The organism is Variovorax defluvii (genome assembly GCF_039541515.1).
GTDB classification, from domain to species: domain Bacteria; phylum Pseudomonadota; class Gammaproteobacteria; order Burkholderiales; family Burkholderiaceae_C; genus Variovorax; species Variovorax defluvii.
Genome location: NZ_BAABGJ010000017.1, coordinates 1 through 57671, shown reverse-complemented (window position 1 = coordinate 57671; position 57671 = coordinate 1). Strand labels below are relative to the sequence as shown.

The following is a 57671-nucleotide window of genomic DNA, read 5'->3' as shown; positions in this document are numbered from 1 at the left end:
GACGATGCTTCACCTGTTTGAGGATTGGAAGTTGAAGCAGACGCGCGAACGCAGCATCGCGGCCGTCGAGTCGGTGGTCATGGATTTCCGAAAACTCCATGGACCGCTCGCGGTGGAGGCCATTACGCGTCAGCATGCGCGGGCGTTCCGTGACCAACTCATCGAGCGTCAGCTGGGCGTCCGAACCATCGAGAATCGCATCGGGTATCTGTCCACGTTGTTTCGGCATGGTCAGCGCGAAATCGTCGAGCACCTGGCGCTCAATCCGTTCGAGAACATGGCGATTCAGTCCGTGACGGTGGCCAGACCACCCAAGGAGCGGCGGGCGTACGAACTGGCCGAGCTCAATCAGCTGTATGGCAGCCGGCTGTACACCGAAGGTCATCGGCCCAAGGGGCAGGCGAGGGACGCCGCTTATTGGGCGCCGTTGCTTGGGCCGTTCCTGGGCTCTCGCATCGAGGAGGTCGCGCAGTTGCGCACCGCTGACATCCAGCGCGTCAATGGCGTGTGGTGTGTCCGAATCTGCAATTTGGCCGAAGACCAGAACGTGAAGAACATTGGAAGCTTTCGGCGCGTTCCGCTGCACGAAGAGATGATTCGGTGTGGCTTCCTGGCGCATGTGGCTGCCCAGGTCAGCGCTGGCCATGACCGCGTGTTTCCGTCGCTGAGCAATGACAACATTCATGGCACCTGGTCAAACGCGCTTGGGAAGTGGTTCGGACGGTATCTCGACACGATTGGCCTCGACGACCCTCGGGTGGATTACCACTCGTTCCGCTACACGTTTCGCCAGCAGTGCTCGCTGTGCGGCATTGATAACGAGGTCCGCGACGCGCTGACCGGCCATTGGGTCAGCAACTCAGACGCTGGCCGGACTTACATGAAGGCTGAGAACCGCCAGTACCCATTTCCCAAGCTGGTTGAAGCGATGAAGCTGCTGCGGTACGACGAGCTTCGCATCTCGCATCTGCATGTGGAGGAACCCCTGCGGGGAGTCGAAGTCCTGCTGGGCTAAGACGCACATCGCCCGCGTGCCACAGGCTGCGGCGCCGACTATTTGAACGGGTTTGTGAGTGCGCTCACAAACCCGCTCGTGTTTTGCTTGGCGCCCCCCCGGACGTTCTGGAGAATTCCCGGCATCTGAACGCACCGCGAACGACGCAATGACCATCGTTTGAGCCGGCGGCGGCAACTTCACATGTTCGACAACACCACCGAATCCGAACTCCATGAGCAAACTTTCACGGACGCTGTTCCCACAAGCCAGCGTTACCTTCATCGGCGCGGCGAAACGTACTACTTCAAGCGAAAGATTCCGACCGACGTCCCCCATGCGTTCGGCAGCAAGGGGGAAACCCACTGGCAGTCACTGAAGACCAATTCGCTCCAGGAGGCCCTTCGGAGGCTCCCTGCGGAAATTGAGGCGTTCGACTCCAAGGTGAGAAAGGCGCGGGAGAGTAGGCGACAGGGGAAGGTTCCAGTTGCGAGCCGGCCTAGGACAGAGGGGACGACCAAGTACCTCCAGGAGGCGCACATCCCGTCCATCATCGAGCGCTTCGAGTACTCGCTTCTGCAGACCGACATGGAGGAGCGTCGAGTCATGGAAGACGACGCCGAGCTCGATATCCGCTTGGCTGACTTTGAGCAGGGCCTGAAGCTGAAGAAGAGGGCTGCAGCGCGTGAAGAGTTCTCGCACGTGGAAGATGTGGCCCAAGTTCTTCTGGAGGATGAGCGACTCATCGCTCCCCCCGGTTCAGCGGCCCGCACGCTGCTTCTGCGTGAGCTGATGCGCGCCGATATCCAGACGCTTCAAAAGCAATGTGATGCCCTACGAGGGAATCTGTTCGCGTTGCCGCCGACTGTCCCGGTCGCGCCGCGTGACCTCCCGACGATGCAAACTGCGTTTGAAGCGTGGAGACAGTCGCAGGACAAAGACCGAACTATTGACGCCTATGGCCGCTACGTTCGCCAGTTCGAGTCAGAGAATCGCGAGCTTCCGATGGCCAGCATCAGCCTCGAAACCGCGAACAAGTTCCGAGACTACTTGCATGGTTGCGACCTCGACCGCGAAAGCATCATCAATTGTGTGGGCGGGCTGGCAACACTCTGGGACTTCTACGAAAGGAAGTCAAACCGAATCACCAGCAATCCGTTCAGGGAAGTCCAATACGATGGCCTTCCTCGCCGCGAATCGTCGGTGGACCGGCGACGATTCGAAGTATCGGAACTGGCAATATTGTTCAACTCCCCGGTCTACCTCGGTCAGCACAAGCTCAAAGGCCAGGTGAAGGAGTCTGCGTACTGGGCGCCTCTGCTCGGCCCCTTCGTTGGGGCGCGCATCGAGGAAATTGCGCAGCTTCGCATTGCAGACATCCTGCGAATCAATGGAGTCTGGTGCATCCGAATTGAAAACCTGGAGCATGACCAGCGTACGAAGAACATGGGCAGTCACCGACTTGTGCCAATGCACAAGGAGGTTATCCAATGCGGGTTCTTGAGTTACGTGGCCAAGCAAAAGCTCGCTGGCCAGACTCACGTCTTTCCCTCCCAGAGGAACACGAACAAGTACCGCCTATGGTCGAACGCTCTCACCAAGTGGTTTGGTTCCTACATGAACAGGATTGGATTGGAAGACCCGCGCCTCGTCTACCATAGCTTTCGATTCACCTTCAAACGGCAATGCACCGTGTGCGGCATTTCGGACGAGGTGCGGGACGCCCTGACGGGGCATTGGCTTTCACGGAACTCTTCAAACGTGTACACCTCGGACGCCGACAGGCAGTACCCATTCCCTGCAGTGGCACGGGGAATCAAAAAGCTTCGCTATGACGAACTCGACCTTCGTCACCTGCACGTCGCCGACCCGTTTGACCAAGTGGACCGTGCCTGGAAGTACTGAAGCGGCCGTGCAGTCGGAAGTTGCTCGAGGAGCAGCGCCGACGAACGCTACGTGCGCAGGCGAAACCAGGCGGCCTTGCGGCCGCCCTCGTCGCGCCGGTACTCAAGGTCGAACAGGCGAGACTCGCTCAGGACCTGGGGCCACGTCCGGCATCCATACTTTTCCGGCGTTTGCTCAGGAGAGGTTGCGGCAATCAGTGCCTGGGCCTCGGCTAGAGAGGCCCATCCGCCCACAGCCAACGCTTTGACGGAGTGGCGCAGCGCTCTGACGATGCCGCTGTCCTGCCACTCAAAGCTGCCATCCGGCGCAATGCCATTGACAAGCATGTTTCGAAACTCCGGCGTCTGCGCGAACGACGCCGCCAGCGAGCGCGCCTCGTCCATACCTTTGGCCCAACTGGCCAGTTCCTCGTAGTGGCGGTCAATTTCCCCGTAGCAGTCTTGCAGGTGGCGGGCCGCGCTGATGCAACCTTCCTCGGTCCACAGGTCGAACCGTTCAATGAGGTGGTGCACAAGGTCGTTCCGCATGTTGACCAAGTCCTCAATCGCTGCTTTGGTTCTGCTCCAATATTCTTCGGGCATCGGCATCCGGAAGCTGAAGCCGAACGAAATACGGTCGGTCGCTATCTTGTCGTCCGATAGAACCTCCCGTTCATAACCTTCAGGCACCACGTAGCTTTCGAACAGCGTTTTGACCAGGGTCCCAAGGCTCTTGTCCGACCACTTTTCAATGCGTGCGCTGCGCTGGGCTTCGAGCGTGTCGACCGGCCCAGCCAGCTCGTGATGCGCAACAATGGCCTTCATCACGCGCTCGTACTGCTGGATGCGGAGCATGCAGCGACCGAGTAGTCGCTGGACATCACGCTGAAGTTCCGGCATAGCGTCGTTGCTCATCGTCACCTTTCAATTCCGTGGGTTGAACGCCGCTGAAGATTGTCAGGCAGGAATCAGCCACGCGGTCTGACTGCGCATGGGATGCAACGTCCAGGGCGCGCCGCCGGCCAAGCTCATCCTTGGCAAATCGCGCCGTAGGCGCTCATCGCTTGTGCAAGGGTGGACGAAGACGTCAACTTGGATTGACGCCCACGAGGTCGATGAACAGCGCCTGTGGCTTGCCGCGGTAACGCTGACCTGGTTCTTGTCGACCAGTAACCGAGCCGTCCGCGACCGCGCCACCAAGGCACTCGTGAACCTGCTCTCTTTCAAGCTTGGTCACGCTGCCGCGCTCGTCGACAAGTTCGCCGACGTCGACGACATGTACGTCACCGAGCGCCTGCTTGCAGCCTGCTACGGCGCAGCCACGCAGGGCATCGACCGAGCTCGTTGCCGCATGCTCGCAGCCTCTGTCTGGAAAAACTACTTTGCCGAAGGCAAGCAGCCGCCGCTGAACGTGCTGGCCCGGGACTATGCGTTCGGTGTCCTGCTCTACGCCCAGGCCGTTGGCCAGTTGCCCGCCGAGGTCGACCTCGACGCATGCAGGGCCATGTTCAAATCAGCTTGGCCGCTGGAACCTGTGACGGAAGAGGACCTCAAGAAGTTCTGCGGCCGCGGTTACGGTGATGCGATTTGCTCCTCTACGAACGAGCACGGGGACTTCGGCAACTACACGTTGCGCCATTGGCTGCACGACATCGTGGATGCGCCGCGCGGCCTCGCCGGCAACACCACCCAGGAGCTCTTCGAACGTTGGGAAAGCGCGTTGATAGACAGGGGTACCTCCGAGCAGCGAGCGGCCTACCTTGCGCTACGCAAGCTGACGGTGGACTACCGGCTGCGGCCTCTGAGCTTCTCCCTCAAGACGAAGAGCACGGGAGCGTCCGAGCGGCTCTGGGCCGAGGTCGGACAAGCCAACAAGACGTTCAAGGACACGCTCTCAAAGGAGCTGCGCGTCGAGTACGCCGAGTTCGCGGAGCATCATCTTCTCGAGTCAACGCGCATGCGGGACGACAACCGGCGCCCATCGGAGTTCGACCGTGGCCCCGTCCGGCGGTGGATTTGCGAGCGCGCGCACCAGCTCGGGTGGACCGAGGAACTCTTCGAGGACTTCGAAAGGGGTGGGAATGTGAGCCACGACCGCATGGGCAAGCATCGCGTGGAGCGCGTCGGTAAGAAGTACCAGTACATCGCGCTCGCTGAGGCGGCGGCCCGGATGACTGACAACTTGGCGATGTGCTCGTGGGAAGACGAAGGCAAGCTCAGGGCGTTCGAGCCGGGCCCTCGGGGCCGCGACATGAAGAGGGACTTAGACCCGTCACTGCTCGTTCGAAGCACCCTCGAAACCGGTTGGGCGTCGACGCCGGTCACATGGTGGACTCCGTCCGCACCCCGACTGCCGTCTGGTGACATCGACCTGCTCCTGGCCTGGGTGCAGGTCGAGAGCGACCTGTGCAACGACGTCGGTCAAATCGAGGTGACTAGCTCCGATGGCGGGAAGTGGCTGACGGTCTACGGCTTTCGTCGCTGGACGGTGCCTGGCCAGGGCCGGCGCCCGCACGCTGACGCTTGGTCGCGCGTCAGCTGCCTGGTCACCGCTTTTGGCAACGGTCCCCAACTGGCTAAAGAACTGCTCGGCAGGCAGCGCGGCGACGCATCTCGCCTTTGGGAAAGCGGCACCCTGCTCCCATTCCTGGGCGAGCATGGTTGGCGTGACCCCCAGGCAATCGAACTGAAAGCAAATGTCAGTGCTGGCATCAAGACGCCGTATGCCGGTATCGTGGAATCACTGAACGCTGAAGGCGGTGGCAACGACAACTCGGTCGACGAGGGGTTCTCGCTCTGCCTGCCTTCGTCAGGCGTCATCAAGGTGCTGGACCTACACCTGCGCAGTGGCAAGTTTCCGGAATACGTCGATACAGGCGGCACCATTCGTTGGCAGGACCCCTCACTGCGTTCGCGCGGTTCAGGAGCCGGGGTTGTGTCTCACGACTACTTCCTGGGCAAGCTTGCGAGCGCTGGTCTTGAGCCCGTATGGGTATTAGCCGGCGAGAAGAACGTCTATGCAGGCCAAGACGTCGGGGTGTCCATGGGAGGGTTCGGCGGCGGCCTGTACCACACCACCGCCTTCGCAATGGCGGCCGGAGGCCTGAAGTCATTCGGCACAAGGACTGAGTTCCATGCGCCGAGTGCAGAACAGCTAGATAAACTGAAGGCACGGTGACGCGCATGCAGGGGTAGCTTGCTCTACCTACGGGCTCAAACCGGTACGTTCTGGCCAAACTTGCACGTCATCGGCTATTGGACCCTGACGTGCCGGGCAAACTTGCATCGTCGCCAATTCGCTCTAAGAGCTTCATCAATCGCGCCACAAGCTCAGCACGCTCAATCGAGCCGGGCGGCGTGCATGTAGCGAGCCGCTGTAAGACTTCTGGCAGCAGTTCGGCCTGTTCAAGGATTGATGCGTTGAGCGATTGCTGTGACATGTGTCTGGCGAGTCGAGGATTGTGCGTTGCTCGCCGCCCCAAGGTGCTCTCGTCGGCGAGGATGGAGAAAGTAGCTTATCGCTAGCTTTCGCGTGCGAAGTCATTGGCGCTCGGCCTTCCGACCGCTGGCGAAGTTTGCTGTGCTACCCGAGTTACGCTATGCTCAGGCAGCACCAGCGTTTACCGTTTACGCTGCGGAATCAACGGCTTAGGAAGGGCTGGGCTATGTCCCGTCCACTCCGCCAAGATTGATGAGGGTTAGCAGATAAGTATCTGCTAACCCTTTTCTCTTTTTCAGCCTCCGTGTCCTAACCGTGTCCTAGATTTCGACGTTCCCGGACCGTTGTAGAAATGCGGCATTCGCGCGCGTCGGCCCGTCGGTATCAAGTCGTGCGTCCATCAAAGCGATCCACGATTGAACCGCACTCTCTGACCACGTGGCAGCGCGATGTCCGGCTGTCAATCGCTCCTTGAATCTTCGTCCAGCAGGTCGGCGCTGCCGCACGCGTCCTACGTCGCTTCCATCCCGTAATTGGTATGCGTCCTGCCAAGTCACCTTGACGCGCACCGACCCCGTGGACTTGGTTCTCAGCCGCTGGCGTCCAGCAATGCGGGAGCAACTCGTCGATGCGGCTGGCCGAATGCGTGGGCAGCCTCTCCAGCACGTCTTTGAGGTATGCGGGGGACTCGTGCCCGTTGATGCGTGCCGAGTGCAGGAGGCTCATGATCGCGGCCGCTCTACTGCCCGCTTGCAGACTGCCGGCGATCAGCCAGTTCGATCGTAAGCGGTCAGTAAACCACGCTCTCCTCACCGCGGCGGTGGCTGGATAGGAACCGCTCAGGCGGCGGGGAGATTGATCCGCCAAGCTCAACAGCCTTGACCCGTACGTCTACATCCGTGACGTCCTGACGCGGCTGCCGACGCATCCTGCCAGCGGTATCGAAGAGCTACTGCCCCATCGCTGGCAGCTCAGCTGAAGCCGAGCTTGCCGTCACGTGAACACTATCGAGGCTGCTGCGGTGAAGGGGGATCGGCGCCACCGGCGCCGCCACAGCGACGAGTTCAAGGCGAACCTGATTGCCGCCTGCTCTCGACCTGGTGTATCGATCGCCTCGGTGGCCCTGGACACCAAGAAGCTCATGCACATCGACGGCGTCGGTCATCGCATCACCGCATCACCGGCGATCGCCGCACCACCAAGCGCGGCATCGGCTGGCAGATGGTTCACCTGGCCATCGACGACCACTCGCGCGTATCGCTCGCCCAGGTGCTGCCCGACGAGAAGGCTCTGAGCTGCGTGCAGTTCCTGCGCCAGGCGGTGGCCTACTACGCCGCCTTGGGCGTGCGTATCCAGCGCGTGATGGCGGACAACGGCGCGGGCTACAAGAACACCTTCACGGCAGCCTGCAACGAACTCGGCATACGTCACATCAAGACCAGGCCCTATACGCCCAAGACCAATGGCAAGGCCGAGCGCTTCGTGCAGACCAGCCTGCGCGAGTGGGCCTACGCGCAGCCCTACATCAGCTCAGCGCAGCGCGAGGCCGCATTGCAGCCCTTCTTGCATCGCTACAACTGGCATCGGCCACACTCGGCCCTCAACGACCAGCCGCCCATGAGCCGCATCCCGGCTGTGAGCAACCTCTTGGAACTCGACACCTTGCCCTTCGAAGCCGCGGTGGCCTTGGCGGCTGCGAGTGAGATCGCCAGGATTGCGTTGGCACCGAGCCGCGACTTGTTCGCGGTGCCGTCAAGCTCGATCATCAGCCGATCGAGTGCGCCCTGGTCGTCCGCATCCCGTCCGACAAGGGTCTTGCTCAACTCTCCGTTGACATGCCCGACCGCGCGGAGAACACCCTTTCCGAGATACCGCTTCGGGTCACCGTCACGCAACTCGATGGCTCCTCGCGCCCCGGTCGACGCGCCGGAGGGCGACGCTGCGAAGCCTTTCGCGCCGTCGGCCAGGACGACCTCGGCTGCAACGGTAGGATTGCCACGCGAATCGAGGATCTCGAAGCCGCGGACTTGCCGGATCTCTGTCATGTTCTTTCCTGATCAGATCTGCGCGATGCGCAGGAGGTTGGTGGTGCCGGAGGTGCCGAAGGGCATCCCGGCCGAGATGACGACGGTTTGGCCCGAGGCGCCGAAGCCTTCCCTGAGTGCCGTGCGGCACGCGAGCTCGCTCATTTCCGGTACGTCCACGACTTCGTGGCAGAGCACGGCATGCACGCCCCAGGCGAGCGCCAGGCGGCGCGCCGTGGCAAGCCGCGGTGTCATGCCGATGATGGGCGCGCGCGGACGCTCGCGCGCCATGCGAAGGGCGGAGTAGCCCGAGCTCGTGTAGGCGACGGTGGCCGCCGCGCCGAGCAGGCCGGTGATGTCGCGCATCGCCAACCCAATGGCGTCGGCGGTGCGTGCGACGGGTTCCGCGCGCGAGGCGTCGATCGCGGCGCGGTAATTCGGATCGCCCTCGGTGTGCGTGATGATGCTGCTCATCATCTTCACCGCCTCCACCGGATAGCGGCCGCTGGCCGACTCCGCGGAGAGCATGACCGCGTCTGCACCCTCGTAGATCGCGGTGGCGACGTCCGATGCTTCGGCCCGGGTAGGCACCGGCGCCGTGACCATCGATTCGAGCATCTGGGTGGCGACGATGACCGGTTTGCCTGTGCGCCGACACGCGCGCACGATGCGCTTCTGGATGGACGGCACCTGCTCCGCAGGCATTTCCACGCCGAGGTCCCCGCGCGCGACCATCACGGCGTCCGTCTCCGCGAGGATGGCGTCGAGCGACGCGATGGCGGCTGGCTTCTCCAACTTGGCGACGATGCCCGCGCGGCCATCGACGATGCTGCGGACCTCGATGATGTCCTCCGGGCGCTGCACGAACGAGAGCGCGACCCAGTCGACGCCCAGCTGGAGTCCATAGGCCAGGTCGGCACGGTCCTTCTCGGTCAGGGCCGAGAGCGGCAGCACGACCCCGGGGACGTTCACGCCCTTGCGGTCCGAGAGCCTGCCGCCGATCACCACGCGGGTGTCGGCGAAGTCCTTGCCGAAGGTCTCCACTCTCATGCGCAGACGGCCGTCGTCGAGCAGCAATTCGGTACCCGCCTCCAGTGCCGCGAAGATTTCGGGATGCGGCAGCGCCACGCGAGCAGCGCTGCCCGGTGTCCTCGTGTCGAGGTCGAGCCGGAACGCCTTGCCTTCGACGAGCTGGATCGGGCCCTCCGGAAAGGTGCCGATGCGCAGCTTGGGGCCTTGCAGGTCCAGCAGCACGCCGATGGGCCGACCGCTGTCGCGTTCGACTTCGCGGATGAGGTCGAGGCGACGCTTGTGGTCCTCGTGGGTTCCGTGACTGAAGTTCAGCCGGAACACATCGGCGCCGGCATTGAACAGCGCCTGAATGGTCTGTCGTTCACCGCTCGCCGGGCCGAGGGTGGCGACGATCTTGGCGTGGCGCGGGCGGCGCATGGGCTTTGTCGGAGAGGTGGTCACAGGATCGAGCTGGTTTGGATTTCGGCGTGTCACCGGAAGTGGTGATGTTGGGTGGCTGCGTGCTTGCGTCACGCGTTTTCGCGGCGGCGATTAAGTCGACGGAGAGCGGATGCAGAATCGGTCACCGCCAGCGTGCCCTCGCAAGCACGGTGGCAAGAATCACAGCCCGCGTGCACCCGAGGCAAGGAAGCCGCCGTCGACCGGCATGGAAATGCCCGTCACGTAGCGCGCCTCCTCCGACACGAGGTAGATCACGGCCGAGGCGATTTCGCTGCACGTGCCGTAGCGGTTCATCGGGATCGCTTTCGAATACTCGGCGCGGAACTGCGCGGTGTGCAGCGTCTGGGTCATCGGCGTGTCGACCGGGCCAGGCGCCACGGCATTGGCCGTGATGCCATGCTCGGCCAACTCCACCGCCATCTGCCGGGTCAAAGCGATCACCGCACCTTTGGACGTGCCGTAGGCCGTGCGCCCACTGCCCACCGCCCGCATGCCGGCGACAGAGGCGATGTTGACGATGCGGCCCCAGCCGTGCTTCACCATCAGCCGCGCCGCCGCCTGTGCGCACAACAGCGTGCCGGTGACGTTGACGTTCATCGTCGCGACGAAGTTGTCCAGCGGGAAGTCGAGGAACGGGAAGACCTTCGCGATGCCGGCGGAGTTGACGAGGATGTCGCAGCGCCCGTGCTCGCGCTCGACCTGCTCGAATGCGGCGGCGATGGCCTCGGGCTTGCCGACGTCCAGGCGCAGTGCGCTGGCCCGGCCGCCGGCCGCGCTCAGTTCGCGCGCTGTCTGCGTCGCTGCATCGACGTCCAGGTCGGCCACGAGGACCTCGTGGCCGAGGGCCGCCAGGCGGGCGCAGACCTCGGCGCCGATTCCCTTGGCGCCGCCGGTGACGAGCGCGACGCGTGATGTGGAAGTGGTGGTCATGTCGAGTTTTGAGGGAAAGGGTTTAGAGAAAGCCGATCGAGATCCACGGCACCGCCGCGACGATCACGAGGCCGACGAACAACGCGAGCATGTAGGCCCCGATGGGCCGGATACCCGCGTCCGGGTTGACCCGGCCGATCGCGCAGGCGGCGTAGTAGCCCACGCCGAAGGGCGGCGCGAACAGGCCCAGGCCCATCGCGAGGATGACCACCATCGAGTAGTGCACCTCGTGGATGCCCACGGCGCGGGCGATCGGGAACAGCAGCGGGCCGAACAGCACGATCGCCGGAATGCCTTCGAGTACGCTGCCCAGCACGATGAAGGCCACTATCGACACCGCCATGAAGCCCGCGGCTCCGCCGGGCAGCGCGCGCATGGCTTGACTGAGCGTGTTCGAAAACCCCGATTGCGTCAGCCCCCAGGCCATGGCGGTGGCCGCGCCGATGATCAGCAGGATCGAACCCGACAGGCTGGCAGTGTCGACGAGCATCGGATAGATCCGCTTCCAGTCGAACTGCCGATAGATCAGCAGGCCGGCGAGCACGCCGTAGGCGATGCCGATGGTCGAGACCTCGGTGGCTGTCGCGACGCCTTCGACCACTGCGGCGCGGATGATGAACGGTAGCGCGATGGCCGGGAGCGCAATCAGAAACGCCCGGCCGATCTCACGCCGGTTGGCGCGCTGCACGCCGCTCAGGTCTTCACGCCGATACCGCGCCCACACCACCGCCATCAGCGTCACGGCCAGCACGAGACCTGGCAGCAGGCCGCCGGTGAACAGCGCGGCAATGGAGACGCCGGTCACCGAGCCGATCGTGATCAGCACGATGGATGGCGGAATGGTCTCGGTTTGCGCCCCGGTGGCCGACAGCAGCGCGACCAGGTCGCCTTCCTTGGCGCCGCGCTTCTTCATCTCTGGGAACAGCACCGGCGCCACGGCCGCCATGTCGGCTGCCTTGGAGCCAGAGATGCCGGAGACGAGGTACATCGCGCCGAGCAGCACGTAGTGCAGGCCCCCGCGTACGTGCCCCAGCAGGCTGGCGAGGAACGCCACCATCGCACGCGCCATCCCCGTCATCTCGATCAGCTGGCCGAGAAAGACGAACAGCGGCACGGACAGCAGGATCAGGTGGCTGACGCCCTCGTCCATGCGACCGACGACGATCAGAACGGGCGTGTTCGTCGTCAGCATCACATAGCCCAGCGTTGCAAGGCCGAAGGCGAAGGCAATCGGCACCCCGGCGAACACCGCCCCAGCGACCACGACTACGAAGAAGACAACCAGGTTGGCGTTGCCGAGCTGCCGCCACACCGGCTGCAGCAGCGTCATCGCGACCATGATGACGATGACCAGCCCGACGGCTACCGCCACTTGGGGCGGCCGGCCCACCGCGGCGAGCCGCAGTACGGCCAGCAATGCCATCGCGCCGAAGCCGGCGGCCATCGCGGCCACGCGCCAGGAGTTCGGGATGTCCAGGGCCGGCGTGAGAATCATCGCCTCCTCCACCGCGTATTCATACGCATGCGGCAGCACGAGGAGCAGGAACGCCAGCGCCGCGGCGGTGGCGAGCACGTCGAGGAAGGCGCGCGTTTCGGGCGCGAGCTTGCCCACCACGGCCGTCATGCGCATGTGCTCGCCGCGCTGGAAGGCGACCGCCGAGCCCAGCATCGCCAGCCACAGGAACAGGATCGAGGCGACCTCATCGGACCAGATCAGCGGGTGATGGAACACGTAGCGCCCGACCACGCCGGCCAGCAACACGGCGATTTCGGCGGCCACCAGCAGCGCGACGGGCACGCCGAGCAGGCGGCCCAGCCCTTGATGGGCGCGTTGCGCCCAGGCTGCGACGACGCCGCGCTGCGGGTCGTCTTCGGAAATTTGGGCGGCGTGCATGTCGGTCAGCCCAGCTTGCCGGTATGCTTCTCGAGCAAGGCCCAGGCCTCGTCGCCATACTTCTTCTTCCACTCCGCGTAGAAGCCCGACTCAACAAGCCGCTCCCGGAAGGGCCCGATCTTCGGGTCGTTGAAGGTCAACCCCTTGGCAGTCAGTTCGGGCCGCAGCGAGGCGTCGAGCTTCGCGCCATCGGCGCGCATGTCGAGCGCGGCCTGGTTCAGGTGCTTGGCAATGATGGGCCTCGCCTTCTCGGGCATGCGGTCCCAGGCCTTCTGGTTCGTCATGCACCAATAGCCGTCCCACATGTGGTTGGTCATGGAGCAGTACTTCTGCACCTCGTAGAGCTTCGCGATCGAGATGATCGCCAAAGGGTTCTCCTGACCATCGACCACCTTCGTCTGCAGCGACGAATAGGTCTCCGCGAAGTTGATGGAAGCCGGTGCGGCGCCAAGGTGCTTGAACAGCGAGGTCCATAGAGGGCTCACCGGCACGCGAATCTTCATGCCCTTGAGGTCGTCGGGCGTGTTGATCGGCCGCACACTGTTGGTGATCTGCCGGAAGCCGGAGCTCCACACGGTGTCCATCGCCATCAGGCCGACCTTCGGGAACTGCGCGCGCAGGAACTTGCCGAGATCGCCGTCCAGCGCCTTGTGGACGGCCCCGTCGTTCGGCCAAGCAAATCCCAGGCCCCACATCGAGGAGACGGGCACGAGCTGCGACAGCACGTTCACGCCCGAGACGGTGAAGAACTCCAGTCCCCCAGCGCGCAGCTGCGACAACATATCGGCGTCGTTGCCGAGTTGGTTGTTCGGGAAGACGTTGATCTGGACCTGGCCGCCCGTGTCCTTCAGGATGCGCTCGGCGGCCTCCATGGCGCGCACGTTGAGCGGGTGCGTGGCCGGCAGGTTGGTGCCGAACTTGTAGGTGAATTCGGCAGCACGCGCGAAGCGTGGCAGCACCAATGCCGGTGCGCTGATCAGTGCGGCGCCGGTCATGAGGGCGCGGCGGCGGTCGATCGAAATCATGGTCGAGTCTCCTGTTGTTTATGAAAGGGATGGGCGAGCGTCGGCCGTGCCGCGCAGCGCCTTGACGAAGTAGTCGGGCTGGCCCATCTGGCCACCCTTGAGCGCAATTTCGAGCTGTGCCAGGTGCGGCTCGCGTGAGATGGCGCGGCACAGCGGGGCACCTGGTGCGAGGCGCGCCACCACGCGCAGTGCCTGCGGTGCCAGTCGCTGCGTGACATGGCTGGAGGTGTCGCCGCCCGAGAGCAGCAGGCGCTGCAATGGATGCGCGCGCAGCAGCGCGTCGACGAGGTCGCCGAAGCGGTGCCCCAACAGGCGGCTTCCTTCATGGCGGGCCTGCTCTCGGCTCATCCCTTGCCCGGCGAGCGCGGAAAGCATCGCTTCAATGCGTGTGTCATTCGGGCCGCGCGCGCTGTGCAGCATCACACTGTGGCCGGCGCGCAGCGCCCGCAAGGCTTTTTCGGCAAGGCGGACAAGTTCCGCTGCCGGCTCGCTCGCGGCGACGAGCGCCGCGGCATCCACCGGCAGTTCGACGAAGCCGGCGTCGACGGCCGCGTCGATCTGCAGCGCGCTCAAGGGCGAAGCACTGCCCGAGACGGCCAGCACCTGGGACACGCCGTCGAAGCGGTCATGCGTGGTCGAGGCGGCCGGCAGAACGCCGGTCTCGCGCCACCACCGCGTCAGCGCGTACTCCAGACCCGAACCGCCGACGCAGAACAAGGGCGTCTGGCGACCGTGCGCGAGACCATCGAGCAGCCGGCCGGTCTCGGTGAGCTGCTCGGTCGTCGTTCCGTCCAGCAGCACCGCGCCGCCCGACCCGGCGTCGACCACACGCTGAAACTCCCCCGCCATCGCAGTGCGGTCGAGTCCAAGCTGGGGCAGCGTGAAGCCGGTGACGGGCATGGCGGTTTGCGCGCCGAGGTGGCGTGCCAGGTCGGCCTCGTGCATTGGCGTCACCGGGTGCACGCTCATGATCGGATGGCGGTCGATGCGATGCACCCGGCCGTCGGTGGCGGAGCGGGCGAAAAGGTTGCCGAAGGCGCAGTAGCGGCCCAGCGCCGGGGTGGCCGCGACGATGGGGATGGCGGTGTCGCCGAAGGCCGCTCGCGAGAGGTCCATCACACGCCCGATGCTGCCGATGGCAGGCGAGCTATCGAAGGTCGAGCAGACCTTGTAGTGCACCAGCGGTACAGGCAGCCGGGACATTGCCGCGAGGACCGGCGCGAGCTGCTGGTCCATTTCGGTCGGGGACATCGCGCGGCTTGCGCCCGCCACGCCGATCGCGTCGAAAGGGCCGAACTCGCGCAGCGTCTGCTCGTCGGGCACATCGAGGAAGAGCGCACAGTCGAGGCCCGCAAAGGCAAGCACCTCGAGGGCATCGGTGGAGCCGGTGAAATCGTCACCGTAAAACGCGAGCCTCATGCCAGTCTCTACAGGTTTGCGAAATGGACCAGCGCACGTCGCAGTGCCGGGTGCGATTCGGCGTAGCTGTTCAGACTGACACCGGCCACCGCCGCCTCCCAGCCTTCGTGCATGCTGGCCGTGCCGGCCGCGGTACCGTCCGGATGGCCGATGATTCCACCGCCCGCCAGATGCATCAGGTCGACCGAGCCGAGCGCGGCGTACAGGTCGGGCGCCAGGCCGGCCCACTGGCCAGACGAGAACACCGGCATCAGCGGCTGCAGACCGGCCCACGGCGTCAGGCAGGCTCGCGCCGAGGCAATCACCGATTCGTCCGGCTCCCAGAACTTGCTGCGAATGCCATTGACGTGCAGGTGGTCGATGCCGGCGAGGCGCCATAGCTTCTGGTAGGCCTGGAACGAAAATCCGAGCCCACCATGGCGCGTCAGCGCACCCCACCCGTTGCGGTGCCCGTGGATCGGCAACCGCGCGTGGCGGCGCAGGTACTCGACGGCCGCGAAGCCGACCCAGTTGATGCTCGCCATCACGCAGGTGCCGCCCGCGGCGAGTACGGCGTCGTGGCGGCGGAGCATCTCGTCGACCGAGCCCGAGATGTTGATTGAGTACATCGGCATGCGGCCGAGGCGGTCAGCATGGCGATGCAGCACCGGCATGACGGCCCGCAGTCGCTCGTCGAACGGCGCATACGGCGGATCGGCGATCAACTCGTCGTCCTTGATGAAGTCGATGCCGGCTGCGCAGAGGCTGTCGACCAGCTCAGCGGTTTGTGCGGGCGTCAGGCCGATGCTCGGCTTGATGATGGTGCCGATGAGAGGGCGGCCTTGCACGCCGGCCAGCTGCCGCGTGCCGGGGATGCCGAATGCCGGGCCGGCGAACTGCGCCGCGTAGTCGGGGGAGAGATCGATGTCGAGCAGGCGAAGACCGGTGACTTCACCGAGCTCGTACAGGTTGCCCGCGATGGTGGCCAGCAGGCTCGACAGATTGGCGCCGACGTTGGCGACGGGGAACGCGATTTCGATCTCGGCACGATGAAATACCCCGCCGTGCGAATGACGATCGACATACGCGCTCGGAAGCGTGGGCTGCAGCGTCGGTGCGAGCGGTTCGATGCTCACGACACGAGCGCGGGAGCGCTCCTTCAGTTCATCCGTCTCGCCGGGCAACGAGAGGAATGTGCCGCTGGATTGCTCGCCGGCAATCACCTGCGCGATCTTCTCGGAGGCAACCGAGCTCTCGACAAAGTAGCGTGCGGTGAACTCGGGGCGGGGGGCTGGGTGGTTCATAGGGCTGTGAGCTTCTGTCTTGTCTGGGCTGAAGATTAAAGGCCTGTGTCCCCGATGGCAAACGATATGATCTCCCCGTGCTGTGATGAAATTTCACATGACATTCGGGTTGACCCCAGTCCGGGAGAACACACATGAATTCGCCTCTTCGTCTCTCGCTGAACGCGTTGCGCGCCTTCGAGGCGACAGCGCGCCTGCACAGCTTCAGCGCGGCGGCGGCAGAGCTGTCCGTCACGCACGGCGCCGTGAGCCGGCACATCCGCATGCTGGAGGACTCGGTGGGCCTGCCGTTGCTCAAACGCAGCGCGCAAGGCGCCTCGCCGACGGCCGAGGGTCAGCGACTGGCCGATGGGCTTTCCAGCGCCTTCAGCCTGATCCAATCGAGTATTGAACAGTTAAAGCCTGGGCCCCTGACCCTGGCCTGTTCCGAGTCGATCATGATGTACTGGCTCCTGCCTCGACTGAACCGCTTCCGGGATGCCCATCCGGAGGTCGAGCTTCGCTTCAACATGAGTCACGGCCCGGTCGATTTCGCTCGGGACAACGTCAGCGTGGCGATCCGCCTGTCAACGATCGATGCGCCCAAGGATGCGGTGCGGACCGACGTGGTGCCCGAGTGGGTCGGTCCGGTGTGCTCGCCGCAATACCTGCGGCAAAAGCGCATCAAGTCGGTGGGCGACCTCGCTCGTGCGCGGCTGATGGCTTCGCGCACTCGGCCGAGCGCCTGGGAGGATTGGGCCCGTTGCAGCGGTCAGTCGGACATGGAGCTGCGCGTCGATGAGTCGTTCGACCACTTCTACCTGCTGATTCAGGGCGCCCGATGTGGCTTGGGGCTCGCCAACGTGCCGCGCATGCTGGTACGTGACGATCTGACGAGCGGCACGCTCGTAGCTCCGCTTGGCTTTGTGCGCGGGCCCAACCGTCTGTCGATCTGGATCGCGCCCCATCTCAGCCGCCGGCCGGACGTGGTCAAGTTGGTCGACTGGTTGCACGACGAACTGCGTGCAACCGAGCCGTGATTCACCGATCTACAGTGCGCCTGCGCTCCTTGGTCAGGCACACACCGGACGCACAGCTAACGTCAAGAACGCAGCGAAAGCCGCCCTTCCGCACTACCTAGGCGATTACCCGCAGTGGGGCGCTTTCATGTCATTCCCCTCGGCCACTCGGCTGGCAAGACTTAACCTCGACGCCCGTTCGCAAGGACCGGGTGCCGATGGCACAATTTGCCCCGGCTGAGGTTGGACAGGATGCCCCGGAACAGGCAGTGCCCTAGCCCTCCATGGAAACTGACTGGACGATGCTCTGGAACTGCTCCAGGACCTCCTCGTGGTGCTTGCGCAGGTAGCGCATCACCTCAGGGTTGTCGATCAGCTTGCCGATGTAGCCCCGGGCCACCACCAGGTTGAGAATGTCCTCGCCGTAGCTCTGCTCGGCCAACTTGTACTGGTCCTGCAGGTTGGCCATCTCGTGTTCCATGCGTTTCACCTGCTCCTGGGTCACGCCCTTGTCGAGCAAACGCCGCCGTCCAACCACGAGCATCTCAGCGGGCGTGGCCATCAGGAGCGCGCGCACATAGGGCACCGTCAAAGTGTTTGCCGCAATCATCAGTTCCACGCACTCGATCTGACGCGTTGGCTTCATTTGGCGCAAGACCGTGGACACCTCGGTGGAGAACTGGCGGTCCTTCAGAGGGTCCGCCGCCCCGGCACAGATGCCATTGAGCAGGGTGGCCTTTTGCATGAGTTGCCCAGTGTCCACACACAGCGCGCTGGCGAGCCGCTCAGATAGGACACCGCGGTCCAACGCGCGGCGGATCATGTAATGCTCCTGGATCGTCGAAAGACGGGTGACACGATTTTTGTATGCGTAGCTCTCATCGTCCGAGTCGACCAGACAGGGCACATCCGTGCGCTGCAGCTTCTTAAGCACAGCAGCCTCAAGTGCCCGTCCAGAAGAAGATGTTGGCTGGTTTTCCTGTCCACAAGGCCCACTGTGAGCGGCTCGATCAAATCCATCTCTTGGATCGAGGCCAGGATCAACTTGAACTTCTTTGTCTCGGAGACGCCCGCCGGCCAGATATTCGAAGGAAGAATCCGGTCGATGGGCAGTAGCAGCGGCTTAGGGATGAATCCGAGGGAGACGGCCACGTCACTCATCCTGGGATGATGTGGTCTGAACGCCGCCCAGCGGTTCAAGCTGTAGTCGATCGCCCGAGCGGTGGCCGACCCGTCTGGCACCTTCTGCCGCTGCAGGCAAAAGCGCCACTTCGCACTTCGTGCCTTCCTCGAGCGAGCGGCATAGAACAAGCAAGGCAACAAATGAGGGAAAAGCATACTGTCATGCACAGTCGGCATCCACGATGCCGGCTTCCATCCCTGGATATCAACCGGTGCCGACAATCTCGCCATTAGCGGATGCGACGAAAGCCGCTGGTCAGCCCGTGTTGTTGGTCGCTACCCGAGATACGACGTGAACACCCAAAGTGGCCTCGCAAGAGGCGCAAACGCCCGGCGGGCGGGCCTCTTCAGCGCGAAGTAGACCGGAATCGCGACCGCATCGCTTGGTGATGACCTAAGATTCGACGGCGTCGCTCACTGCTTAACAGCTTCTTAGCTCTCGACTTTGATGCCAAGCTTCTTGATCACGGCGCCCCAGGCGCTGCGCTCTTCGGCAAGATACTTCTTTAGGTCGTCGCCAAATATGCCTTCTGGGTCGATGCCGGTTCCGCTGATGCTCGCGAGATAGGACGGGCTGGCGGCAATGTCCCGCATTGCGTCAATGAGTCGATTGGTGATCGCGGGTGGCATCTGAGGCGGGCCTACAAGAGCCGAAAAGCTGGGCGGAGCAAACACGTCGGCAACGCCCTGCTCGGCTAATGTCGGAACATTCGGAAAGTGAGTCACTCGCCGGCTTCCCGTGTACGCAAGTGCTTTCATTTTCCCCGCCTTCACGAGTTCTTGAGCACCTTGGACCGAATTGAAGATGAAAGTCAGATCTCCATTCATCAGGGCAGGGAATACGTGAGCATAGTCCTTATAGGGGACGTGGATCATCTTGATGCCCGTAGCCTGACAGAACATTTCTGCCGTCAGATGCAAAGTGGATCCTTGCCCGCTTGAGCCGAAGGCGAGCTGTCCGGGCTTCGCGCGTGCAGCGGACACAAGATCGGCGATCGAGTTGATTCCGCTGTTTGCACCGGTCAGCAGAAAGTTATTCCAAGTCTGGATGATGCCGAGAAAGGTGAAGGCGGCGGGATCGTATGGTGGTTGTCGCAAGTTGACGCCGGATGTTAGGGTTCCGGATCCCGGCACTCCAAGCGTATAGCCGTCAGGCTTGGCCTTTGCCACATGATTGATCCCGATGGTGCCGCCAGCGCCAAACTTCTGTTCGACCAGGAATGTTCCGCCGAGGCGTTTGCTGAATTCCTGCGCAAGGTATCGGGCATGTGAGTCAACGACGGCTCCGAAAGGAGTGACGATGGTCACTGGACGCGCGGGATAGGTCTCTTGTGCGGCCGCGCGGAGAGGGGCGATGCCACCGATGCCGAACGCTGAAATCGTGCACAGGACGGAACGTCTGGAGGGATGTTGGCTCATGAAAATCTCGCGAGTGAGTGACTAGAAGTGGAGACGAAGATGGCCTCTTCTGGAGGCGGGGATCGGCGACGTGGTCGCTGCGAGCGGCAATCCCACAGCGCATCACCGGCGGAAGCAGCTTCAGCTCATGGTGTGACCGCCATTGACGTCCAGGCACGCACCCGTCACGAAACTCGCATCGTCCGAAGTGAAGAACGCTACGGCGGCGCCAAGCTCGTCTGCTGAACCTGAGCGGCCCATGGGAGTCTTCGCAACGATCGAGTCAAAGACTTCGCTACTTATCTGCTGCGTAAGTAGCGATTTAAATATACCGGGTGCGATCGTGTTGCAGGTGATCCCGGAGCGAGGAAAGTCGTTCGCGATGGAGCGGGTCAGTCCCAGCATCGCAGCCTTTGAGGCTGCGTACGCCGGGCCGGCCTGATTGGGGTTGTAGCGGCCCGCTCGGGAGGAGATGTTGACGATCCGCCCCCAGCCTTGCGACACCATGTTCGGGACGAACTTTTGGGACAACAACATGGGGATCGTCACGTTGATCCAGAAAGCCAGTTCCCAATCTTCAAGGGTGACCTTTGTAACGTCGCTGGTTTGCCCATTCCGTCGGGGGGAGACGCCGGCGTTGTTAACCAAGATCGTAGGTGGTGCCCATCCGTGATCACGGACGGCACTGGCGACGAGATCCGCGCTGCTCTTTTCTCGGAGGTCCACGACCAGTGGAAGCACGTCCTCGCTATTGAGTTCGCCGGCTGCCTCATGCAGTGCCGCTTCGCGCAGATCGACAAGTACCACCCGTCTGCCTTGCCGCAAGAGTTGGCGCGCGATTCCGACGCCAAGGTATCCTGCACCTCCGGTGACAACAGCGGTCCGGCGCGTAAGTGCACTGTTCATCTGCAATTCCCTTCACTTGGCTTACATGCGTTCGTATGACGGTCGGTGGCCGCGAGCTCAGGCAAGCGGGGGCTCGTCCACCAGTCGCCCCGAGGGTGTGCCCACCATGGACGTTCGAAGGAGTTCCCGCTCAGCGTCGGTGGGGTAATCCGCAAGCGCCATGTGAACCGTACAGCGGTTGTCCCACATTAGAAGATCACCGACGCGCCACTTCTGCCGAAGGCAAAACTCTGGGCGCGTTGCGTGTTTGAACAGGTACTCGAGCAACCCCTTGCTCTCTTCACTGCTCATCCCTTCGAAACGCGGACACATCCATTCGCTCACGAACAATGCCTTGCGACCTGTTTCCGGGTGAACCCGGCAAACCGGCTGCAGCACGGGCGGATTCCGCTTCAGCGCGGCTTCTGTACGGTCCCGGGAGGCTCGGAGGTAATCCCCACCGTTGGTCAGGTCATGGACAGCCTCTAGCGGCTCTAGAATTCGCTGCAAGGTCGGCGACAGTGTTTCCCACGCGAGGTACATGTTCGCGAACAGCGTGTCGCCCCCTACCGGCGGCAGCTTCAGGCAGTAGAGGCTCGAGCCGAGCGACGGGCGGGTCGTATAAGAGAGATCGGAGTGCCACTGCTGCCCGAAGATGACACGCTCGCCGCGCACCTTGCTGGCCTTGACGACAAGGAGTTCCGAATGGTCCGGGTGCCGTAATTCCCCAGGGTAGTTGTCATGCGTTGCGAGCGGCGCGAACCGGCCGCTGAACTCGATCAGCTGCTGCGGGGTGAGTTGCTGCCCGCGGAATAGCAGGACTTGATGCCGAAGCCATGCTTCGCGAATCTCGGCAACCTGTTCGTTTTCAAGTCGCTTCGACAAGTCCAGGCCGTGCACTTCGGCGCCGAGCGCGGAAGCAAGGGGGGTGATTTTCATGCGTTACTCTCCGGTTTCGATGCAAAAGTGCTGACGGTAGCCGTCGCGATACCGCTTGCACGAGATGGTCACCGTCGAAAGCGGTGGCACGGTACGGACGACGGTTTATTGAGGCTCGATACCGAGCTTTTTGATGAGGGCTCCTTGGCGCGCCAAGTCGGAAACGGCAAATTCTTTAAAGGCATTGCCGATCAGCGAGATCGGCACATTGCCCGTACGCGTGACTCCAGCGAGAAAATCAGGCGCTTCGGCGATCGTCTGAAGGGTGCTTTCAAGCCGCGCCGTGATCTCCTTGGGGAGACCAGGCGGCCCGACGAGCCCGTAGAAGTTAGGTAGGTCCATATCGGTCAGTCCGATTTCGGCGAACGTTGGCACGCCGGGCAGGTCGGCACTTCGCGCATCGCCTGTGACGGCCAGGGCAGCCAGTCTTCCCGACTTGATCAGCGCCGCGCTGGCGGAAGTGACGCTCATGTAGTAATCGATGTCACCGGCGACGAGCGCCATGGTGAGCGCTTCAGTGCTCTTGAACGGCACGTGTATTGCGTTTGCAATTCCGGCCGACGTGGTGAACCGCTCCACCCCGAGGTGCATGCCGCTACCTACGCCGGGCGAGCCGAAGTTCAGGGAACGCCTCTTGGAAAGCTCAACCAAATCGCGCAAGGACTTCGTTCTGTCCGGTGCCACTATCAGCACGGACGGCGCAGACATCAGGGCTGCCAAGTAGGTCAGGTCCTGCGGCCGATAGCCCACATTCTTGTAGATGTGGGGGGCGATGCTGAGGGTGGAAGGCACGCCGATGCCGAGCGTATAGCCGTCGGGCTTTTGCCTATTCAGGTAGGCGGTCGCAATCGTGCCGCCTGCCCCCAGCTTCTGCTCCACGACGAATGTGGCGCCCAGTCGCTTCGAGAGCTGTTCCGCCACCAGGCGCCCAAACATGTCCACAGAAGAACCGAACGGCGATATGAGCGTCACGACCCTGCTTGCTGGATAGGCGTCCTGCGCTACCGAGTTGCTACTCAACAGAGTCGGCGCGGCGACGGAAGCCAGGCCGAAACCGATATTTTGAAGCGCCGAGCGGCGGGATATTTGACGGGACATGGCGGGCCTAGGTCGGATCGACTATTGAGGCTCAATCCCCAGCTTCTTGATCAAGGCGCCTTGGCGGGCCATGTCTGCAAGCACAAAATCTTTGAAGGCGTTGCCAAGCATCACAGCCGGAACGTTGCCTGTGCGCGTGACAGCAGCGCGAAAATCGGGGGCCTCGCCGATCGCCTGAAGAGTGCTTACAAGCCGCGCAGTGATTTCTTCTGGCATTCCAGGGGGCCCGACCAGCCCGTAGAAGATGGGCAAGTCCATATCCTTCAGCCCGATTTCGGTGAAGGTAGGCACGTTCGGCAGGTCGGGGCTTCGCGAGTCGCCTGTGACGGCCAAGGCAGCCAGTCTTCCGGACTTGACCAGCGCTGCGCTGACGGAAGTGACGCTGATGTAGTAGTCGATGTCACCGGCGATGAGGGCCACGGTGAGCGCTTCCGTGCTCTTGAAGGGGACGTGCACTGCGTTGGCTATGCCTGCTGCGGCAGTGAACCGCTCAACGCCGAGGTGCATGCCGCTGCCTACGCCCGGCGAGCCGAAGTTCAGGGAACGCTTCTTGGAAAGTTCAAGCAATTCGCGCAAGGACTTGATTTTCTCCGGCGCGACCAGCAGCACGGACTGCCCAAACATCAGCGCTGCAAGATAGGTCAGATCCTGCGCCCGATAGGGCAAATTCTTGTAGATGTGGGGGGCGATGCTGACGCTGGAACTTCCTACGATGGCGAGCGTGTGGCCGTCGGGCTTTTGCCTGCTCACGTAAGCCGTGCCAATCGTGCCGCCTGCTCCGAGCTTTTGCTCCACGATGAATGTGCCGCCCAGCCGTTTAGAGAGCTGCTCCGTAACCATGCGTCCGAACATGTCGACAGAAGAACCGAATGGTGAAATGAGCGTCACGACCTTGCCGCCGGGGTAGGCGTCCTGCGCTACCGAGTTGCCTGACCAAATCGTCGGCGCTGCTACGGAAGCTAAGCCGATGCCGATGTTCTGAATGGCACTGCGCCGGGAGAGTGGATGGGACATATCGAAGCCTTTCTGTGGAGCGGCGCTTGACGAGCTGCCGGCGTTGTTGCTCAAGGGGCCAGGGCGGTCGGGTCTTTTCATTTGCTCTAGCATCCTGAGCGTTTGCTTAGTGTTGGTGGCGTTGGCGGACTTGTCAACGCCCGGGATGTCGGGACTAACCCTTGCGTGCCGGCCGGGTCGCCTCTGGACCTTTGCTCCGCCGAGCGCGGTCAATCCTCGCCTCGCCGCTCGGCTATCCCCCAGCCAGCATCAGCTGCCCTTCGACGCGAGGGGTGCTTAGGGTTTCCCCGAGTGATGACGCAGGGTGCGAAAGCTTGTACTATTAAAGCGATCGCTTGGTTACGACAAGCATTCGTACTCCGGCGGTGTTCGTCCACCTGAACCAATTCCTCGACAAGGAAGCGATACATGACACGCAATACAGCAGCAGATTCTTCGCCCAAGGCGGGCACCACCTACGAAGCGCTGGTGATCGGCGCCGGCTTCGCTGGCCTGGGCATGCTTTGGCAGCTCAAGGAGATGAACATCTCCGCCCACTGCCTGGAAGCCGGAACGGATGTCGGGGGGACGTGGTACTGGAACAGGTACCCCGGCGCGAGGACTGACAGCGAGGCTTGGTACTACTGCTACTCGTTTTCCAAAGAGCTCAATCAAGAGTGGAAATGGACCGAGAGATACCCGCCTCAGACGGAGGTGAAGAGCTACCTCACGCACGTGGCGAACAAGTTTGATCTGAAGCGCTCCATCACCTTCAACACCCGAGTGAAGAAGGCCACCTACGACGAAGCACAGAAACTTTGGATCGTTGTCACCGAGAGTGGAGCTCAATACAAGGCGAAGTACCTGATCTCCGCAATGGGGATCCTGTCGTCCGTTTTTGTGCCGCCGTTCCCCGGGTTCAAGGACTTCAAGGGCAATTGCTACCTCACGGCGCGCTGGCCGCAACAGGATCCGGATTTCACCGGCAGGAGGGTGGGCCTGATCGGCACCGGTGCAACCGGCGTGCAGATCACGCCCCATCTGGCTGAGAAGAGCAAGAGCCTGACGGTGTTCCAGCGCACCCCGAACTACGTGGTTCCGGCGCAGAACCATTCCCTGTCTGAGGCGTTCCTTAACAACATCAAGAGCAGGTACCCGGAGATCTGGCAGCAGGTGGATCGGCATGCGTTTGCCATGCCATTCGAAGTGACTGGCCGGCTCGCCAGCCAGTACACCCCGCAACAGCGGAACGAGATTTTCGAAGAAGGGTGGCGCAGGGGCGGTTTCCGATTCCTGTTCGAGACCTTCGATGACGTCCTCGTCGACAAGGACGCCAACCAAGCGGCCAGCGAGTTCATTCGCAACAAGATCAAGAGCATCGTCAAGGATCCAAAGACCGCCGAGCTTCTGTGCCCCCGCGGATACCCGTACGGTTCCAAGCGCCCGCCCGCGGGCCACGGTTACTACGAGACCTTCAACAGGGACAACGTGTCCCTGGTCGATATTTCGAAGAACGCCATCAGCCGCATCGTCCCGGACGGAATCGAGCTGCAGGACGGCACGCGCTACCAGTTGGACGATATCGTCGTTGCGACCGGGTTCGACGCATTCACCGGTGCCCTGGTGGATGTCGACATCCGCGGCAAGGCCGGTGTGTCGCTCGCTGACAAATGGAAGGAAGGGCCGCGGACACTGTTCGGCGTTGCCACCAGTGGCTTCCCCAACTTCTTCATGATTACGGGACCGCTGAGCACGTTTGGCAATGTCCCGTCGACCATCGAAAGCAACATCCGGTGGATTGCCGGCGCGCTCAGCCACATGAAATCCCGGAGTCTTGATTCCATGGATGTGAGCGAGCAGGCAGAGGAGGGATGGGTCAAGGCAACGCAAGAGGCGATCGATTCCACGCTGATCCCCGACGGCGCGCGAGCGAACTCGTGGATCGTCGGCGCCAATATCCCGGGCAAGAAGGTGACGCCGGTGGCGTTCCTCGGCGGTTACAACAACTACGTCGACAGGCTGCGAGCTGAGGGTGCGCAATACCCCAGCTTCAGTTTCCAGTGAGCGACTCGCACCCCGTTACGCGCATGTTCAAGCTTGACGACAAGGTCTGCATCGTTACCGGCTCCACCCGCGGCATCGGAAAGGCGGTGGCCACCGCCTTTGCCCACCAAGGTGCGAAGGTAGTCATCTCCTCGCGGAAGCCGGAAGAGTGCCGATCGGTTGCCGCGGAGATCAATGCGGCCGTGGAAAGGGACGCTGCGATTTCGATCAGCGCCAACATCAGTTCCAAGGACGATCTTCACAACCTCGTGTCCCGCACCGTGGCCTTGCTGGGCCGGGTTGACGTTCTCGTGTGCAACGCGGCCAGCAACCCTGCGTATGGCGCAATGGCACAGGTGACCGACGCGCAGTTCCAGAAGCTGTTCGAAGCCAACATCCTCTCGACCCACCGGTTGATCCAGTTGGTCTCGGCTCACATGATGGAGCAAAAGAGTGGTTCCGTCATCGTGATGTCTTCCATCGGCGGTCAACGCGGTTCCACACTGATCGGCGCTTACAACGTGACCAAGGCGGCGGATGTGCAAATCGTCCGCAACATGGCGCAGGAACTGGGACCGCACGGAATTCGCGTGAACGCGATTTCTCCCGGCTTGATCAAGACGGACTTCGCGCGACCGCTCTGGGATACGCCGGAACTCGCAGATAAGTTTCGCCGGGGATCGGCCTTAGGCCGAATCGGCGAGCCCTCAGACATCGCCGGCGCCGCCGTGTTCCTGGCAGCGGACGAGTCCTCCTTCGTCACCGGCCACAACCTAGTCGTCGATGGCGGCGTCACGATCATCGGCGACTAAACCCACGGGGCCTCGCGCGCTCCGGCTTGCGGGGCAAGCAGCGCTGCGGGCGCCTGGGCCGACAGCCATCTCGAAGAAATCCATGATCAAAGGAACGCAGCGTGACAGCTGAATACAAGGTACTCGGCGACGTGGCAGTGATCACTCTCGCTGCTCCGCCGGTGAACGCACTCGGCTACGCCACCCGCGTCGGTATCACGGAAGGGCTCTTCCGAGCCTCCATGGATGCCCGCATCAAGGCCGTGGTGATTATCGGGGCGGGCAACGCTTTCTCGGGCGGCTCCGACATCAAGGAATTCGGAACGCCGAAGGCACTGCAGGAGCCAAACCTGCTGAGCGTCATCCTCGCGCTGGAGGCCTCCACGAAGCCCGTCGTGGCGGCGATTCATTCGCTCTGCATGGGCGGAGGTCTCGAGCTGGCCATGGGATGCCACTACCGCATCGCGGCGCCGGGCGCCAGCATCGCCTTGCCCGAAGTGAAGCTGGGATTGCTTCCCGGTGCCGGCGGCACGCAGCGGCTGCCGAGAGTGCTCGGTGTCGAAAACGCGCTCAACATGATTGTGAGCGGCGAGCCGGTCAAGAGCGAGGTGCTCGCGTCATTGCCTGGCCAGAAGCTCTTTGACAAGCTCGCCCCGTCGCCCGGGTCGCTGCTCGATCAGGCCATCGACTTTGCGAGATCCGTGGTCACCCGCGAAGGCGAGCTTCCTCGGGTGCGAAAACTTCCCTGTGGGCATCCCCAGGGAGACGCCTATTTCCAGTTTGCAAGGAACACGGTGGCAGCGGTGTCCGTGAACTACCCCGCACCACTTCAATGCGTAAACGCCGTCGAGGCGGCCACGAAGATGACGTTCGACGACGGCATGGCCGAGGAACGCCGGATCTTTACCGCATTGATGTCGACTCCGGAATCGGCGTCGCTGCGCCACTCGTTCATGGCGCAGCGTGCAGCGTCCCGCATCCCTGACGTCCCCGACGACACGCCCCAGCGCCCGGTCACCTCCGTCGGCGTCGTCGGCGCCGGCACCATGGGTGCGGGCATCGCGATGAACTTCCTCAACGCCGGAATTCCCGTCAAGTTGCTCGAAATGAAGCAGGAGGCACTCGACCGAGGAATTGCGAGCATCCGCCAGAATTTCGAGGCCTGGATCAGCAGGCGCAGGCTCAAGGAGCATGAGTACGAGCAACGCATCGCCTTGCTGTCCGCCACCCTGGACTATGAGGATCTGAAGGACGCCGATCTCGTCATCGAGGCAGTCTTCGAGGATCTCGACGTCAAGGAACAGGTGTTCAAGGCACTGGACCGCGTCGCCAAACCGGGTGCCATTCTGGCCACGAACACTTCCACCCTCGACGTCGACAAGATTGCCGCCTTCACCTCGCGTCCGCAGGATGTCGTGGGCATGCACTTCTTCAGCCCGGCCCAGGTAATGAAGCTGCTCGAAGTGGTGCGTGGCAGGGAGACGGCAAAAGACGTGCTGGCGACCGTCATGGCGCTGGCGAAAAGGATCAACAAAACCGCGGTCGTCTCCGGGGTATGCGATGGCTTTATCGGCAACCGCATGATCGAGCAGTACACGCGTCAAGCCGGCTTCTTGCTTGATGAAGGCGCGACGCCACAGCAGGTCGATCGAGCCATCGAGAAGTTTGGCTTTGCGATGGGTCCCTTTCGCATGAGCGACCTGGCTGGTAACGACATCGGCTGGGCCATTCGCAAGCGTCGCGCCGTGGAGCGGCCGGCGATGAAATACAGCCGCACCGCGGACAAGCTCTGTGAACTAGGCAGACTCGGGCAGAAGACCGGGGCAGGGTGGTACGACTACCGTCCGGGGAAACGCGACGCAATCCCCTCACCGGTGGTCGAGAGGATGCTCGAAAAGTGCCGCGCGGAGCTGGGCGGTCCTGTGCGCCCGATCTCGGACGAAGAGATCGTGCAGCGCCTGGTCTATGCGCTGGTCAACGAAGGCGCTCGTATCCTCGAGGAAGGCATTGCTTCCAGGGCGGGGGACATCGACATGGTCTACCTCGCCGGCTACGGTTTTCCGGCGTGGCGCGGGGGACCGATGCACTACGCCAACGAGGTGGGGTTGTTCAACGTCGCAGAGGCGATGAAGCGGTTCGCGACGAATCCCCGCGACGATGCGACCTTCTGGGAGCCGGCGCCGCTGCTGCGCAAGTGCGTCGCGGACGGCCAGCAGTTCGGCTGAACAGTACAGCCGCGCAGCCCTGATCACGGCGGTCGACAAGACACGCGGCTCTCATTCACATTCCTAAGGACTCTCCATGACCCGCGCTGTCATTGTCTCCACCGCTCGCACCCCGCTTGGCAAAAGCTGGAAAGGCGCTTTCAACATGACGCATGGCGCCACGCTCGGCGGCCATGCCGTGCACCACGCGGTGGCGCGCGCCGGCATCGAGCCGGCGGAGGTCGAAGACGTCATCATGGGGTGCTCGAACCCGGAGGGCGCAACGGGCAACAACATCGCGCGCCAGATCGCGCTGCGCGCCGGCCTGCCTGTCAGCACCTCGGGCATGACGATCAACCGCTTCTGCTCCACGGGCCTCCAGACCATCGCTCTCGCTGCGCAGCGCATTCAGGTGGGCGAGGGCGAGGTCTACGTGGCTGGCGGGGTGGAGAGCATCTCCTGCGTGCAAAAGGAGATGAACCAGCACATGGCGACCGACCCCTGGCTCCTCCAGCACAAGCCAGAGATCTATTGGTCCATGCTGCAGACCGCCGAACAGGTCGCCAAGCGGTACGACATCGGCCGCGACGCAATGGACGAGTACGGTGCTGCGAGCCAACAGCGGGCTGCTGCAGCTCTCGACAAAGGGCTGTTCAAGGACGAGATCGCCCCGATCACGGTGGTGGCCGGAGTCGCCGACCCGGTCGCGGGGATGCGCACGAAGGAAGTGATGGTGGAGAACGATGAAGGCATCCGCCCGGGGACAACCAAGGAGGGCATCAGTGGCATCCGCTCAGCCCTGCCTGGCGGACTGATCTCGGCGGGGAATGCCAGTCAGTTCTCCGATGGCGGCGGCGCATGCGTGTTGGTCCAAGAGACATACGCTGAAAGAAGGGGTCTGAAGCCGCTCGGGCGGTTTCTCGGATTCGCTGTGGCCGGGTGCGAACCCGATGAGATGGGCATCGGGCCGGTGTTCGCAGTTCCGAAGGTCCTCAAGCGGCTGGGACTGAAGATGGACGACATTGACCTTTGGGAACTCAACGAAGCTTTCGCAGTGCAGGTGATCTACTGCCGCGACAAGCTGGGCATTCCGGCGGATCGGCTCAACGTAAACGGCGGCGCAATCGCGGTGGGCCACCCGTACGGGGTGAGCGGGCAACGCCTGACCGGACACGCGCTGATCGAAGGGAAGCGGAGGGGCGCAAAGAAGGTCGTCGTGACGATGTGCGTCGGCGGCGGGATGGGCGCGGCTGGCGTGTTCGAGGTTCTGTAGCATGCACCGCATCCTCCAAGACAAGGTGGCGATCGTGACCGGCGCGGGCCGCGGGCTGGGCCGGGCGCATGCCCTGGAACTTGCCAGGCACGGCGCTCGTGTGGTTGTGAACGATCTCGGCGCCGACCAAGCCGGCTCTCCAGGCGCCGCAGTCGCCGCCGAAATCAGGAAGCTGGGCGGCGAAGCACTGGCAAACGGCGCCGACGTGACGCAGCCCGACCAGGTCGAGGCGATGGTCGCCCAGGGTGAGGCCGAGTGGGGCCGCATCGACATCCTGGTTAACAACGCAGGGATCCTGCGTGACAAGACTTTTGCCAAGATGCCGTTGGCCGATTTCCGCCTGGTTCTCGATGTCCACGTCATGGGGGCAGTCCACTGTACTCAGGCCGTGTGGAACCGGATGCGGGCCCGCAACCACGGTCGGATCGTCTTCACGACCTCGTCGTCCGGCCTGTACGGAAGCTTCGGACAGGCCAACTACGCGGCAGCGAAGATGGCGCTCGTCGGCCTGATGCAGACACTCGCCCTGGAGGGCGAGAAGCACGACATTCGCGTCAACTGCCTCGCACCGACTGCAGCCACAGTCATGACCGAGGGCATTCTTTCTCCTGACGCGCTCGCAGCGCTTTCGCCCGAGAAAGTGAGTCCGGGGCTGGTGGCACTGGTAGCAAATGACGCGCCAACACGCGCCATCCTGCTGGCCGGTGCGGGAAGCTACGAGTGCGCACACGTGACGATGACGAGAGGGATCCACATCGCCGATGCCGCGCGCGCGGCGGAAGAGGTCGGCCTGCGATTTGCGGAAATCCGCGACCGCGACGGCGAAATTGTTCCCGAATCGGGCTGGCAGCAGTACCGGCTCGAATTGGATAAGGTAGGCGCAGTGTCCGGTTCCGGCTTTGAAGTCTGAGTACCACTCGAAAGTCACTCATGAGCCTGCGACCGACGCTCGACTTCCTCCTCTACGGCTGGCTCGACATCGAGCGGCTCAACCAGCGCCCGCGCTTCGCCGACCACTCGCGGGAAACCTTCGACGCGGTGCTCGACACCTGCGAGCGCATCGCGCGCGACAAGTACGCGCCGAACAACCGCATCGTCGACACGCAGGAGCCTAGGTTCGACGGCGAAAAGGTCATCCAACCGCAGGCCACGCACGATGCGCACAAGGCCTTCGTCGACTCGGGCATGCTCAGTGCTGCCCAGGATTACGAGGTCGGGGGTATGCAGCTGCCGTACACGGTCCAGACCGCTGCGAACAGCTTCTTTTCGATGGCATCGGCCAGCATCGGCTCTCACATGCTGACCAGCGGCAATGCGAACCTGCTGATGGTGCACGGGACACCAATGCAGCAGGCGGTGTTCGCGAGGAACGAGTTCTCGGGCCGGTGGGCGGGCACGATGTGCCTGTCGGAGCCGCAGGCGGGCTCCAGCCTCAGCGACGTGGCGACGCGCGCGGTGCCGGACGGCCCAAACTTTCAGCTCGATCCGCTGGGCCACCGATACCGGCTCACGGGCAACAAGATGTGGATTTCTGCCGGCGACCATGAGCTGACGGAAAACATCGTGCACATCGTGCTGGCGAAAATCCCCGACGAGCACGGAAAGCTGGTTCCCGGTACCCGCGGGCTCTCGTTGTTCATCGTGCCCAAGTGGCTAGTGGCGGTGAAGGACCCTCGACCCGGTTCTTCGCCCCGCAAAGAGGAAGGCGCGGACGAAATGCCAGTTGCGCTGGCCGGCAGGAACGACGTCGCCCTGGCGGGCTTGAACCACAAGCTTGGCTGGCGCGGAACCACGAATGCCTTGCTCAATTTCGGCGAGGGCAGATTTCTGGTCGACGGCAAGCCCGGGGCGGTAGGCTATCTGGTCGGCCAGCCGGGCAAGGGCCTCCATTGCATGTTCCACATGATGAACGAGGCCCGCATCGGCGTGGGCATCGCGGCGACGATGCTCGGCATGGCTGGCTATTACGCTTCGCTCGACTACGCAAAGAGCCGGCCCCAGGGGCGGCCCGTCGGACCCGGGGGCAAGGATGCAGCGACACCGCAAGTGCGCATCATCGAGCACGCCGATGTCCGCCGCATGCTGCTGGCGCAGAAGTCCTACTGCGAAGGCGCATTGGCGCTCGAGCTCTACTGCGCACGCCTCGTCGACGAACAGAAGACAGGGAACCCCGAAGAAGCAGACGAATCTCGCCTGTTGCTCGAGGTGCTCACCCCCATCGCGAAGAGCTGGCCGAGCGAATGGTGCCTCGAGGCCAACTCCCTCGCCATCCAGGTGCACGGCGGATATGGCTACACCCGCGACTTTCCAGTGGAACAGTACTGGCGGGACAACCGCCTGAACATGATTCACGAAGGCACGCACGGCATCCAGGCGGCCGACCTGCTGGGGCGCAAGGTGCTGATGGAGGATGGTCGGGGGATGCAACTCGTGGCGACGCGCATGCGCGCAACCATCGCACGGGCGCGGTCCGTGCCGGTACTTGCCGGTCACTCCAGCGCGCTGGAGGACGCCTTGCAACGAATCCTCGGTGCTACGCGCGCCGCGTGGGCGACAGGAAACGCCCGGGAAGCGCTGGCCAACGCCGTGCCGTACATGCAGGCGTTCGGACACGGGGTACTTGCGTGGATCTGGCTGGATGTTGCCGAACGCGCGCTGCGTGGAGATCCCTCGGGGGTTCTACCAGCCACCCTCGGCCGCCTGGGGGCGACCGACTATTTCTTCCATTACGAACTGCCGAAGTTGGGAGCTTGGCTAAACGTCGTGGAACGTCTCGATGGAACTTGTGCCAGGCTTCCGGAGGAAGCCTTTTGAAGGTCGTTTCGTCGAAGAGCCAGTTCGTTTTCAGTCGAGCGCGCACGCAGCCATGCCCCGCAGTGAGTCTGGATTGCCGTATCTATCCCTTGTCACAACTGATGCGCTGATCCTCCTCGCAAGCGGGCGCCAGTTGCGCCGCCCAATCTCAGTCTGTTCACCTGCGCTTTCATCCCTCTGCATCCGGTTCCTCCACACCGGCCACGCCACGCCTGGGAGGGTGCGGGGGGCTCGAAGGCGCCGAGTGCTCCAGAACTCTCGTGATCTGATGCCCGCCAGCAATGAAGGCCATCAGGCGAATTTGGCTACGTAAGCGTCCGGGCAACCCGTCTTGATTGCCGCCGCTGCGACTAGGAGCATCGTGTTCACTACTCCACTTACTTCTTGGCGGACACGTGAACACTATCGAGGCTGCTGCGGTGAAGGGGGATCGGCGCCACCGGCGCCGCCACAGCGACGAGTTCAAGGCGAACCTGATTGCCGCCTGCTCTCGACCTGGTGTATCGATCGCCTCGGTGGCCCTGGCCAACGGCATCAACGCCAATCTGCTGCGGCGCTGGGTGATCGAAGGCGGTCAACGGCTGCCCAGTCCCGACTGCGCGGACAGGGCTGTCGACTTGCCGCGAGAACAGGGCAAGGCGGCCTTCGTACCGGTGCAGCTCGATGCCGCGCAGTCTTCACCGGCGCCGGACATCCGCATCGAACTCAAGCGCGGCGCGACCACAGTTGTCGTGCACTGGCCTTGTGGTGCTGCGGCGGCGAGCGCCGTCTGGCTTCGCGAGATCCTGCGTTGATACGGATCGAGTCGATCTGGATGGCGGTCCAACCGCTGGACATGCGCGCCGGCACCGAGGCTGCCCTGGCTCGTGTCGTGTTGGTCTTCGTCGCGGCGCGCCCGCACCACGCCTACTTGTTCGCCAATCGGCGTGCCAACCGTATGAAGGTTCTGGTGCACGACGGCATCGGTGTTTGGCTGGCAGCCAGGCGGCTGAACAGCGGCAAGTTTGCCTGGCCCAAGAACATCGACGGGACGCTGACACTGAGCCGGGCGCAGTTCGATGCCCTGGTGCTGGGACTTCCCTGGCAACTCGTCGGTGAGGCCGGTGTGATCACCACGTTGTAGCGCGTCCATTGCGGTATCTGCCGATGGCGCATGGTGACGCTGCCGGCACGATCACAGTCCGTGATCGCCGATGACATCGACACGCTGGACCCGCAAGAGCTTCGCGAGAGGCTGCGCAAAGCCGATGCGCAGGTGGCATTCCAGAAGGCGGTCATGGACAAGCTCACGCACGAGAACGCGATCCTCAAGCGACTGAAGTTCGCCGCCAAGAGCGAGGCGTACAACGCCGAGCAGAAGAGCTTGCTCGAAGAGACGCTGGACACCGATCTGGCCGCCGTCGCTGCGGAGATCGAAGCGCTGCAGGGAACAAGGCCACCGGCTGAGCGGCAACAGGCCAAGCGCGAGAAGCTGCCCGCAAACCTGCCGCGTCGCGAGATCCACCACGAACCGGAGAACACCACTTGCGGGTGCGGCGCGCCGTTGCAGCGCATCGGCGAGGACGTGGCCGAGAAGCTGGACTACCAGCCGGGCGTGTTCACGGTCCAGCGCCACATCCGTGGCAAGTGGGTGTGCAGGTGCTGCGAGAGGATCACTCAGGCACCCGTGCCTGCGCACGTCATCGACAAGGGCATGCTGACCGCCGGCCTGTTGGCGCAGGTACTCGTGGCCAAGTACCTGGACCACCTGCCGCTGTACCGGCAGGAAGCGGTCTTCGAGCGCGCGGGCCACGTCATCGCCCGCTCGACACTGGCGCAGTGGGTAGGTGAATGCGGCATACAGCTTCAGCCGCTCGTAGACGCGCTGGCGGCAGAACTCCTGCGACACGATGTGCTGCACGCTGACGAGACCCCTGTGGCGATGCTCAAGCCTGGAGCCGGCAAGACGCATCGGGCGTACCTGTGGAGCTACTGCACGACGCAGTTCAACCCGATCAAGGGCGTCGTGTTCGACTTCGCCGAGAGCCGGGGCGGCCAGCACGTGCGTGAATTCCTCAAACTGGGTGCAGGCGTCGAGCCCGGCTGGCAGGGCAAGCTCGTCACCGATGACTTCAGCGGCTACAAGGCCTGCTTCGAGCTCGGGGTGACCGAGGTCGGGTGTATGGCGCATGCTCGACGCAAGTTCCATGAACTCTGGGTCAACCACGGCAGCGCGGTGGGCGAACAGGCACTGAAGTTCTTCGGCGAGCTGTACAACGTCGAGCGCGAGGCATCCCAGGCCGACAGAGACAGCAGACTTCAACTCCGAAGGCGACGATCGAGGCCGGTGGCCGATGCGCTGCACCAGTGGATGCGCCAGCAGCGCCAGAAGATCCCCGACGGGTCAGCGACGGCCAAGGCGATCGACTACAACCTGAAGAGGTGGGATGCGCTCACGCGCTTCCTGGAGGACGGTGACCTGCCGATCGACAACAACTGGGTAGAAAACCGCATCCGGCCCATCGCGCTGGGGCGGCAGAACTGGTTGTTTGCAGGCTCACTGCGGGCAGGCAAACGAGCGGCCGCCGTCATGAGCCTGATCCACTCGGCCAAGGTCCGCTGCCAGGCTCTCCGCGAGCAGGCGCCCCAGTCCGTCCGTAGGCCCCCCTGCGCTGTAGGGAATGACAAGTTCGACAGCTTTGGAGGGATAACTTTGAGCGGCAGCCGTAGCACCAGCAGTCATCGGCTCAAGCAGACCAGTACCAAGCAGCGCCGCCGACCGCATGAGAGCGCTACGCCGAGTGAGGGGGAAGTTCATGCCAGGCTTTCGATAAGTAATCGCGTTGATACTAAGCGTGTGCATGCAAAAAAAATGATATTCGCTGTCTCAAAAAAAGCAATCGCTTATGATCCTAAGCGAGCTTCGACTGAACGTCACGCTTCGGAGGCTAGGGACAAACCCTCGCCTGCGGGAGCGAATGTTGCGTGGCTCGGCCTCGCAATGGGGCTTCCGGCCGCGCGACACCTGAACTGCTCCGAGGGTTGTCCCTACCGGAAACAACATGACTTTCGAAAAGCATGGACGTATGATTCTAAGCGGACGCTTTGTGTCTGAGAGCGATTGAGTGCGTGAGGTGGATGAATGCTCGACATCCGCGCCCTCCCTGCTGAGCTCGCTTTCCAACCGTTCCACCCTCACCAGGACCTGTACACCATGCCCCACACCGAACACCCCACCCCTTGGCTGGCGCGAGACCTGCAGCGCGATTCCAGCTGGATCCACAAGCTGTCGGAGAACCTGGTCGCCGAGTTGCGGGCTGCCGTACGTCATGCATCGAGTGTGAACAAGCAGTTCCTCGAGATGACACAGCAGGACTTCCCGTTGAATGCTGCTGCGGTCACGGAGATTCGCGACGCATTTTCGGCCGTGCAGCGCCGATGGGGCCTGTGCCTGATGAGGGGGTTCCCGGTTCGCGAGTGGTCGGAAACAGAAAGCCGCCTCGCGTTGTGGGGGCTTGCATTGCATGTAGGTGTCCCACGCCCCCAGAACAAGAACAGCGACGTCCTAAACGACGTGCGGGACGAGGGCAACCAGTACCGCACACGCGAGGGTCGGGGCTACAACACGAATTCCAAGCTCGATTTCCACATCGACCTGTGCGACGTCGTCGCGCTCCTGTGCCGACGCGCGGCGCGCAAGGGTGGCCGCAGCCTGATCGCCAGTTCACTGGCGGTCGTGGATGAATTAACCCGCGTTCATCCGGAGTGCGCCAATGCCCTGCTGCAGCCGTTCGCAATGAGCCGGGTTGGTGCCCAGGGGAAGGGAGAGCCGCCCGTCTACCTGTCGTCGCTGACGGGTGTCGTGAATGGAATCCGCGCGTTCCGGATCAACCGACATTCCATCGAGCGCGGGCAGCTCGATTTCCCGGATGTACCCCGGCTCACCGCCATGCAGATGGAAGCCGTGGATACGGTGGAGCGCTTGCTGGCGGATGAGCGCTTCTGCTATTCGATGGACTTGCAGGAGGGTGATCTCCAACTCCTCAACAACTATGTGGTCGTCCACTCGCGGACCGATTTTGAAGACTTCGACGAACCGGACGAGAAGCGCCACTTGCTCAGGCTGTGGATGGCTGTGCCCGATTCGCAGCCGCTGCCCGAGGACTGGCGGGATGCGTTCCACGATGTGCGGGCGGGCGCCGTCCGCGGCGGCTTGAGAGGAGGGCAGATCACCCCCGCCTTCCTCGCATTCGAGCGGAGGCAGGCCGAAGCATTCGACATGCCGAACACTTATGTGAGCTAGTGGGAACAGCAACGCATGGACGAGGGATCATCATGAGTTCTGGGGCGCAATTGAGGGAACGCATGGCTTCGGCGCCAGTGATTGCAGCGGCGTGCTACGACGCGCTTTCTGCGCGCATCGCCGAAGTCGTCGGCTTCGATGCACTGTACTTGAGCGGGATGGGCGTCGAGGTCAGTCAGCTCGGTGCCCCGGACATCGGGCTGGTCACCATGTCGGAGCTGGCCAGCCATGCTGCACGCGTGGTCGACGCCGTGCAGTTGCCGGTGGTGGCGGACATCGATGCCGGCTTTGGCGGGAGCATCAATGTGTACCGCACCGTGAGAACCATGGAACGCGCGGGCATCGCCGGCCTGCAGATAGAAGACCAGGTTCAACCCAAGAAATGCCCGATACTCCCGGGCCGCGCCGTCGTCAGCCGCGAGGCGGCGCTGGATCGTCTGAAAGCGGCGCTGGATGCGCGCCGAAGTTCCGACCTGGTCATCATCGCGCGAACCGACGCCGACGTGAACTCGCTGCAGGAGACCTTGGAGCGTTGTGAGATGTTCAGGGAGGCCGGTGCCGACGTGGTGATGCCGATGTATGGCGAATTTATCAAGGGGCTGTCGCCGGTGGAACAGATGGACTTCCTCCGCAAGATGTGTGCGCGCATCCGCGGCCCGGTCATGGCGCAGGGGTCGCTACCCCCTCCAGGCTTCACGGCCGATGACCTCGCGGCGGCAGGCTTCCGCTTCGTCATGTTCGCCTCCTCGGCCGTCCTGACGACGGTCAATAGCTTGGCCAAGCTGTATCGCGGGATCAAGGAATCAGGGGTCGACGACCGACGCTACAAGGATGGCGAATTCCCCATGCTGCTCGATGTCTTCAAGGCGTTGCACCTGGACCGATACAACGCCATCGATGGTGGTTGACTGTCGGAGCGCGCGTCTACCCCGGCGCCTCATCAGGCGTCATCTGTTTCCCCAACTGTGATTTCTGGAGCATCTCATGACAAGATTCCAAGCAGACAGCTTCACGCCGGAGCGAGTAGTTGACCGTCTCGCCATCCAGGACCTGATCCACCGCTGGTGTAGTGCGGTCGATCGCCTCGACTTCGAGGCGATGCGAGACATCTTCCACCCTGAAGCGATCGACGACCACAATCGCTATAGCGGTGACATCCCGGGACTGCTCAAATGGATCGAGGAGCGCCACCGGCCGATGCCCTTTTCGATGCATATGGTCGGCAACATGGTGATCGAGTTTGCAAGCCCGGAACTCGCGCTTTCGGAGACGTACGTCTGGTACATCCAGCGGTATCCGCCTGAAGCGAAGGAATCGCTAATCGCGCTGACCAATGGCGCGTCCGCAAAGGCTGACACCGGGATGGACCTGATGGGATGTGCGCGCTACATCGATCGAGTCGAGAAACGCGACGGGAAATGGCGCATTCTCAGGCGAACAGCCGTAGCTGACTGGAAAGGCGTCCAGCCCTTCGACAGCGACGCACCAGCTCCCTTGCCGCACTGGAACATCGGCCGACGCGACAAGCAGGATCCTCTATACCGTGAACGCGCCGCAGTCGGTTTGCCTGGCGCCTAGCTCCCGGACCGCCGTCAATGCAACAGGCATGCTAAGTGATCCGCACGCCTGCCGGGGGCCGTGACGCGCCCCCGGTGAGTGGAATCTCAGCGTTGCCGCGATCCGGCCGCCCTGACTTTGGAGGCGGCCGCCATATTCGCATCCGCACCCACCATCCGGAACACGATGTGCGTGTACTGCTCCCCGAGCGCATCCGGCGTCAATGCTCCGGTATCGGAGAACCAGCGCGCCACGGAACTGCACAACGCGAGAATACTCGTGCACATGATGCGCGGATCCGCGATGTCGAAACACTTTGCCTTGCACCCTTCCACAAGCGTGTCGCAGAACAAGGATTCAATTTCCTTGCCGATGTCGTCGATGGACTGCCGGTATTCGGCGTTCAGGAAGCGAAATTCGGTCGTGGCAACTCGCAACGGTCGCCGCATGATCGCGTGACAAACCACGTGGAGCTTCACCAGAGCCGCGAGGCGCTCTTGCGGATCTGGAAAACTCCTTGCCGTACTGACAAGTTCCTCGGTGATCCATTCGCCGACGATCCTGATGATCGTAAAGAGAACTTGTTCCTTGGTGCTGAAATGCGTGTAAACAGCAGCGGGGCTCATGTTCGCGCGATCCGCGATGTCGCGGGTACTAGAGCCGTGGTAACCGCGATCGGAAAAGCACTCGGTGGCCGCGACCAGGATGTTTCGCAAGGATTCCACATGAGTGCGCGCGCCGAAGAGCTCCTCCGGCGTCCGAGGAAACTGGGTTCGGGGCCTCAGCCGCGCGTACAGGCGCTGACTCTTGCGATCTTCATCACTCATGGTGCTTACAACCCGTCCGGGTTGCGGTTGAATGTGCTGGGCCATACGCCGCGATTATAGCGATCACTCAGACGAGTCTAGCGATTGCTTTATAGTTTTGAGCATTGCCCCAAACGCGTGTGCGCTTCTCGCTTCTCCATCCCCGGTCGCCAAAGACGGCACGGCTGATCGACCGTCCATGGTGATGCCGCACTGCTTCCGAGGGTAACTCCCTAAAGGCGGCGTTTGACTACGGGCCGGGCGACGGTTAACATAAGCAATCGCTTAGAAACTATTAGCAGACGATTCCAAAAGCGAAGCGGTGGATGCGCATTCAGCACTGCCCGATGCCATAAACACGGTTGCGAAAGGTGTCTCTCAATGTCGGTACTGCTTACAGAAGTTCGAGAGTTCGTGGGTGTCATGACCCTGAACAGGCCCGAAAAACACAATGCCATGAACGCCGAGATGTTCGTGAGGATGGCCGAGACGTGGGAGGCCTGGGCGACGGATCCGAACGTCCGCTGTGCTGTTATCACGGGCGCGGGAGAGCGGGCCTTTTCCGCCGGCGGTGACCTCGGTTCGTTGATCCCCGTTCTGACGCGGGCGCGGCCGCCGCAAGATCAGTTCGAAGCGACCTTGCTGGAAACGCATCCGCGCGTACGCGACGTTGCAATGCTTCGCACGTTCTTTCCCAAGCCCGTGATTGCCGCCATCAACGGATTCTGCATCGCGGGTGGCACGGAAGTCATCGAGGGAACGGACATCCGCATCTGCACGGAAAGCGCCACGTTCGGCCTGCCCGAGGTAAAGCGCGCCATCCTGCCTGCGGGCGGGTCGCTGGTGCGTCTTACGCGCCAGATGCCGTTTTGCAGGGCGATGGAGGTGATTCTCACCGGCCGGTCGATCACGGCCCAGGAGGCACTCGAATACGGCTTCGTCAATTACGTGACCCCGCGGGAGCAACTCCTTGCCAAGGCCATGGAGATCGCCCGGGAGATCAGCGAGAACGGCCCCTTGGCGGTCGCCGCAGCCAAGAAGGCAATGATCGAGACATCGGGGATGCCTCTCGAGCAGGCCTACCTCATCGAGGACAAGGCCTGGGACGTTGTCGCCAACTCGGAAGATGCGAAAGAGGGGCCCCTCGCATTCATGGAAAAACGGCGCCCCGTCTACCGGGGTTGCTAAGGAAGCAGATGAACAAACTCTCCGACAAATCGTGCATCGTGGGGATCGGGCAAACCGAGTTCACGAGAGGCACTGCAAAAAGCGAACTGCAACTGCTCCTGGAGGCCACCGACAACGCCCTGAAGGACTGTGGACTGGAGGCGCATCAGATCGACGGCATCGTCGGGCCGCCGGTCGCCGCGACCGCGGAGCAACTTGCAGCGAATCTGGGCATCCGCAATCTCAAGTACGCATCTACGGTATTGATGGGCGGAGCCAGCCCGGTAGTCGCGCTGCAAACCGCCGCCATGGCGGTCGCCACGGGCGTGGCGGAATACGTACTCGTGCCCATGGGGTGGAACGGATTCACCGATCGACGCATCAGCAAGGTCGGCACCGACGTCAAGGCGATCGCAGGGTCGCTCGGGTCCTACTACATCCCTCACGGTGCTGTGTCCCCGGTGCAATGGTACGCGTGGCTCGCCACGCGGCACATGGCCATGTACGGGACCAGCGAGGATGCACTCGCCGAGGTTGCCTTGAACAGCAGGGCGCACGCGCAGATGAACCCGGATGCATTGATGCATGGCCGGCCGCTGACACGGGACCAGTACGACAGTTCGCGCTGGATTTCCAAGCCGTTCCGGATGTTCGACTGTTGCCTGGAAACGGACGGAGCCTGCGCGGCCATCGTCTGTTCGCCCGAGCGAGCACGGGACTTGCGCAAGAAGCCGGTGTTCATTGCGGGCATTGCCGAGGGGCACCCCTATCCCGCGGATGATTTCTGTTCACGCGAAGACATTTTCAGGATCGGATTGACCGACGCAGCCCCTGGAGCATTCGCCGATGCGGGGATTGCTCACCAAGACGTCGATTTTCTCGAGGTTTACGACTGCTTCACCTTCGTCGCCCTGCTCCAGCTCGAAGCCATGGGGTTCTGCGAGCGGGGGGAGGTCGGTCAGTTCGTCAAGGATGGGCGGCTGCGTCTTGGAGGCGCGATGCCGATGAATACGCACGGCGGTCTGCACTCCGAAGCCCATGTCTGGGGCATGAACCACATCAATGAAGCCGTCAAGCAACTGCGTGGAGAGTGCGGCGACCGGCAGGTGTCCGGTGCCAAGGTCGGCGTGGTAACCGGTTGGGGTGATTTCGGCGACGGCGGCTTGGCAATCCTGCGGAACGACTGACATGAACGACAAAATCACCTTCATCGCTCCCGCGCCCTCCAAGTTGTCGGACGAGTTCTACAGCCACTTCCTCAACGGAAATTTCTGCATCCAGAAGTGCAGCGCATGCGGCGCCTGGCATCACATTCCGAGGCAGAGATGTGCTCACTGCGGCTCCTTCGACTTGCACTGGGCGGCTTGCTCGGGAAACGGTGAGTTGTTTTCCTGGACGGAGACGCTGACCGCCCCTTTGTCGTCGCTCCAAGAAGACGTGCCATTCACCGTCGCGTTGGTCCAGTTGGAAGAGGGCCCGCGCCTCGTTTCGCGCCTGTCGAATTTCGACCCGCCGGATCTCGCCCTTGGAATGAAGCTGCGGTTGAAGGTCCAACCCGTCGCCGACGAGTTCTTTCTGCCCGTTTTCGAGCCCGCCTGACTTTGCCTGGAGATGCACATGGCCTATTTGCGAACCTCGGACAACAAATCTATCTACTACGAGTATTACCCTGGCCGCGGCCCGGCCGTTGTTCTTGTCCATGGGTGGGGACTCAGCGTTCGAGCGTGGGATACGACCCTCAACGCTCTCATCAACAAAGGCCACGCGGTTGTCGCCTTCGATCAGCGGGCGTGCGGCAAGTCCGACATGGATTTCCAGAGCGCAAGCATCGAAGACGGTGCGGGCGACGTTGTCAACCTGGTGAAGTCTCTGGGGCTCCGTGAGGTCGTGCTGAACGGCTGGTCACAGGGCGGCGCTGTCGCAGTCGAAGCCGCGCGCCAACTGGGCGCGGTGTGCAAGGGGCTCGTGCTGACGTGCGCCGCTGCCCCCCGCTACACCAATGGCGCGGGCTTTACCGCGGGGGTGCAGCAAGCCGACCTCGATGGCATGGCCACTGCCTTCCGGCGCGACAAGGCTGCAACCAGCTTGGCCGTCGCCACCGCGTGCTTCGCGCCAGGTCGTCCGGCGAACGACATCGAGTGGGTGCAGCGCATGTTCCTGGAGACCGGCCCAATGGCGTTGCAGACGCTGGAGGCTCTGGGCCCCCTCGACCAGCGAGAGGTGATGAAGACGCTGAAAGTACCGACGCTGATCATCGCGGGGGAAGTGGATTCGGTGACTCCGCTGGGCTTGGCACAGGCGTCGCATGAACTGATTGCCGGCAGCCACCTGGCCGTCCTGTCCGGATGCGCGCACGTGCCCATGGTCGAAGGCTTCGACGAGTACCACGCCACGCTCTTCAACTTCATCGACAACAAGGATTGAGCTGCCATGAATCCGAACGCCGGGGTCCTGAGCGGCCTGCGGATCGTGGATCTTTCCACGATCGTGTTCGGCCCCTACTGCACGCAGATGCTGGCGGACATGGGGGCCGAGGTCATCAAGGTCGAAGCACCCGAGGGCGACTTCTTCCGCCAGAGCGGTAAGGCTCGGACCTCGGACGACATGGGGCCGATCCACATGACGCTGAACAGAGGCAAGAAGTCCATCGTTCTCGACCTCAAATCAGACTCCGGAAAGCAGGCGCTGATCGATCTGATCCGCAGTGCCGACGTCTTCATCCACAACGTCAGAAGCGCCGCGATCAAGAAGCTGGGGTTCGACTACGAGACGGTCGCGACGCACGCGCCCAACGTCATCTATGTGCACTGCGTGGGCTACGCGTCCGTGGGGCCCTATGCTGATTTCCCCGCGTACGACGACACGATTCAGGCGGCGAGCGGGCTGATCGACCTTTGCGCGCGGACCTCGGACAGCTACAGCCCGAAGTTCATTCCGACGATCGTGGCGGACAAGGTGAGCGGCCTTTACGCCGCCCAGGGCGTGCTTGCAGCGTACATCCACAAGTTGCAGACCGGCAAGGGCCAGCACGTCGAGATCCCGATGTTCGAGAGCTTCGTCCATTTCCTCCTCGAAGAGCATCTTTTCGAGAGGACCTACGAGCCGCCGGTGGGTAACTTCGGATACCGCCGGATCATGGACAAGGATCGCAAGCCCTTCCCGACCGCGGATGGTTTCATCAGCATCCTGGCTTATACGGACCAGAACTGGAGAGACCTTTTCAAGCTGCTCGAATGCCCGGAGATTCTTTCCGCCCAGCCTGTGGAGGGTTCCCTGCTGCGGGTCCAGCACGTGGGCCAGTTCTATGCGGCCATCGCCGAAAGGACGCCAATGCGCACGACCGCGGCCTGGATGAAGCTCCTGAACCAGATCAACGTTCCGGCGATGCCGGTGCGAAAGATCGACGACATCCTCGAAGACCCGCAGCTTGCAGCCGGAGGTTTCTTCAAGGTTGTCGAGCATCCAACGGAAGGTTCGTACATCCAGATGCAGCCTCCGATCAGGTTCAGCGCTGTCGGCTCGCCAGAGGTCGGGCACGCCCCGCGCCTCGGCGAACACACGAGGGAGGTCCTGGAAGAACTCTCGTCGGGCGCCAAACCCGACAAATCAGTTGCAATCGTGGAGCGTCATTGATGACAAACGAGTCGGTCATTTTCGAGCGCGAGGGGAACGTCGCGATCCTGAAGCTGAACAGGCCGGAGGTACTGAATAGCCTGACCCGGGAGATGCACGTCCGGATCAGGGAAGTCCTGGAGGAGATCGAATCTTCGACCAGGTATCGGGCGCTCGTCATCACCGGATCGGGACGAGGCTTCTGTGCGGGCGCCGATCTGTCGAAGATCGACATGACTCCGGACGAGGATCTGCTGGATCGTATCGACCCCGGCAAGCTGCTGAGCGAGGCGTACAACCCGACGGTCCGGCTCCTGAAGAAGCTCAGGGTGCCCACGATCGCTGCGGTCAACGGCGTCGCCGCGGGAGCAGGCGCGTCGCTGGCTATCCTGTGTGATCTGATCATCGCCGACCCCAAGGCGTATTTCGTGCAGTCGTTCTCGAAGATCGGGATGATTCCGGATGCAGGTGCTACCTGGAGTCTGGTGAACCGTATCGGCTATGGACGGGCCATGGGCCTGTGCATGACGGGAAAGCGCCTCGATGCGAACCAGGCGCGGGAATGGGGTCTCGTCTGGGACGTGAGTGATTCCTGCCTGCCCGATTCGATCCGCCTCGCCACCGAGCTCGCGAGCATGCCGACCCGCGCCCTCGCGGCCTTGCGGCAGGTCCTCAGCGTTGCCTGCCACCAGGGAATGGACGACCAGCTCGAAATCGAAACGCGCTGCCAGTCGGATCTTGGGAGGAGCAAGGATTTCATCGAGGGCGTCACGGCTTTCATGGAAAAGCGGCCTGCGGTGTTTCTGGGCGTCTGAAGAGAGAGCGGGTTTAGACCATGACCTTGTCGCTAATCACCGAAAAAGAGGGCGTCTACACGCTGACGATGAATGCGCCCGAGAAGCTGAATGCGATGTCGTATGAGCTTCTGGGTGAGTTCCGCCGAAGCCTCGACGTCGTCAAGGCCGACAAGCACGCCAGAGCCGTCATCCTGACAGGTGCCGGACGTGGGTTTTCCGTCGGCGCGGAGCTCGGAGCGATGGAATCCCGCATGGCAGACAAGAGCTTCGGGGCAGGAGTCGCTCAGTTCATGCACTCGGTGTGCTCTCCCGTCATCGAGGCGGTCAGAACGATGCAAGTGCCCGTGGTCGGCGCCGTGAACGGCCCGGCGGTTGGCGGCGGATTCGGTCTCGCCATGGCCTGCCACATCGTGATTGCCGCGCGCTCGGCTTATTTCAACCTGCCTTTCGTGCCGAAGCTGGGGTTGATCCCGGATATGGGGGCCACCTGGTTTCTCCCGCGCTTCATCGGCCGTTCGCGCGCTCTCTCCCTGTGCTTGCTCGGCGAGCGCCTGTCGGGCGAAGATGCAGCAGGAATGGGATTGATCTACCGCTGCGTCGACGACGCGGACCTGATGCAGGAAGCACAGGTGCTGGCCGCAAGAATGGCTCAATTGCCTGAAGGTGTCTTCGCGGAGCTTTGCGACGCTTTCGATCTCGCGGAGGGCAATACGCTCACGCAACAACTTGCCGTGGAAGCGGACCGGCAAGGTGTGTTGATCGAGCGCCCTGCGTTCAAGGAGGGCGTCGCCAAGTTCCTCAAGGCAAAGGCCACGAAGTCTGGCTGAAGCGCGGACGCCGTAGCCCCGCTTGCTACTGCTCAACAAAAAGGACGGTCTGGAATGTCGACGGATACCAGCTCTTTGGCCGAGGGAGCAACGCTGACGCCCCATCTCGAGTTTCAAGGCCGCATTGCCCTGGTTGTCGGTGGCGGGTCGGGCATCGGTGCGGCTGTTGCCTGCCAGCTTGCAGCGATGGGCTCGGAGGTTGTCGTGATGGATCGATCGCGGGCCTCGGCCGAGGAGAGGGTGAGATGCATCCGGGACTCCGGTGGCGCTGGCACCGCGATCACAGCCGACATCACCGATCTCCCGCAGATGCAAGAAGCACTTCAGGCAGTCTCCGCCAGGCACGGCGGCATCGATCTGGCTGTCAACGCTGCGGGAGTGGCGGCGAAGCGGGCACAGCTGCACGAATGCAGCGCCGAAGACTGGGATCGGGTCGTCGGAGTGAACCTCACCGGCTTGTTCAATTGCCTGAAGGTGCAGATTCCGCTCATGCTCGCCAGGAACCGGCCCGCCATCGTGAACATCGCCTCGATCGCCGGCCTCGTCGGAATGGCGGGATCGGGTTCGTATTGCGCGTCGAAACACGGGGTGATCGGGCTCACCAAGGCATGTGCGCTGGACTATGGAAGGTCCATCCGTGTCAACGCCGTTGCACCTGGCTTCATCGCGACGCCCTTGCTTGGCAGCGTGGTTCCGGCAGACGGAGGCCTTGAAAAGCTCGCCCCCCTCCAGCCGATGAAACGGATCGGCACCGTCACGGAGGTGGCCGATCTGATCACCTTCCTGCTTTCGTCGCGGGCCAGCTTCATTACTGGCTCCGTTTTTAGTTGTGACGGCGGATTCGTAGCCCAGTGAAGCTGAGGCCCTACTTCGTCCCCTGGCGCCCGGGGCATCTCACCTTCACTTCCATCTGACTTCGCGGATCCGCTCAGGATCGCCCCGGCCTGAAAAATCATGCTTCACGGACTCATGCAGCATCAGCCTCTGCTGATCTCGAATCTCATTCGATTTGCAGAAAAGCACCACGGCGACGCGGAGATCGTTTCGCGTCGCGTCGAGGGCGACCTTCACCGGAGCACCTGGCGGAACTGCGCCGCGCGCGCCCGGCAGGTGGCCAACGCACTGGACGCCGAGGACCTGAGCTTCTCCGACCGGGTCGGGACGCTCGCTTGGAATGGTTACCGGCACCTCGAGCTCTACTACGGTGTGTCGGGTTCCGGCCGTGTATTGCACACGATCAATCCGCGCCTTCATCCCGACCAAGTCGCATGGATCGTGAATCATGCGGAAGACAAGGTCCTGTGCTTCGACCTCAGCTTCCTGCCGCTGGTCAACGCCATCCACGAGAGATGCGCGAGCGTGAAGAAGTGGGTCGCCCTGTGCAGCGCGGAGAGCCTGCCGGACACGGGCGGCATGCCCGGGCTGGTCAGCTACGAGGAGTGGATGGGGGGCCAACCGTCGGACTACGACTGGCCACAATTCGATGAAAACGCGGCTTCGAGCATGTGCTATACGAGTGGCACGACGGGCAATCCGAAGGGTGTCCTCTACACCCATCGGTCCAGCACGCTTCACGCGTATGCAATCTCTCTTCCGGATGCGATGAACCTCTCCGCCCGCGACTCGGTCCTGCCGGTGGTGCCGATGTTCCATGTCAACGCTTGGGGGATTCCGTTCTCCGCTGCGCTGGTGGGATGCAAGCTGGTTCTGCCAGGGCCTGCGTTGGATGGAGCGTCGGTTCACAGCCTCATCGAGTCCGAGAAGGTGACCTTCGCGGCCGGCGTGCCGACGGTCTGGCAGGGGCTGCTTGGCCATGTGGAGGGCAATGCTCTGGGATTCAGTTCGTTGCGCCGAACCATGATCGGCGGAGCGGCATGCCCGCCGGCTATGCTCCAGATCTTTCGTGAAAAGTATGGCGTCGATGCAGTGCATGCCTGGGGGATGACGGAGATGAGTCCGCTTGGGACGGTATGCACGCTGAAGAACAAGCACCTCTCGCTGGCCCTCGAGCAACAACTGCCGCTGCGTATCAAGCAGGGTCGGGCGATCTTCGGCGTCGACATGAAACTCACGAACGATCGAGGCGAAGAGATTCGTTGGGATGGCAGGACTCCCGGCAACCTGATGGTACGAGGGCCCTGGGTGGTCAGCCGCTACTACGACCCAGAAGGGGGTGCACGCTCCCCGGCTCACCAGGAAGATGATGGCTGGTTTCCGACCGGCGATGTCGCGACCATCGATGCTGACGGGTTCATGCAGATCACTGACCGCAGCAAGGACGTGATCAAGTCCGGGGGCGAGTGGATCAGCTCCATTGACGTCGAAAACGTCGCTGCTGCGCATCCAGGCGTCGCGATGGCTGCGTGCATCGGTGTCTTCCATCCTAAGTGGGATGAGCGCCCCGTCCTGGTGGTGGTCAGGAAGCCGGGGGCGGAGGTGACCCGGGAGGAACTGCTGGCGTTCTACCCCGGCAAGATCGCCAAGTGGCAGATCCCGGACGACGTGGTGGTGGTGGAGTCGATCCCCGTGGGCGCCACGGGCAAAATCCTAAAAAGCCGTTTGCGGGAGCAGCTGAAGGACTACAGGCTGCCGGAGCTTCCTGGATGACCAGCTGCATTCCTGAGTTCTTCCCGGAGCAATGAGCTGGTGCGCAGGCGTGACGGGCTTCTCCTGTCCGCCAGCCGATTCGCTTGCCGCCTGTCGCCCCAGGTAAGACGCCAGGTCCCCGAAGTGCCGCGAGCTTTAAATACCCTTCAGCGAATGAGCGCCGTGCCGCGCCGCATCACACCTGTCCCGGAATACATTAAAGACGATGCGGGCATCGACCGCACCGAGAAGGATCCTGCAACCCTTTGCAGCCAGCCGCTCGCGCGATGCAGCGGCAGCCGCCCGGTCCCAGCCATCGAGGAAACAAATCACGTCAATGCCGCGGCTGCGGACCAGCTCAATCGCACCTTCCAGCTTGGCGAGCACTGCAGGGTGGCTTCGGTCGCCGTCGCAGCCCATCGAAACGGCAAGATCGAACTCGCCGAACTGGATTCCATCAATGCCCGGTACATCCAGGATCTGCGGCAAGTTATCCATGCCCTCAGCTGATTCCACGAGAAGCCACACCGCACAGTCGCGGTTGGAACGCGTTGCATGCTCCGCCCAGGCTGGTGAGCCATAGCGGGTAGAACGGACGCTCGGGCAAGCACCACGCGTCCCCGCAGGAAACTTCTCCGTTCGGTACTTCGACGCAGAGACCACGGCCCGTGCTTGCTCCGCCGATGCAATCTGGGGCACCAGAAGTCCCATCGCGCCTGCATCGAGAAACTGTCCAAGCTCCTTGAGCGTACCGCCCGCAACGCGGACGATCGGCATGGTCCCGGCAGCCTCGGCGGTCCGGATGAGTTGCACCGCGGTCTCGAGCCCAAAGGCCCCATGCTCACAGTCGATCACAACGAAGTCGTATCCGACCTCTCCGGCAATCTCGACGATCTCGGTGCTCCCCAGTTGCAGGAACGCCCCCACTGCTGCTTCGCCCGCCTCTAGCCGCGTACGGATTCGGTTGATTGCCTTGCCGTCGCTTGGCGACGTGGAACGCGCGGTCTGGTTTGATTGGGTCATACGGTCCTTCCACTACTCGACGGAACCCTGCTGCCAGAGCACCTCGGATGAATTCGCGTCCGCCGCAACCAACACGAGTGCTACTGCGCGGTAAAGGCCCGCCAGCCAGCAAATGTCGACAACTCCGCGCTCGCCGAACATCGACGTTGCCGCGTTGAAGGTGCTGTCCGATACCTTTTGCTTGTGCAGCAGCTCATCGAGGAAGCTGAACAAGGTAGCCTCGTCTTCCTTCATCGGGTGCGGTTTTTCGCCATGCTGGAGGCTGTCAATGGTGTCCGCTGGAATCCCCTCACGCTCCGCCCAAGGCCGATGCATTCTCCATTCGTAGCTCGAGCGTGTTGCGCGCGCTGTGATGAGGATTCCAAATTCCACCAAGCGCTTGGGCAAGGTTGAATGATCGCGGTCGTAGTCAGCTAATCCAGAGACGAGCCGCGCCAAAAAATCGGGAGCCCGAGTCATGGCCTCAAGAGGGCCACCCAGCACGTCGTGTTCTGCGCTCAGTTCGGACCGCCACCCTTGACGATAGAACTGAATGAGTTCGTGCTGAGCCGGTGTACGTTGGCTTAGCGGAATAGGGGCAAATCGCATTGACGTTTTCCTGTTGCTGTCGCGCGAACGCTCTTGGGCACTAGACTTCCATTTGCACATGGCGACTGAGCAAATGCTTAGTTTGCCCGCGCTGGAGCCGCTTGTCGAGGGAAGCGCCTGCGGATTAACCCTCGGGATGGACGGGGCCACCGCGGTGCGAAAGCGATGCGCCACGCATCAAGCACGATGCGGGCATCGGAGTTAGATCTCGCACAGTTTGGAGTCGCGGGAGACGGCAAACCAGTGCGCAAGTCGGGCAGTGTGCCCGCGCCGATCAAGCCTATTTCTCGCAGCACCCTGTGACCCGCGAAGCAAGCCTGAGTCCCGGGCGGGAGGACGGAGTTCGGGTTCGCGGTGGGGGCGAGTCTCGCCCGTTCGCCTTCGGTCAGAGTGCGAATGTGGTGCCTGTCCTCGGCAAGATTGGCGAGGTGGGTGAAATAGGTAAAGGCGCGGATCACGCGCACCGCCTCGTCGCCGGTTAAGGACTTCAGCGTCAATCAGCGCGTGCTCTGATGCCGGGTCCGGATGCCTCCGGAAAAGCCACGGACATCTTTCGGATGCGCTCAACCAGATCGAAGGTCGCCGCTCCCTCCAGCTCTTGAATGACATCACCGAGGATGCGACCGAGCAGGTGGATGTCCTTCCGCAACGTCCGTTCGTTCCCCTTGCTGCGCCGCGCCAACCCGTCAGACTCCGGTCGCTTCGTTTCCATGGCGAGCGCTAAGCTCTCTTAGATCATCGTTTCCCATCCGCCTCCCAAGGCAGCGGCCCGCTTGCCAGCAAATGCTCGCGGGTGGGGCCGCTGGATTCGATGGATTTCCAGTTGCATGGAGCAGTGCGCGCAACCGTGGCGACCGTAGCTCCCGTGCTGCCCCGGAGAGGGGAGTCACCGAAAAGGACCCGTTGATCAGCGGGGGCCAGGAAGACCCCTCAGCCCTGAACTGCGACTGAATCCCGGTGAGCCGCCGCAGCTGCGAGGCTTGAGTCGTCGAGAAAGCAATCTTTCGATCGCCCGACTGCGTATCAGCGCGATGGCCATCGCGCTGGGCAAGCACCTCGGCGTGGCTCTCCCTTCCATCTCATACTGCTCAAGGCAGAAGAATGAAGCGACCGCCTGCGACTGCGAGTCACTTGTCCGGCTGATGGGGAGGATGAGCCGGGATCAACTCGCAAAATGTTCCGACGCTTTCAGTCATCAAGCATGTGCTTCGCGTTGTACAGCTTTCGCCCGCGATGTCGCGGGAGCGGAGCCTGCGGGAAAACCCATGAACAAAATGCCGGCCCACCGCGCGACCCTAGGCGTTAACCCGTTGACAGGCTGCTGGAAATTCGCGAGACTAAGCGATCGCTTTGCGAAAAGAAGCAAATACTCTCTCCGTATTGTGCTTCGGCCGACATCGCTCTCGCAACCATGCGCCTGCACTGAACCGCTGCTCACCGATCAAAGTCCGATCATGCCCACGACATTGCTGAGAACGTATTTCATCAAGCCAGGACACTGGGAAGACTTTCTGTCCATGTGGCGTCAGGTCGCAGCGATCCGCCAGCGCTTCGGCTTCACGATCGAGTTCGCCTACGAGGACCGAGAAAAAAACATCTTCACCTGGGCGATCAGCCATCCCGGCAACCTCGAAGAGGTCCACGCCGGCTATTACGCCGATCCCGACCGCGTGAAGCTAAAACCGATCAAGGAGCATCTGGCGGCGATCGAGGTCAGGGAGGTTCAGCCCGTCTCGTTCGTGAAGTAGCGCCGGTTTCTTGTTCCCACCAATGCCGGACGCCATCTGCCACTGTCAAGGAGATTCTGGAATGCACCGTCAATTCAAACGCCGCCAAGCCATCCACGCAGCCGGTCTGATGCTGGTAGCTGCCCTCACGTTGATCTCGTCCATGTGGTCCGGCAGCACCATCGCGCAGGCGGCCTATCCTGCCGGCAAGGTAGTGACCATCGTCACCCCGTTCGGCTCGTCGACGGAAATCTTCGCACGCATCGTCGCCGAGCACCTCACAAAGAGGTTGGGTGGGACGTTCATCGTCGAACAGAAACTGGGTGCTGGCGGGACGATCGGAACCGCCTACCTGAGCAAGCAGAAGCCGGATGGCTACACGCTGGGTATCGGGCTCAATTCGACGCTGAGTGTTGCTCCGCACGTCTACAAACGCATCAACTACGAGCCCCGGGAACTGACGTACTTGGCTGGCCTGATGACAGCACAGTCGGTTCTGCTGGCGGCGCCAAATATCGGGGTGAAGTCGCCCGGTGACCTGGTCGAGCTTTCGAAGAAACGTTCGCTGAACTATGGTTCACCTGGGGTCGGAAGCTCCATGCACCTCGGGGTCGAGCAGTTCAACTCCGCTGCGAAGATCACCAAGGCTGTGCACGTGCCATTTAAGACTACGGAGACGCTGGCGACGGCACTGATGGCGGGCGACATCGACTACTACATGAGCGTGACGTCCGTCAGCAAGGAGCTGGTAAAGGCCGGCAAGTTCACCGCGATTGCGGTCAGCGGGCAATCGCGCAATCCGGACCTGCCAAGTGTGCCGACGTTCACCGAGGTCGGTATGGGAAGTATCGACCTGGATGTGCTGTATGGCGTCATTGCTCCCCCCGGCCTCCCTCGAGAGATTGCCGATCGCCTTGTCGACGCACTGCAGGCAATGGGGGCTGATCCTGAATTCCGCGCCACCATCCAGCGGACAGGAAACTTTCCCGCTTCTTTCATGGGCGAAAGCTTCAAGAAGGCCATCATTGACGACATCGCGCGCCAAGGGCAGGTCGTCAAGGGGGTCGGCATTGAGCCGCAATAACGGCTCTTCCCAGGTCTCGTGGCGAGAGGCTGCGGCGGCCGCCTCCGATGTCACGGTCGACGCGATGTTTCGGCGGGCCTTTCGCACCTTTGCGAGCCGCCCGGCCGTCACGTGGGAGGACGGCAGGCGCAGCTATTCCGAAGTTTGTGAGCGGGCCTGGAGGCTTGCGAACGCGTTGCACCGCTTGGGATACCGGCGCGGCGACATCATCGCAGTCCTTTCCGATACCAGACCGGAGTACGTGGAGGCTTACGCGGCCCTCGCCGCACTCGGGATCACCGTCGCGGCGCTGAATATCCGGCTTCACCCCTCAGAGTTGTCTGCTTGCCTGCGCAAGTGTCGGCCCGTGGCGATGTTGGTGTCCGATTCCTTCGCGCCGCTGGCCGATCAGGTGCGGAGGGAGGCGCCTGGTGTGCGGCATTGGATCGCATTTGGCGAGGTACCTGGCTTCGACAGTTATGAGGCACTTCTCGAGGACAGCACGCCGGACGAACCCCCTCGCGTCGCCCGCGGGGACGACGTGCACAACATCCTGTTCACGAGCGGTACGACAGGGGCGCCCAAGGGCGCCATGATCAGCCAACGGGCAGCGGCTATCCGAGGCCTGCGGATAGCGCAGTGGTTCGGTCTGACGGAGAACGACGGCTTCGTAGGGTGGTTACCGCTGTTCCATTGTGGCGGCGACGAATCCCTCTACGCCACGATCTGTACCGGAGGTACCTTTGCAACCTTGCGCCGGGCGGAGGTGCTCCAGATGTACCGGCTCATCGAGCGTGACCGGCTCAGCTGGACGTGCCTTCTTCCGGGTGTGATCACCGCGTTCCTCGATGATCCCGCGCGAACGCGACATGACCTATCGAGTTTCCGCTTCGCGCTTGGCTACGCGAACATGATGCCGCAGGTCATCGCCCGGCTGACGCGAGAGTGCAACCTCCACTTCTACGATGCTTTCGGCCAGAGCGAGGTCAGCTACTTGCTAGCCCACGGCCGCTCCGGGCCGGGTGAGGTGCCCAGCCTGCGCAAGACACCCGCGCCACTTCTCGAGGTGCGCATCGTCGACGACGCAATGAACGACGTGCCGGTCGGGGAGCCTGGCGAGTGTGTGGTGCGAGGTCCCACGGTGATGTCCGGCTACATCGACGCTGACGCAGCGAATGCAGAAGTCTTCCGCGGCGGTTGGCTGCATACCGGGGACCTCCTGCTGCGGGATGCAGACGGGAGCTTGACGTTCGTTGACCGGAAGCGCTACCTGGTGAAGACCGGAGGCGAGAACGTCTATCCCGCGGAAGTGGAGGCCGTCATCGGCCAGCATCCGGCAGTTCAGGAGGCATGCGTCTTTGGAGTGCCGGATGCGCATTGGGGAGAGTCCGTCAAGGCAGTGGTGGTCCTGCGCCCGGGCAGCAAGGTCACGCGCGAGGAGCTCGCAGCCTGGTGTCGCCAGCGCCTGTCCGGCTACAAGAGACCGCGTTACTTGCAGTTCCTCGTCAGCGAGGATTTGCCCCGGAGTACCACGGGCAAGATGCTGCGCCACGAGCTTGCGCGGCGGCCTGTCGACGATTCACAGCGGGTGTTGTGAGGGCAGATGGTCGCCCGCTACACGCCGTTCCGCATTGTTCTGGAGATCACATGACTACACGCGCAGGTAAGCGTGCCGCGGACTGGACGGTGAAGCTTGCAAGACCCGACCAGGTGCTCAGCGGCGTGACCGAAGATGCACTTCCGGCCGAACTGGCGCGCTTGAACCTTCGGCGGGCATTTCTCGTCGTTAGCGGTAGCTTGAATTCGGGCACTGGTTCGATAAAGTCCATTGTAAAGGCGCTTGGCCCGCGATGCGTTGGCGTGTTCGACCGCATGCCGTCGCACACTCCTGATTCCGCGGTCGTGCAGTGTGCGAACGTCGCGCGCTCACTGGATGCGGACGTGATCGTCAGCATCGGTGGCGGGTCCGTCACCGACGGGGCAAAAGCCGTGGCCCTGTGCGTGTCGAACCGTGTCGACAACGTGGAGAAGCTGCAGGATTTCTACACGAAGGTCGATGCAAACGGGGTCCGTGCATATCCTGACTACCCCGACGTGGCAGTGAAGATCGTCTGTGTTCCCACGACGCTCTCCGGAGGCGAGTTCAATTCTCGCGCCGGAATCACCGACACGGAAAACCGGGTCAAGCGCAGCTTCGATCACAGGAGCTTGATGGCATCCTCCATCATTTTCGATCCTCAGTTGGCATGCCATACACCTTCAGACCTCTTTTTGACCACCGGCGTGCGGGCCATCGACCATGCTGTCGAGACGCTTTGCTCCGTCGACGCGAACCCGTATACCGACGGTTTGGCGATTCAGGCGCTCAGGCTACTGACCCCTGGGCTGAGGGAAGTCGCTGCAGGTGCTGAGCAGGCAGCAGCAAGATTGAACTGCATGGTGGGCGCCTGGATGTCGATGACCGGCATCGTCGGAGGCTTGAGAATGGGAGGAAGCCATGCTATCGGGCATGTTCTAGGCGCTGCTTTCGGCGTTCCCCACGGCATGACGTCATGCATCACCTTGCCGGCCGTGATCGAATGGAATGAATCCGCCACAGGCGAGGTTCAACAGAGGATTGCCCGGGAGATGGGGTTTGCTAGTGAAGCGCTCGCCGCTGAAATGCATCGCTTCATTGCGGAACTCGGACTTCCACGACGATTGAGCGATGTGGGTGTTGGGCCTGAACACCTCGAACTCGCTGCGGAGAAGTGCCTGAAGGACGACTGGATCTATTCCAACCCGGTTCCGTTGAACAAGGACTCGATTGTCGAAATTCTGCGGAGATGTCTTTGACCGTGGGACTTGCACGGCTCTGCCGATTAGCTTCGGCTGTGACGTTCCCCCGGAAAACCCATACAGGTCAAAAGTAGAGGTACGGTCGCTTCTCAGTGCGCCCGCGAGGGCAAGGAGAAGCGATGAAGAAATCCAGATTCACCGAGGAGCAGATCACCTACGCGCTGAGGCTGGCCGATAGCGGCACGCCGGTGGTGGATGTGTGTCGGCAGATAGGCATCTCGGAAGCCACGTTCTATACGTGGAAGAAGAAGTACGCGGACCTCGGTGTGAGCGAGCTGCGCAAGCTCAAGCAACTCGAGGACGAGAACGCTCGACTGCGGCGCATCGTGGCCGACCTGACGCTGGACAAGCAGATCCTGCAGGAGGTCGTACGAAAAAAGCTCTGAAGGCTGCCAAGCGGCGCGAGCTGGCAGCCTGGATGCAGGAGCGCTTCAAGATCAGCGTGGGACGCTCGTGTCGATTGGCGATGTTGCAGCGGTCGGTGTGGTACGCCAAGAGCACTGCTCGGGACCAAAGCGTGCTGCGCCAGCGCATACGCGACATCGCCATGAGCCGGCCCAGGTTCGGCTACCTGCGGGTGCTGGTGATGCTCAAGCGCGAGGGATGGCAGGTGGGCAAGAGGCGCGTTTACCCGTTTACCGGCTGTATCGCCTCGAAGGACTGCAGCTGCGAATGAAGGTCAAGCGTCGCAAGCGAATCGCACTGCTGCGCGGCAAACCGCAGACGCCGACCGGCCCGAATCAGCACTGGAGCATGGATTTCGTCCACGACCAGATGGCCGACGGACGGGCGTTTCGCATCCTCACCGTGATCGATCAGTGGAGTCGCGAGAGTGTGTGCCTGGAGGCCAACTTCCGCCTCACCGGCAGGTGCGTTGGCAAGGCCCTGGACGCGGCCGCGGCAACCCGCGGGTTGCCGCGTGCGATCACAGTCGACAACGGCACAGAGTTCACGTCCAAGGCCTTGGACGATTGGGCATACCGCAGGGGCGTCAAGCTCGACTACACACGACCTGGCAAACCCACCGACAATGGCCTGATCGAATCATTCAACGGGCGACTGCGCGACGAATTCCTGAACGTCAATGAGTTCGTCACGCTGCACGATGCCTGCGAAAGATTGAAGGCTTGGCAGGACGATTACAACCACCATCGTCCGCACGGCTCACTCGGCCACCTGACCCCGATCGAGTTCGTCAAGAAGAGGTCAGTGCAACCCGAAGAAGCGGCCTGCCTGTAGTTCTGAACTGTCCAGCTTCCGGGGGAGCGTCAGTACCTCTGAAGTTATCAACTTCTTGCTGTACGTGAAATCGAGGCAAGGTCAGGCGCGAACCGAAGTCTTTGGGCTACATCTCCTGCCCCGACATCTTCGCGCGTTCGGCTATCAATTTCTCCACTAACTCAACTCGCTCACGGATGCATCCATATCCCGCGCGAACGGCGACGTGGCCGGCACGGGCAGGTCGTTCTTGTACTTGAGCGGAGGTGCCACCAGCAATGGAGTGTTGTTGTAGAACTCGCTCTTCGCCTCATAGCGACTTACACCCAGGTCGACCACACCAAAGAGCGTGAATGGACGATTGTGCCGACGATGCACCGGCTAGCGCCAAAGCAGCCGATGCGACGAGAGTTTGCTTCACTAGTCTCCATTGGGTAGTTTCGAATCCCTTCGACGCAACTGATCGGATAGATCCGGCAAGTTGGCGCCACAGCTTTCGCTTAGTAGTCCGTTTCTGAAATTCGCACACGTATTCTTCAGGCAGCCAGTTTGAAGGGCTGGCTCTGCGCCCAACGATCACGCATGCGCGTGATCAAAG

At 62.5% G+C, this 57671-nt stretch carries 44 protein-coding genes and 7 pseudogenes (1 of these 51 running past the window's edge); 32 read left to right on the top strand and 19 right to left on the bottom strand.

The window, feature by feature from the left end; all coding sequences use genetic code 11:
- Both ABEA07_RS10525 and ABEA07_RS10520 read left to right on the top strand, forming a co-directional pair.
- Positions 1 to 1015, top strand: the 3' portion of a protein-coding gene (locus ABEA07_RS10525) for a DUF6538 domain-containing protein (protein ID WP_345537694.1). It extends 548 nt beyond the left edge of the window; only the last 1015 of its 1563 coding nucleotides appear in the window; its start codon lies beyond the left edge, outside the window; its stop codon occupies positions 1013 to 1015.
- 183 nt (positions 1016 to 1198) lie between these two features.
- Positions 1199 to 2899, top strand: coding sequence for a DUF6538 domain-containing protein (locus ABEA07_RS10520; protein WP_345537693.1), 1701 nt, complete (start codon positions 1199 to 1201; stop codon positions 2897 to 2899).
- A 47-nt stretch (positions 2900 to 2946) separates the two neighbouring features.
- Here ABEA07_RS10520 and ABEA07_RS10515 read toward each other — a convergent pair whose 3' ends face one another.
- Positions 2947 to 3792, bottom strand: a complete 846-nt coding sequence (locus ABEA07_RS10515) for an OST-HTH/LOTUS domain-containing protein (protein WP_345537692.1) — start codon at positions 3790 to 3792, stop codon at positions 2947 to 2949.
- Between the two features lie 76 nt (positions 3793 to 3868).
- Here ABEA07_RS10515 and ABEA07_RS10510 point away from each other — a divergent pair, with 76 nt between their 5' ends.
- On the top strand, positions 3869 to 6055 hold the full coding sequence (locus ABEA07_RS10510; protein WP_345537691.1) for a hypothetical protein: 2187 nt from the start codon (positions 3869 to 3871) through the stop codon (positions 6053 to 6055).
- Between the two features lie 858 nt (positions 6056 to 6913).
- On the opposite strand, the pseudogene ABEA07_RS10505 reads toward ABEA07_RS10510, so the two are convergent.
- Positions 6914 to 7099, bottom strand: a pseudogene (locus ABEA07_RS10505) (transposase domain-containing protein); the annotation flags it as partial.
- Positions 7100 to 7175: 76 nt separating this feature from the next.
- On the opposite strand from ABEA07_RS10505, the pseudogene ABEA07_RS10500 reads away from it, so the two are divergent.
- Together ABEA07_RS10500 and ABEA07_RS10495 are read left to right on the top strand one after the other, a co-directional pair.
- Positions 7176 to 7295: pseudogene (locus ABEA07_RS10500) on the top strand (transposase domain-containing protein); the annotation flags it as partial.
- Between the two features lie 59 nt (positions 7296 to 7354).
- Positions 7355 to 7978 (top strand): annotated as a pseudogene (locus ABEA07_RS10495) (integrase core domain-containing protein); the annotation flags it as partial.
- Between the two features lie 2 nt (positions 7979 to 7980).
- Here the strand turns inward: ABEA07_RS10495 and eno are convergent.
- The 7 genes and pseudogenes from eno to ABEA07_RS10460 all read right to left on the bottom strand — a co-directional run.
- Positions 7981 to 8361: pseudogene (gene eno, locus ABEA07_RS10490) on the bottom strand (phosphopyruvate hydratase); the annotation flags it as partial.
- 12 nt (positions 8362 to 8373) lie between these two features.
- On the bottom strand, positions 8374 to 9789 hold the full coding sequence (gene pyk / locus ABEA07_RS10485; RefSeq protein ID WP_345537689.1) for a pyruvate kinase: 1416 nt from the start codon (positions 9787 to 9789) through the stop codon (positions 8374 to 8376).
- A gap of 183 nt (positions 9790 to 9972) precedes the next feature.
- Positions 9973 to 10743, bottom strand: a complete 771-nt coding sequence (locus ABEA07_RS10480; protein WP_345537687.1) for an SDR family NAD(P)-dependent oxidoreductase — start codon at positions 10741 to 10743, stop codon at positions 9973 to 9975.
- 22 nt (positions 10744 to 10765) lie between these two features.
- The gene (locus ABEA07_RS10475) at positions 10766 to 12637 is read right to left on the bottom strand and encodes a TRAP transporter large permease (protein ID WP_345537685.1); all 1872 of its coding nucleotides are present in this window, start codon (positions 12635 to 12637) and stop codon (positions 10766 to 10768) included.
- A gap of 5 nt (positions 12638 to 12642) precedes the next feature.
- Complete coding sequence (locus ABEA07_RS10470) at positions 12643 to 13662, bottom strand: TRAP transporter substrate-binding protein (protein ID WP_345537684.1); 1020 nt, start codon at positions 13660 to 13662, stop codon at positions 12643 to 12645.
- A gap of 18 nt (positions 13663 to 13680) precedes the next feature.
- Positions 13681 to 15081, bottom strand: a complete 1401-nt coding sequence (locus ABEA07_RS10465) for a four-carbon acid sugar kinase family protein (RefSeq protein ID WP_345537682.1) — start codon at positions 15079 to 15081, stop codon at positions 13681 to 13683.
- A gap of 8 nt (positions 15082 to 15089) precedes the next feature.
- Entirely contained in the window at positions 15090 to 16364 is a 1275-nt protein-coding gene (locus tag ABEA07_RS10460; RefSeq protein WP_345537680.1) for a ribulose-bisphosphate carboxylase large subunit family protein, read from the bottom strand.
- A gap of 167 nt (positions 16365 to 16531) precedes the next feature.
- Here ABEA07_RS10460 and ABEA07_RS10455 point away from each other — a divergent pair, with 167 nt between their 5' ends.
- Complete coding sequence (locus ABEA07_RS10455; RefSeq protein ID WP_345537679.1) at positions 16532 to 17383, top strand: LysR substrate-binding domain-containing protein; 852 nt, start codon at positions 16532 to 16534, stop codon at positions 17381 to 17383.
- 253 nt (positions 17384 to 17636) lie between these two features.
- Here the strand turns inward: ABEA07_RS10455 and ABEA07_RS10450 are convergent, their stop codons facing one another.
- The 6 genes from ABEA07_RS10450 to ABEA07_RS10425 form a co-directional block, all read right to left on the bottom strand.
- Positions 17637 to 18296 carry a plasmid partitioning protein RepB C-terminal domain-containing protein gene (locus tag ABEA07_RS10450; protein ID WP_345537678.1) on the bottom strand — a complete coding sequence of 220 codons (660 nt, stop codon included), beginning with the start codon at positions 18294 to 18296 and terminating at the stop codon, positions 17637 to 17639.
- A 680-nt stretch (positions 18297 to 18976) separates the two neighbouring features.
- On the bottom strand, positions 18977 to 19963 hold the full coding sequence (locus tag ABEA07_RS10445) for a Bug family tripartite tricarboxylate transporter substrate binding protein (RefSeq protein ID WP_345537677.1): 987 nt from the start codon (positions 19961 to 19963) through the stop codon (positions 18977 to 18979).
- A gap of 120 nt (positions 19964 to 20083) precedes the next feature.
- Complete coding sequence (locus ABEA07_RS10440) at positions 20084 to 20848, bottom strand: SDR family NAD(P)-dependent oxidoreductase (RefSeq protein WP_345537676.1); 765 nt, start codon at positions 20846 to 20848, stop codon at positions 20084 to 20086.
- A 57-nt stretch (positions 20849 to 20905) separates the two neighbouring features.
- Positions 20906 to 21766 (bottom strand): TauD/TfdA dioxygenase family protein, encoded by an 861-nt coding sequence (locus ABEA07_RS10435; protein WP_345537675.1) that lies wholly within the window; start codon positions 21764 to 21766, stop codon positions 20906 to 20908.
- Positions 21767 to 21871: 105 nt separating this feature from the next.
- Positions 21872 to 22864, bottom strand: a complete 993-nt coding sequence (locus ABEA07_RS10430; protein ID WP_345537673.1) for a Bug family tripartite tricarboxylate transporter substrate binding protein — start codon at positions 22862 to 22864, stop codon at positions 21872 to 21874.
- A 21-nt stretch (positions 22865 to 22885) separates the two neighbouring features.
- Positions 22886 to 23959: a Bug family tripartite tricarboxylate transporter substrate binding protein gene (locus ABEA07_RS10425; RefSeq protein WP_345537672.1), complete on the bottom strand. Its 1074-nt coding sequence runs from the start codon at positions 23957 to 23959 to the stop codon at positions 22886 to 22888.
- A 327-nt stretch (positions 23960 to 24286) separates the two neighbouring features.
- Between ABEA07_RS10425 and ABEA07_RS10420 the strand changes: the two genes are divergently transcribed.
- From ABEA07_RS10420 to ABEA07_RS10365, 12 genes and pseudogenes are all read left to right on the top strand, one after another.
- Positions 24287 to 25921 (top strand): flavin-containing monooxygenase, encoded by a 1635-nt coding sequence (locus tag ABEA07_RS10420; protein ID WP_345537670.1) that lies wholly within the window; start codon positions 24287 to 24289, stop codon positions 25919 to 25921.
- A 23-nt stretch (positions 25922 to 25944) separates the two neighbouring features.
- Positions 25945 to 26712 (top strand): SDR family NAD(P)-dependent oxidoreductase, encoded by a 768-nt coding sequence (locus ABEA07_RS10415; RefSeq protein ID WP_345537668.1) that lies wholly within the window; start codon positions 25945 to 25947, stop codon positions 26710 to 26712.
- A gap of 101 nt (positions 26713 to 26813) precedes the next feature.
- Positions 26814 to 28916: a 3-hydroxyacyl-CoA dehydrogenase NAD-binding domain-containing protein gene (locus ABEA07_RS10410; protein ID WP_345537667.1), complete on the top strand. Its 2103-nt coding sequence runs from the start codon at positions 26814 to 26816 to the stop codon at positions 28914 to 28916.
- 76 nt (positions 28917 to 28992) lie between these two features.
- Positions 28993 to 30168 (top strand): acetyl-CoA C-acyltransferase, encoded by a 1176-nt coding sequence (locus tag ABEA07_RS10405; RefSeq protein WP_345537666.1) that lies wholly within the window; start codon positions 28993 to 28995, stop codon positions 30166 to 30168.
- Between the two features lies 1 nt (position 30169).
- On the top strand, positions 30170 to 31078 hold the full coding sequence (locus tag ABEA07_RS10400; RefSeq protein ID WP_345537665.1) for an SDR family NAD(P)-dependent oxidoreductase: 909 nt from the start codon (positions 30170 to 30172) through the stop codon (positions 31076 to 31078).
- Positions 31079 to 31098: 20 nt separating this feature from the next.
- Positions 31099 to 32982: an acyl-CoA dehydrogenase gene (locus tag ABEA07_RS10395; protein ID WP_345537664.1), complete on the top strand. Its 1884-nt coding sequence runs from the start codon at positions 31099 to 31101 to the stop codon at positions 32980 to 32982.
- 395 nt (positions 32983 to 33377) lie between these two features.
- A complete protein-coding gene (locus ABEA07_RS10390; protein ID WP_238693164.1) occupies positions 33378 to 33776 on the top strand; it encodes a transposase in 399 nt (132 codons plus the stop codon).
- 20 nt (positions 33777 to 33796) lie between these two features.
- On the top strand, positions 33797 to 34105 hold the full coding sequence (tnpB, locus tag ABEA07_RS10385) for an IS66 family insertion sequence element accessory protein TnpB (RefSeq protein WP_345537661.1): 309 nt from the start codon (positions 33797 to 33799) through the stop codon (positions 34103 to 34105).
- Positions 34106 to 34135: 30 nt separating this feature from the next.
- A pseudogene (gene tnpC, locus ABEA07_RS10380) lies at positions 34136 to 35578 on the top strand (IS66 family transposase); the annotation flags it as partial.
- Between the two features lie 525 nt (positions 35579 to 36103).
- A complete protein-coding gene (locus ABEA07_RS10375) occupies positions 36104 to 37264 on the top strand; it encodes a TauD/TfdA family dioxygenase (RefSeq protein ID WP_345537659.1) in 1161 nt (386 codons plus the stop codon).
- A gap of 62 nt (positions 37265 to 37326) precedes the next feature.
- Positions 37327 to 38172, top strand: coding sequence for an isocitrate lyase/PEP mutase family protein (locus tag ABEA07_RS10370; protein WP_345537658.1), 846 nt, complete (start codon positions 37327 to 37329; stop codon positions 38170 to 38172).
- A gap of 76 nt (positions 38173 to 38248) precedes the next feature.
- Complete coding sequence (locus ABEA07_RS10365) at positions 38249 to 38842, top strand: nuclear transport factor 2 family protein (protein WP_345537656.1); 594 nt, start codon at positions 38249 to 38251, stop codon at positions 38840 to 38842.
- Positions 38843 to 38928: 86 nt separating this feature from the next.
- Here the strand turns inward: ABEA07_RS10365 and ABEA07_RS10360 are convergent, their stop codons facing one another.
- Positions 38929 to 39648: a TetR/AcrR family transcriptional regulator gene (locus tag ABEA07_RS10360; protein WP_345537654.1), complete on the bottom strand. Its 720-nt coding sequence runs from the start codon at positions 39646 to 39648 to the stop codon at positions 38929 to 38931.
- Positions 39649 to 40008: 360 nt separating this feature from the next.
- Between ABEA07_RS10360 and ABEA07_RS10355 the strand changes: the two genes are divergently transcribed.
- The 9 genes from ABEA07_RS10355 to ABEA07_RS10315 all read left to right on the top strand — a co-directional run bounded on the left by ABEA07_RS10355 (position 40009) and on the right by ABEA07_RS10315 (position 48637).
- Positions 40009 to 40815 carry an enoyl-CoA hydratase-related protein gene (locus tag ABEA07_RS10355; protein WP_345537653.1) on the top strand — a complete coding sequence of 269 codons (807 nt, stop codon included), beginning with the start codon at positions 40009 to 40011 and terminating at the stop codon, positions 40813 to 40815.
- An 8-nt stretch (positions 40816 to 40823) separates the two neighbouring features.
- Entirely contained in the window at positions 40824 to 41981 is a 1158-nt protein-coding gene (locus tag ABEA07_RS10350) for a thiolase C-terminal domain-containing protein (RefSeq protein WP_345537652.1), read from the top strand.
- 1 nt (position 41982) lies between these two features.
- Positions 41983 to 42393, top strand: coding sequence for a Zn-ribbon domain-containing OB-fold protein (locus ABEA07_RS10345; protein ID WP_345537651.1), 411 nt, complete (start codon positions 41983 to 41985; stop codon positions 42391 to 42393).
- 18 nt (positions 42394 to 42411) lie between these two features.
- The gene (locus ABEA07_RS10340) at positions 42412 to 43218 is read left to right on the top strand and encodes an alpha/beta fold hydrolase (protein ID WP_345537649.1); all 807 of its coding nucleotides are present in this window, start codon (positions 42412 to 42414) and stop codon (positions 43216 to 43218) included.
- Between the two features lie 6 nt (positions 43219 to 43224).
- Positions 43225 to 44427 (top strand): CaiB/BaiF CoA transferase family protein, encoded by a 1203-nt coding sequence (locus ABEA07_RS10335; RefSeq protein WP_345537648.1) that lies wholly within the window; start codon positions 43225 to 43227, stop codon positions 44425 to 44427.
- Complete coding sequence (locus tag ABEA07_RS10330) at positions 44427 to 45221, top strand: enoyl-CoA hydratase-related protein (protein WP_345537647.1); 795 nt, start codon at positions 44427 to 44429, stop codon at positions 45219 to 45221. Before ABEA07_RS10335 ends, ABEA07_RS10330 begins: the two co-directional genes overlap by 1 nt.
- Before the next feature lie 20 nt (positions 45222 to 45241).
- Positions 45242 to 46030 carry an enoyl-CoA hydratase/isomerase family protein gene (locus tag ABEA07_RS10325; RefSeq protein WP_345537646.1) on the top strand — a complete coding sequence of 263 codons (789 nt, stop codon included), beginning with the start codon at positions 45242 to 45244 and terminating at the stop codon, positions 46028 to 46030.
- 54 nt (positions 46031 to 46084) lie between these two features.
- Positions 46085 to 46885 carry an SDR family NAD(P)-dependent oxidoreductase gene (locus tag ABEA07_RS10320; RefSeq protein ID WP_345537645.1) on the top strand — a complete coding sequence of 267 codons (801 nt, stop codon included), beginning with the start codon at positions 46085 to 46087 and terminating at the stop codon, positions 46883 to 46885.
- Positions 46886 to 46984: 99 nt separating this feature from the next.
- Positions 46985 to 48637: a 3-(methylthio)propionyl-CoA ligase gene (locus ABEA07_RS10315; RefSeq protein WP_345537644.1), complete on the top strand. Its 1653-nt coding sequence runs from the start codon at positions 46985 to 46987 to the stop codon at positions 48635 to 48637.
- A 135-nt stretch (positions 48638 to 48772) separates the two neighbouring features.
- On the opposite strand, the gene ABEA07_RS10310 is transcribed toward ABEA07_RS10315, so the two are convergent.
- The 3 genes and pseudogenes from ABEA07_RS10310 to ABEA07_RS28635 form a co-directional block, all read right to left on the bottom strand.
- Positions 48773 to 49639 (bottom strand): HpcH/HpaI aldolase family protein, encoded by an 867-nt coding sequence (locus ABEA07_RS10310; protein ID WP_345537642.1) that lies wholly within the window; start codon positions 49637 to 49639, stop codon positions 48773 to 48775.
- Between the two features lie 12 nt (positions 49640 to 49651).
- A complete protein-coding gene (locus tag ABEA07_RS10305) occupies positions 49652 to 50227 on the bottom strand; it encodes a carboxymuconolactone decarboxylase family protein (protein WP_345537641.1) in 576 nt (191 codons plus the stop codon).
- Between the two features lie 368 nt (positions 50228 to 50595).
- Positions 50596 to 50939, bottom strand: a pseudogene (locus ABEA07_RS28635) (phosphoenolpyruvate carboxylase); the annotation flags it as partial.
- Positions 50940 to 51681: 742 nt separating this feature from the next.
- On the opposite strand from ABEA07_RS28635, the gene ABEA07_RS10290 reads away from it, so the two are divergent.
- The 5 genes and pseudogenes from ABEA07_RS10290 to ABEA07_RS10270 all read left to right on the top strand — a co-directional run bounded on the left by ABEA07_RS10290 (position 51682) and on the right by ABEA07_RS10270 (position 57094).
- The gene (locus ABEA07_RS10290) at positions 51682 to 51975 is read left to right on the top strand and encodes a hypothetical protein (protein WP_345537638.1); all 294 of its coding nucleotides are present in this window, start codon (positions 51682 to 51684) and stop codon (positions 51973 to 51975) included.
- A 61-nt stretch (positions 51976 to 52036) separates the two neighbouring features.
- Positions 52037 to 53038, top strand: a complete 1002-nt coding sequence (locus ABEA07_RS10285; protein ID WP_345537637.1) for a Bug family tripartite tricarboxylate transporter substrate binding protein — start codon at positions 52037 to 52039, stop codon at positions 53036 to 53038.
- Positions 53025 to 54614 (top strand): class I adenylate-forming enzyme family protein, encoded by a 1590-nt coding sequence (locus ABEA07_RS10280; protein WP_345537636.1) that lies wholly within the window; start codon positions 53025 to 53027, stop codon positions 54612 to 54614. The genes ABEA07_RS10285 and ABEA07_RS10280 overlap by 14 nt, the downstream gene beginning before the upstream one ends.
- Before the next feature lie 50 nt (positions 54615 to 54664).
- Positions 54665 to 55852, top strand: a complete 1188-nt coding sequence (locus tag ABEA07_RS10275; protein WP_345537635.1) for an iron-containing alcohol dehydrogenase — start codon at positions 54665 to 54667, stop codon at positions 55850 to 55852.
- A gap of 122 nt (positions 55853 to 55974) precedes the next feature.
- Positions 55975 to 57094 (top strand): annotated as a pseudogene (locus tag ABEA07_RS10270) (IS3 family transposase).
- Positions 57095 to 57671 lie beyond the last annotated feature (577 nt).

Bases quoted from the DNA above. Each gene is read 5' to 3' on its own strand.
- ABEA07_RS10520 (WP_345537693.1), top strand. From the start codon at position 1,199: ATGTTCGACAACACCACCGAATCCGAACTCCATGAGCAAACTTTCACG.
- ABEA07_RS10515 (WP_345537692.1), bottom strand. From the start codon at position 3,792: ATGAGCAACGACGCTATGCCGGAACTTCAGCGTGATGTCCAGCGACTA.
- ABEA07_RS10510 (WP_345537691.1), top strand. From the start codon at position 3,869: ATGGGATGCAACGTCCAGGGCGCGCCGCCGGCCAAGCTCATCCTTGGC.
- pyk (WP_345537689.1), bottom strand. From the start codon at position 9,789: ATGCGCCGCCCGCGCCACGCCAAGATCGTCGCCACCCTCGGCCCGGCG.
- ABEA07_RS10480 (WP_345537687.1), bottom strand. From the start codon at position 10,743: ATGACCACCACTTCCACATCACGCGTCGCGCTCGTCACCGGCGGCGCC.
- ABEA07_RS10475 (WP_345537685.1), bottom strand. From the start codon at position 12,637: ATGCACGCCGCCCAAATTTCCGAAGACGACCCGCAGCGCGGCGTCGTC.
- ABEA07_RS10470 (WP_345537684.1), bottom strand. From the start codon at position 13,662: ATGATTTCGATCGACCGCCGCCGCGCCCTCATGACCGGCGCCGCACTG.
- ABEA07_RS10465 (WP_345537682.1), bottom strand. From the start codon at position 15,081: ATGAGGCTCGCGTTTTACGGTGACGATTTCACCGGCTCCACCGATGCC.
- ABEA07_RS10460 (WP_345537680.1), bottom strand. From the start codon at position 16,364: ATGAACCACCCAGCCCCCCGCCCCGAGTTCACCGCACGCTACTTTGTC.
- ABEA07_RS10445 (WP_345537677.1), bottom strand. From the start codon at position 19,963: ATGAGCCAACATCCCTCCAGACGTTCCGTCCTGTGCACGATTTCAGCG.
- ABEA07_RS10440 (WP_345537676.1), bottom strand. From the start codon at position 20,848: ATGAACAGTGCACTTACGCGCCGGACCGCTGTTGTCACCGGAGGTGCA.
- ABEA07_RS10435 (WP_345537675.1), bottom strand. From the start codon at position 21,766: ATGAAAATCACCCCCCTTGCTTCCGCGCTCGGCGCCGAAGTGCACGGC.
- ABEA07_RS10430 (WP_345537673.1), bottom strand. From the start codon at position 22,864: ATGTCCCGTCAAATATCCCGCCGCTCGGCGCTTCAAAATATCGGTTTC.
- ABEA07_RS10425 (WP_345537672.1), bottom strand. From the start codon at position 23,959: ATGAAAAGACCCGACCGCCCTGGCCCCTTGAGCAACAACGCCGGCAGC.
- ABEA07_RS10420 (WP_345537670.1), top strand. From the start codon at position 24,287: ATGACACGCAATACAGCAGCAGATTCTTCGCCCAAGGCGGGCACCACC.
- ABEA07_RS10415 (WP_345537668.1), top strand. From the start codon at position 25,945: ATGTTCAAGCTTGACGACAAGGTCTGCATCGTTACCGGCTCCACCCGC.
- ABEA07_RS10405 (WP_345537666.1), top strand. From the start codon at position 28,993: ATGACCCGCGCTGTCATTGTCTCCACCGCTCGCACCCCGCTTGGCAAA.
- ABEA07_RS10400 (WP_345537665.1), top strand. From the start codon at position 30,170: ATGCACCGCATCCTCCAAGACAAGGTGGCGATCGTGACCGGCGCGGGC.
- ABEA07_RS10395 (WP_345537664.1), top strand. From the start codon at position 31,099: ATGAGCCTGCGACCGACGCTCGACTTCCTCCTCTACGGCTGGCTCGAC.
- tnpB (WP_345537661.1), top strand. From the start codon at position 33,797: ATGGCGGTCCAACCGCTGGACATGCGCGCCGGCACCGAGGCTGCCCTG.
- ABEA07_RS10375 (WP_345537659.1), top strand. From the start codon at position 36,104: ATGCTCGACATCCGCGCCCTCCCTGCTGAGCTCGCTTTCCAACCGTTC.
- ABEA07_RS10370 (WP_345537658.1), top strand. From the start codon at position 37,327: ATGGCTTCGGCGCCAGTGATTGCAGCGGCGTGCTACGACGCGCTTTCT.
- ABEA07_RS10365 (WP_345537656.1), top strand. From the start codon at position 38,249: ATGACAAGATTCCAAGCAGACAGCTTCACGCCGGAGCGAGTAGTTGAC.
- ABEA07_RS10360 (WP_345537654.1), bottom strand. From the start codon at position 39,648: ATGAGTGATGAAGATCGCAAGAGTCAGCGCCTGTACGCGCGGCTGAGG.
- ABEA07_RS10355 (WP_345537653.1), top strand. From the start codon at position 40,009: ATGTCGGTACTGCTTACAGAAGTTCGAGAGTTCGTGGGTGTCATGACC.
- ABEA07_RS10350 (WP_345537652.1), top strand. From the start codon at position 40,824: ATGAACAAACTCTCCGACAAATCGTGCATCGTGGGGATCGGGCAAACC.
- ABEA07_RS10345 (WP_345537651.1), top strand. From the start codon at position 41,983: ATGAACGACAAAATCACCTTCATCGCTCCCGCGCCCTCCAAGTTGTCG.
- ABEA07_RS10340 (WP_345537649.1), top strand. From the start codon at position 42,412: ATGGCCTATTTGCGAACCTCGGACAACAAATCTATCTACTACGAGTAT.
- ABEA07_RS10335 (WP_345537648.1), top strand. From the start codon at position 43,225: ATGAATCCGAACGCCGGGGTCCTGAGCGGCCTGCGGATCGTGGATCTT.
- ABEA07_RS10330 (WP_345537647.1), top strand. From the start codon at position 44,427: ATGACAAACGAGTCGGTCATTTTCGAGCGCGAGGGGAACGTCGCGATC.
- ABEA07_RS10325 (WP_345537646.1), top strand. From the start codon at position 45,242: ATGACCTTGTCGCTAATCACCGAAAAAGAGGGCGTCTACACGCTGACG.
- ABEA07_RS10320 (WP_345537645.1), top strand. From the start codon at position 46,085: ATGTCGACGGATACCAGCTCTTTGGCCGAGGGAGCAACGCTGACGCCC.
- ABEA07_RS10315 (WP_345537644.1), top strand. From the start codon at position 46,985: ATGCTTCACGGACTCATGCAGCATCAGCCTCTGCTGATCTCGAATCTC.
- ABEA07_RS10310 (WP_345537642.1), bottom strand. From the start codon at position 49,639: ATGACCCAATCAAACCAGACCGCGCGTTCCACGTCGCCAAGCGACGGC.
- ABEA07_RS10305 (WP_345537641.1), bottom strand. From the start codon at position 50,227: ATGCGATTTGCCCCTATTCCGCTAAGCCAACGTACACCGGCTCAGCAC.
- ABEA07_RS10290 (WP_345537638.1), top strand. From the start codon at position 51,682: ATGCCCACGACATTGCTGAGAACGTATTTCATCAAGCCAGGACACTGG.
- ABEA07_RS10285 (WP_345537637.1), top strand. From the start codon at position 52,037: ATGCACCGTCAATTCAAACGCCGCCAAGCCATCCACGCAGCCGGTCTG.
- ABEA07_RS10275 (WP_345537635.1), top strand. From the start codon at position 54,665: ATGACTACACGCGCAGGTAAGCGTGCCGCGGACTGGACGGTGAAGCTT.